57 protein-coding genes, 1 tRNA gene and 1 pseudogene (1 of these 59 running past the window's edge) are annotated in these 55205 nt (G+C 73.4%); 21 read left to right on the top strand and 38 right to left on the bottom strand.

Annotated elements, in window-relative coordinates; all coding sequences use genetic code 11:
* Positions 1–307 carry the 5' portion of a hypothetical protein gene (locus tag ACFQH9_RS18790; protein ID WP_379567452.1) on the bottom strand. The gene continues 518 nt to the left of window position 1, outside the view, so only the first 307 of its 825 coding nucleotides appear in the window; it begins with the start codon at positions 305–307; its stop codon lies beyond the left edge, outside the window.
* Positions 308–1051: 744 nt separating this feature from the next.
* On the opposite strand from ACFQH9_RS18790, the gene ACFQH9_RS18785 reads away from it, so the two are divergent.
* The gene (locus tag ACFQH9_RS18785; RefSeq protein WP_379567451.1) at positions 1052–1732 is read left to right on the top strand and encodes a trimeric intracellular cation channel family protein; all 681 of its coding nucleotides are present in this window, start codon (positions 1052–1054) and stop codon (positions 1730–1732) included.
* A 1-nt stretch (position 1733) separates the two neighbouring features.
* Here ACFQH9_RS18785 and ACFQH9_RS18780 read toward each other — a convergent pair whose 3' ends face one another.
* The gene (locus tag ACFQH9_RS18780) at positions 1734–2984 is read right to left on the bottom strand and encodes an amidohydrolase (protein ID WP_379567450.1); all 1251 of its coding nucleotides are present in this window, start codon (positions 2982–2984) and stop codon (positions 1734–1736) included.
* Between the two features lie 255 nt (positions 2985–3239).
* Between ACFQH9_RS18780 and ACFQH9_RS18775 the strand changes: the two genes are divergently transcribed.
* Positions 3240–3521, top strand: a complete 282-nt coding sequence (locus ACFQH9_RS18775; protein ID WP_379567449.1) for a hypothetical protein — start codon at positions 3240–3242, stop codon at positions 3519–3521.
* A gap of 101 nt (positions 3522–3622) precedes the next feature.
* On the opposite strand, the gene ACFQH9_RS18770 is transcribed toward ACFQH9_RS18775, so the two are convergent.
* The 9 genes from ACFQH9_RS18770 to ACFQH9_RS18730 all read right to left on the bottom strand — a co-directional run bounded on the left by ACFQH9_RS18770 (position 3623) and on the right by ACFQH9_RS18730 (position 9999).
* The gene (locus ACFQH9_RS18770) at positions 3623–3856 is read right to left on the bottom strand and encodes a GntR family transcriptional regulator (RefSeq protein ID WP_379567448.1); all 234 of its coding nucleotides are present in this window, start codon (positions 3854–3856) and stop codon (positions 3623–3625) included.
* A gap of 19 nt (positions 3857–3875) precedes the next feature.
* On the bottom strand, positions 3876–4310 hold the full coding sequence (locus ACFQH9_RS18765) for an alpha/beta fold hydrolase (RefSeq protein ID WP_379567447.1): 435 nt from the start codon (positions 4308–4310) through the stop codon (positions 3876–3878).
* Positions 4307–4798 (bottom strand): nuclear transport factor 2 family protein, encoded by a 492-nt coding sequence (locus ACFQH9_RS18760; RefSeq protein WP_379567446.1) that lies wholly within the window; start codon positions 4796–4798, stop codon positions 4307–4309. Before ACFQH9_RS18760 ends, ACFQH9_RS18765 begins: the two co-directional genes overlap by 4 nt.
* Positions 4795–5601, bottom strand: coding sequence for an adenylyltransferase/cytidyltransferase family protein (locus tag ACFQH9_RS18755; RefSeq protein ID WP_379567445.1), 807 nt, complete (start codon positions 5599–5601; stop codon positions 4795–4797). Before ACFQH9_RS18755 ends, ACFQH9_RS18760 begins: the two co-directional genes overlap by 4 nt.
* Positions 5598–5744 (bottom strand): muconolactone Delta-isomerase family protein, encoded by a 147-nt coding sequence (locus tag ACFQH9_RS18750; protein WP_379567444.1) that lies wholly within the window; start codon positions 5742–5744, stop codon positions 5598–5600. Before ACFQH9_RS18750 ends, ACFQH9_RS18755 begins: the two co-directional genes overlap by 4 nt.
* Before the next feature lie 3 nt (positions 5745–5747).
* Positions 5748–6869, bottom strand: coding sequence for a muconate/chloromuconate family cycloisomerase (locus tag ACFQH9_RS18745; protein WP_379567443.1), 1122 nt, complete (start codon positions 6867–6869; stop codon positions 5748–5750).
* 73 nt (positions 6870–6942) lie between these two features.
* Positions 6943–7794 carry a catechol 1,2-dioxygenase gene (catA, locus tag ACFQH9_RS18740; protein WP_379567442.1) on the bottom strand — a complete coding sequence of 284 codons (852 nt, stop codon included), beginning with the start codon at positions 7792–7794 and terminating at the stop codon, positions 6943–6945.
* A 24-nt stretch (positions 7795–7818) separates the two neighbouring features.
* Positions 7819–9393, bottom strand: a complete 1575-nt coding sequence (locus ACFQH9_RS18735) for a 4-hydroxyphenylacetate 3-hydroxylase N-terminal domain-containing protein (protein ID WP_379567441.1) — start codon at positions 9391–9393, stop codon at positions 7819–7821.
* A 48-nt stretch (positions 9394–9441) separates the two neighbouring features.
* On the bottom strand, positions 9442–9999 hold the full coding sequence (locus ACFQH9_RS18730) for a flavin reductase family protein (RefSeq protein ID WP_379567440.1): 558 nt from the start codon (positions 9997–9999) through the stop codon (positions 9442–9444).
* A 138-nt stretch (positions 10000–10137) separates the two neighbouring features.
* Between ACFQH9_RS18730 and ACFQH9_RS18725 the strand changes: the two genes are divergently transcribed.
* The 3 genes from ACFQH9_RS18725 to ACFQH9_RS18715 all read left to right on the top strand — a co-directional run bounded on the left by ACFQH9_RS18725 (position 10138) and on the right by ACFQH9_RS18715 (position 12833).
* The gene (locus ACFQH9_RS18725) at positions 10138–10917 is read left to right on the top strand and encodes an IclR family transcriptional regulator domain-containing protein (protein ID WP_379567439.1); all 780 of its coding nucleotides are present in this window, start codon (positions 10138–10140) and stop codon (positions 10915–10917) included.
* A 61-nt stretch (positions 10918–10978) separates the two neighbouring features.
* On the top strand, positions 10979–11698 hold the full coding sequence (locus ACFQH9_RS18720; protein ID WP_379567438.1) for an alpha/beta hydrolase: 720 nt from the start codon (positions 10979–10981) through the stop codon (positions 11696–11698).
* 271 nt (positions 11699–11969) lie between these two features.
* Positions 11970–12833 (top strand): DUF998 domain-containing protein, encoded by an 864-nt coding sequence (locus ACFQH9_RS18715; RefSeq protein WP_379567437.1) that lies wholly within the window; start codon positions 11970–11972, stop codon positions 12831–12833.
* 82 nt (positions 12834–12915) lie between these two features.
* On the opposite strand, the gene ACFQH9_RS18710 is transcribed toward ACFQH9_RS18715, so the two are convergent.
* The 7 genes from ACFQH9_RS18710 to ACFQH9_RS18680 all read right to left on the bottom strand — a co-directional run bounded on the left by ACFQH9_RS18710 (position 12916) and on the right by ACFQH9_RS18680 (position 20099).
* On the bottom strand, positions 12916–13278 hold the full coding sequence (locus ACFQH9_RS18710) for a hypothetical protein (RefSeq protein ID WP_379567436.1): 363 nt from the start codon (positions 13276–13278) through the stop codon (positions 12916–12918).
* 15 nt (positions 13279–13293) lie between these two features.
* Entirely contained in the window at positions 13294–14007 is a 714-nt protein-coding gene (gene scnC / locus ACFQH9_RS18705; protein ID WP_379567435.1) for a thiocyanate hydrolase subunit gamma, read from the bottom strand.
* A gap of 40 nt (positions 14008–14047) precedes the next feature.
* Entirely contained in the window at positions 14048–14869 is an 822-nt protein-coding gene (locus ACFQH9_RS18700; protein ID WP_379567434.1) for an SH3-like domain-containing protein, read from the bottom strand.
* Positions 14870–15053: 184 nt separating this feature from the next.
* Complete coding sequence (locus tag ACFQH9_RS18695) at positions 15054–16445, bottom strand: amidase (RefSeq protein ID WP_379567433.1); 1392 nt, start codon at positions 16443–16445, stop codon at positions 15054–15056.
* Positions 16442–17626 (bottom strand): amidohydrolase, encoded by a 1185-nt coding sequence (locus tag ACFQH9_RS18690; protein ID WP_379567432.1) that lies wholly within the window; start codon positions 17624–17626, stop codon positions 16442–16444. Before ACFQH9_RS18690 ends, ACFQH9_RS18695 begins: the two co-directional genes overlap by 4 nt.
* A complete protein-coding gene (locus ACFQH9_RS18685) occupies positions 17623–18906 on the bottom strand; it encodes an MFS transporter (protein ID WP_379567431.1) in 1284 nt (427 codons plus the stop codon). The genes ACFQH9_RS18690 and ACFQH9_RS18685 overlap by 4 nt, the downstream gene beginning before the upstream one ends.
* Entirely contained in the window at positions 18903–20099 is a 1197-nt protein-coding gene (locus ACFQH9_RS18680) for a dipeptidase (protein ID WP_379567430.1), read from the bottom strand. The genes ACFQH9_RS18685 and ACFQH9_RS18680 overlap by 4 nt, the downstream gene beginning before the upstream one ends.
* A 114-nt stretch (positions 20100–20213) precedes the next feature.
* Between ACFQH9_RS18680 and ACFQH9_RS18675 the strand changes: the two genes are divergently transcribed.
* From ACFQH9_RS18675 to ACFQH9_RS18665, 3 genes are read left to right on the top strand one after another with little or no spacing between them, the layout of a single operon-like run.
* Positions 20214–21335: a CapA family protein gene (locus tag ACFQH9_RS18675; protein WP_379567429.1), complete on the top strand. Its 1122-nt coding sequence runs from the start codon at positions 20214–20216 to the stop codon at positions 21333–21335.
* 54 nt (positions 21336–21389) lie between these two features.
* Complete coding sequence (locus tag ACFQH9_RS18670) at positions 21390–22187, top strand: alpha/beta fold hydrolase (RefSeq protein ID WP_379567428.1); 798 nt, start codon at positions 21390–21392, stop codon at positions 22185–22187.
* Complete coding sequence (locus ACFQH9_RS18665; RefSeq protein ID WP_379567427.1) at positions 22184–23233, top strand: oxidoreductase; 1050 nt, start codon at positions 22184–22186, stop codon at positions 23231–23233. The genes ACFQH9_RS18670 and ACFQH9_RS18665 overlap by 4 nt, the downstream gene beginning before the upstream one ends.
* Before the next feature lie 4 nt (positions 23234–23237).
* On the opposite strand, the gene ACFQH9_RS18660 is transcribed toward ACFQH9_RS18665, so the two are convergent.
* The gene (locus ACFQH9_RS18660) at positions 23238–23969 is read right to left on the bottom strand and encodes an IclR family transcriptional regulator (protein WP_379567426.1); all 732 of its coding nucleotides are present in this window, start codon (positions 23967–23969) and stop codon (positions 23238–23240) included.
* A 143-nt stretch (positions 23970–24112) separates the two neighbouring features.
* Between ACFQH9_RS18660 and ACFQH9_RS18655 the strand changes: the two genes are divergently transcribed.
* A complete protein-coding gene (locus ACFQH9_RS18655; RefSeq protein WP_379567425.1) occupies positions 24113–24601 on the top strand; it encodes an alcohol dehydrogenase catalytic domain-containing protein in 489 nt (162 codons plus the stop codon).
* Here ACFQH9_RS18655 and ACFQH9_RS18650 read toward each other — a convergent pair.
* From ACFQH9_RS18650 to ACFQH9_RS18595, 12 genes are all read right to left on the bottom strand, one after another.
* On the bottom strand, positions 24492–25166 hold the full coding sequence (locus ACFQH9_RS18650) for a TetR/AcrR family transcriptional regulator (RefSeq protein ID WP_379567424.1): 675 nt from the start codon (positions 25164–25166) through the stop codon (positions 24492–24494). The genes ACFQH9_RS18655 and ACFQH9_RS18650 overlap by 110 nt on opposite strands.
* A gap of 62 nt (positions 25167–25228) precedes the next feature.
* Positions 25229–25540 (bottom strand): Dabb family protein, encoded by a 312-nt coding sequence (locus ACFQH9_RS18645; RefSeq protein WP_379567423.1) that lies wholly within the window; start codon positions 25538–25540, stop codon positions 25229–25231.
* Positions 25537–25911, bottom strand: a complete 375-nt coding sequence (locus ACFQH9_RS18640; RefSeq protein ID WP_379567422.1) for a metal-sulfur cluster assembly factor — start codon at positions 25909–25911, stop codon at positions 25537–25539. The genes ACFQH9_RS18645 and ACFQH9_RS18640 overlap by 4 nt, the downstream gene beginning before the upstream one ends.
* On the bottom strand, positions 25908–26999 hold the full coding sequence (locus ACFQH9_RS18635) for an amidohydrolase family protein (protein ID WP_379567421.1): 1092 nt from the start codon (positions 26997–26999) through the stop codon (positions 25908–25910). The genes ACFQH9_RS18640 and ACFQH9_RS18635 overlap by 4 nt, the downstream gene beginning before the upstream one ends.
* A gap of 39 nt (positions 27000–27038) precedes the next feature.
* Entirely contained in the window at positions 27039–28574 is a 1536-nt protein-coding gene (locus ACFQH9_RS18630) for an AMP-binding protein (RefSeq protein ID WP_379567420.1), read from the bottom strand.
* 42 nt (positions 28575–28616) lie between these two features.
* Complete coding sequence (locus ACFQH9_RS18625) at positions 28617–29489, bottom strand: alpha/beta hydrolase (protein ID WP_379567419.1); 873 nt, start codon at positions 29487–29489, stop codon at positions 28617–28619.
* Between the two features lie 313 nt (positions 29490–29802).
* Positions 29803–29879, bottom strand: a tRNA-Thr gene (locus ACFQH9_RS18620).
* A gap of 602 nt (positions 29880–30481) precedes the next feature.
* On the bottom strand, positions 30482–30880 hold the full coding sequence (locus ACFQH9_RS18615; protein ID WP_379567418.1) for a nuclear transport factor 2 family protein: 399 nt from the start codon (positions 30878–30880) through the stop codon (positions 30482–30484).
* Positions 30881–30981: 101 nt separating this feature from the next.
* Positions 30982–32139 (bottom strand): DNA polymerase III subunit delta', encoded by a 1158-nt coding sequence (locus tag ACFQH9_RS18610; RefSeq protein WP_379567417.1) that lies wholly within the window; start codon positions 32137–32139, stop codon positions 30982–30984.
* The gene (locus tag ACFQH9_RS18605; RefSeq protein ID WP_379567416.1) at positions 32136–34106 is read right to left on the bottom strand and encodes an MFS transporter; all 1971 of its coding nucleotides are present in this window, start codon (positions 34104–34106) and stop codon (positions 32136–32138) included. Before ACFQH9_RS18605 ends, ACFQH9_RS18610 begins: the two co-directional genes overlap by 4 nt.
* 219 nt (positions 34107–34325) lie before the next feature.
* A complete protein-coding gene (locus ACFQH9_RS18600) occupies positions 34326–34853 on the bottom strand; it encodes a hypothetical protein (protein ID WP_379567415.1) in 528 nt (175 codons plus the stop codon).
* Positions 34854–35033: 180 nt separating this feature from the next.
* Complete coding sequence (locus ACFQH9_RS18595) at positions 35034–37445, bottom strand: transglycosylase domain-containing protein (protein WP_379567414.1); 2412 nt, start codon at positions 37443–37445, stop codon at positions 35034–35036.
* 146 nt (positions 37446–37591) lie between these two features.
* Here ACFQH9_RS18595 and ACFQH9_RS18590 point away from each other — a divergent pair, with 146 nt between their 5' ends.
* From ACFQH9_RS18590 to ACFQH9_RS18580, 3 genes are all read left to right on the top strand, one after another.
* Positions 37592–37984, top strand: a complete 393-nt coding sequence (locus tag ACFQH9_RS18590) for a WhiB family transcriptional regulator (protein ID WP_379567413.1) — start codon at positions 37592–37594, stop codon at positions 37982–37984.
* Positions 37985–38035: 51 nt separating this feature from the next.
* Positions 38036–38725 (top strand): class I SAM-dependent methyltransferase, encoded by a 690-nt coding sequence (locus ACFQH9_RS18585; protein WP_379567412.1) that lies wholly within the window; start codon positions 38036–38038, stop codon positions 38723–38725.
* Between the two features lie 81 nt (positions 38726–38806).
* Entirely contained in the window at positions 38807–39205 is a 399-nt protein-coding gene (locus ACFQH9_RS18580; RefSeq protein ID WP_379567411.1) for a hypothetical protein, read from the top strand.
* A 40-nt stretch (positions 39206–39245) separates the two neighbouring features.
* Here ACFQH9_RS18580 and bagB read toward each other — a convergent pair whose 3' ends face one another.
* Complete coding sequence (bagB, locus tag ACFQH9_RS18575) at positions 39246–40451, bottom strand: ATPase BagB (RefSeq protein WP_379567410.1); 1206 nt, start codon at positions 40449–40451, stop codon at positions 39246–39248.
* Positions 40448–41452, bottom strand: a complete 1005-nt coding sequence (bagA, locus tag ACFQH9_RS18570) for an ATPase BagA (RefSeq protein WP_379567409.1) — start codon at positions 41450–41452, stop codon at positions 40448–40450. Before bagA ends, bagB begins: the two co-directional genes overlap by 4 nt.
* 155 nt (positions 41453–41607) lie before the next feature.
* On the opposite strand from bagA, the gene ACFQH9_RS18565 reads away from it, so the two are divergent.
* From ACFQH9_RS18565 to ACFQH9_RS18550, 4 genes are read left to right on the top strand one after another with little or no spacing between them, the layout of a single operon-like run.
* Positions 41608–41784, top strand: a complete 177-nt coding sequence (locus tag ACFQH9_RS18565) for a DUF4177 domain-containing protein (protein WP_197040498.1) — start codon at positions 41608–41610, stop codon at positions 41782–41784.
* On the top strand, positions 41781–42239 hold the full coding sequence (locus ACFQH9_RS18560) for a RidA family protein (RefSeq protein ID WP_379567408.1): 459 nt from the start codon (positions 41781–41783) through the stop codon (positions 42237–42239). Before ACFQH9_RS18565 ends, ACFQH9_RS18560 begins: the two co-directional genes overlap by 4 nt.
* Complete coding sequence (locus ACFQH9_RS18555; RefSeq protein WP_379567407.1) at positions 42239–42835, top strand: hypothetical protein; 597 nt, start codon at positions 42239–42241, stop codon at positions 42833–42835. Before ACFQH9_RS18560 ends, ACFQH9_RS18555 begins: the two co-directional genes overlap by 1 nt.
* 19 nt (positions 42836–42854) lie before the next feature.
* Positions 42855–46904 carry a hypothetical protein gene (locus ACFQH9_RS18550; RefSeq protein WP_379567406.1) on the top strand — a complete coding sequence of 1350 codons (4050 nt, stop codon included), beginning with the start codon at positions 42855–42857 and terminating at the stop codon, positions 46902–46904.
* Between the two features lie 74 nt (positions 46905–46978).
* Here the strand turns inward: ACFQH9_RS18550 and ACFQH9_RS18545 are convergent, their stop codons facing one another.
* Positions 46979–47872, bottom strand: coding sequence for a Gfo/Idh/MocA family protein (locus tag ACFQH9_RS18545; protein WP_379567405.1), 894 nt, complete (start codon positions 47870–47872; stop codon positions 46979–46981).
* A gap of 234 nt (positions 47873–48106) precedes the next feature.
* On the opposite strand from ACFQH9_RS18545, the gene ACFQH9_RS18540 reads away from it, so the two are divergent.
* Together ACFQH9_RS18540 and ACFQH9_RS18535 are read left to right on the top strand one after the other, a co-directional pair.
* Positions 48107–48943, top strand: a complete 837-nt coding sequence (locus ACFQH9_RS18540; RefSeq protein WP_379567404.1) for an NUDIX hydrolase — start codon at positions 48107–48109, stop codon at positions 48941–48943.
* Positions 48940–49731, top strand: coding sequence for an MBL fold metallo-hydrolase (locus tag ACFQH9_RS18535; RefSeq protein WP_379567403.1), 792 nt, complete (start codon positions 48940–48942; stop codon positions 49729–49731). The genes ACFQH9_RS18540 and ACFQH9_RS18535 overlap by 4 nt, the downstream gene beginning before the upstream one ends.
* Here ACFQH9_RS18535 and ACFQH9_RS18530 read toward each other — a convergent pair.
* Entirely contained in the window at positions 49720–50934 is a 1215-nt protein-coding gene (locus ACFQH9_RS18530) for an MFS transporter (RefSeq protein ID WP_379567402.1), read from the bottom strand. The two genes, ACFQH9_RS18535 and ACFQH9_RS18530, sit on opposite strands and share 12 nt — an antisense overlap.
* A gap of 38 nt (positions 50935–50972) precedes the next feature.
* A complete protein-coding gene (locus tag ACFQH9_RS18525) occupies positions 50973–51533 on the bottom strand; it encodes a helix-turn-helix domain-containing protein (protein ID WP_379567401.1) in 561 nt (186 codons plus the stop codon).
* Positions 51534–51608: 75 nt separating this feature from the next.
* Between ACFQH9_RS18525 and ACFQH9_RS18520 the strand changes: the two genes are divergently transcribed.
* Positions 51609–52892 (top strand): alpha/beta hydrolase, encoded by a 1284-nt coding sequence (locus ACFQH9_RS18520; protein WP_379567400.1) that lies wholly within the window; start codon positions 51609–51611, stop codon positions 52890–52892.
* Positions 52893–52902: 10 nt separating this feature from the next.
* Here the strand turns inward: ACFQH9_RS18520 and ACFQH9_RS18515 are convergent, their stop codons facing one another.
* On the bottom strand, positions 52903–53577 hold the full coding sequence (locus tag ACFQH9_RS18515) for a Crp/Fnr family transcriptional regulator (RefSeq protein WP_379567399.1): 675 nt from the start codon (positions 53575–53577) through the stop codon (positions 52903–52905).
* Between the two features lie 183 nt (positions 53578–53760).
* Positions 53761–54009, bottom strand: coding sequence for a hypothetical protein (locus tag ACFQH9_RS18510; RefSeq protein WP_233307994.1), 249 nt, complete (start codon positions 54007–54009; stop codon positions 53761–53763).
* A 201-nt stretch (positions 54010–54210) separates the two neighbouring features.
* On the opposite strand from ACFQH9_RS18510, the gene nth reads away from it, so the two are divergent.
* Positions 54211–54960, top strand: coding sequence for an endonuclease III (gene nth / locus ACFQH9_RS18505; RefSeq protein ID WP_379567467.1), 750 nt, complete (start codon positions 54211–54213; stop codon positions 54958–54960).
* 7 nt (positions 54961–54967) lie between these two features.
* Positions 54968–55205 (top strand): annotated as a pseudogene (locus ACFQH9_RS18500) (hypothetical protein); the annotation flags it as partial.

Genomic DNA, 55205 nt, shown 5'->3' with positions numbered 1-55205 from the left:
GCCGCCGCAGGAGCTGCCGGGCGACGAGGTAGAAGACTCCGTTGCCGATCACCACGCCGGCCATCGCCGTCAGGGCGGCGGCGGTGGTGTGGCCTGCGGCCAGCGCTTTGTCGTAGTCGACGTCCTCATCGATATCGCCGAGCGTCACGATGTTGTGGATGCCGGTACCGCCCCACTCGATCCGGATCGGATCGTCCTTGATCCCGGTGATCCACGCCATGAACGAATGGGCGTACTCGTGCTGGATCACCACGACGTAATGCGTGAGCCAGGCGACCACCAGCGTGGCCGCGACCAGCCACCACACGCGAGTGGTCGAGGAGACAGCCCGAGTCATCCAGTACCCCCGCGAGCTCAGATGCCGACGCCCGGCGCGAGGGGAACTCTCGTGCGTCAAGTCGATGCGGGCCGGGCGTCAGCGTCGATGGTGTGACGCAGCAATGATCACGGTACTGTTCCGGTGCGGATCCGCCGTGTCGGTGTTCCGTTTGTCCCCTGATCGTGACGGTTCGGCGTGCACTTCGCCGCGCGACCGCCTCGACCTCGGCCTTCCCCGTCGACGCCTCGGCTCGGCCGAGAACGAGGAGGCCGTCGCCGCCTTTTACTCCTCGGCCACGAGGTCGACCAGCCGCGCGTCGGTGAGGCCGTGGCTCTCCAGACCTCGCTCCGCCCACCGCAGTGCGTCCGTGTGGCGGTCCTCGCGCAGGAGACGCTCCGAGATGGAGGAACTGGTAGGCCGACGACAGGTCGCGGGCCGTCGCCTCCACCTCGGCGTCGACGTCACTGGCGACCTCGGCAAGCGCCTCCAGCATGCTCCGGATGCGGAGACGCGCCGGGTCGAAGGGGCCGGCCTGCTCGGGGAGCGCCGCCCAGTCCCGAGCGTGCCTGGATCGGCCAGCCGCTCGACGTCGGTGATGGCGAGGCGCATCAGCGGCTCGCCACCCGGAACCCGAGATCGACGAGCCACGCCCGCGTCCGGCCGCGCTTGCGCTCGCCGCTCCACTCGCAGGTCGGAACGGCGTGGACGACGGGGCGCTGTGAAGATGGCGACGTGACGTCCGAGCCACCGTTGTTGGTCGCGCTGGATCTGGCCGGCACGTTCGTGTTCGGCCTCAACGGCGCGTTGACCGCGGTCCGCACGGCGCGGCTCGACATCGTCGGTGTCCTCGCCCTCGCGGTGATCACCGCACTGGGCGGCGGGATCACGCGTGACGTGCTGATCGGTGCGATACCTCCGGCCGCGTTCGGCGACTGGCGCTACCTTGCTCTCGCCCTGGGCGGTGGGGTGGTCGCGTTCGGGCTGAGCCGCTGGCTGGACCGGCTGGAGATCTCGATCGTCGTGCTCGACGCCGTCGGGTTGAGCGTGTTCGCGGTGATCGGGACGGTCAAGGCGCTGGAGTTCGGCCTCGGCGTCGGCCCGGCGATCCTGCTCGGCGCGATCAGCGCCGTGGGCGGCGGCACGATCCGCGACGTGCTGATCCGGCGGATCCCGTCGGTGCTGCACTCGGACCTGTACGCGATCCCGGCGCTGATCGCCGCCGCCCTCACCGCCGCCGCCGTCCGCACCGGGACCTATGGGCTACCGGCGGCCCTCGGCGCCGCGGCGGTCTGCTTCGCGGTCAGGATGGTCGGAGTCCGGTTCCACCTCAATGCGCCCGGCCCGCCCGGCGGCGGAGGTCCCCACCGTGATCGCGGCCACCACCAGGACGAGGGCCGCGACGACCACCGGTGAGCTACGGAGCCAGCCAGGCGAGGGCGGCGACGACGAGGGTTCGGGTACCGGTGTCGAGGGTGGGCTGGAGGACCGGGGCGAAGCCCGGGGAGTGGTTGACCGGGATGTCCTGTGCGACCCGGCCGGCCTCGTGCGCCTGCTGGTAGGTCTGCGGGTCGATGCCGCCGACACCCCAGTAGGTGTAGGGGACGCCGAGCGCGGTGGGGATGTCGCTGAAGTCCTCGCTCGCGGTCTGCTGCTCCAGTGGGCCGGCTCGCTCGCCGAAGGCCTCGCCGAACGCGCGGGCCACGCGGTCGGTCACCGCGGCGTCGTTGGTGGTGAGCGGGAACCGGTCGAACAGCACGAACTCCGGTTCCCGCGGGCAGCCCGAGGCCTGGCACTCCGCGGTCACGATCCGGCGTATCGCGTCCAGGATCGTGGTTCGCGTGCTCTCGCTGTAGGTGCGGACGTTGAGCTCGAGCACGGCGCGGTCCGGGATGACGTTGCTCTTGCTGCCGGCCCGAAGCGAGCCCACGGTCAACACCGCGGTCTCCCCGGGCGGGGTCTCCCGCGAGACGACCGTCTGCAACCGAATCACGATCATTGCTGCGAGCACGACGGGATCGACTGCGGCATGCGGCGTCGACCCGTGCGCCCCACGTCCGTGCACGGTGATCCGCATGCTGTCCGCCGCGGAGAGCACGGGCCCGGCGAGCGTGCCCACCTGCCCGGCCGGCGCCGGCAGCACGTGCTGAGCCAAGGCGACATCCGGAGCCGGGATCAGGTCGGCGAGCCCGTCGTCGACCATGCCGCGGGCGCCGTCGCCGGTCTCCTCGGCCGGCTGGAACAACGCCACCACAGTGCCCTGCCACATGTCCCTGCGGTCGCCGAGCACCTGGGCGGCGCCGAGCAGGCAGCTCACGTGCACGTCGTGCCCGCACGCGTGGGCCACCGGCTCCTCGTCGCCCGCGGCGTCGGTCGCACTGACAGTGCTGGCGTACGGCAGGCCGGTGTCCTCCCGCACCGGGAGCGCGTCCATGTCGGCGCGCAACAGCACCGTCGGGCCCGTGCCGTTGCCCAGCACACCCACCACGCCGGTGCCCCCGATGCCCTCGTGCACCTCGTAACCGGCGTGGCGCAGCCGCTCGCTCACCCGCTCCGCCGTGCGCCGTTCCTGGTGCGACAGCTCGGGATGGGCGTGCAGGTCCCGGTAGAACTCCTCCTGCCACGCCCGCGTCCCCTCGAGCGCGCTCAACACCTGCGATGTGTTCACAGCGCCTCCGAGCGCATGGCAGTGGACGGCACGTCCGTGACCCTCGTCAGAGGGTCTTGCCCGACCTGGTCGAGGCAAACCACCTCGGCCCGGGCGTCCTCCAGCGTCGACCGACCCAGGGAGGTCGCCGGGACGACGGCCCGTTCGATCCATGGCCCAGGTCGCCGGTGGTAGCAGGTCCTGCCGAGACGCGCAGCGTCGCTCCAGTGCCACTGCGAGCGACAGCCGATTCAGCTGCGTCCCGATACTGGACGCATGGATGACGAGCAGCGCTCGCGAGACAGCTCGTGGGACCTCGCCGGTGATCCCGCGGTGCTCGCCGACGCGGCGAGGACCCTGCGAGCCCGGTCGGCAGAGCTCGACCCGGACAGTCCCCTGTCCGCGCCATTCGTCTACAACTCGGTGGCGAAACTGCTCGAAGCACTCGAACACCACATGACTGCCCGGCCGCCGCGGTCTCCGCTACCCCACGACGTCGTCCAAGCGGCGATGGACATCGCGCGACACGTCCGGACCTACCGAGGAACCAGCCCTTAGGGAGCCCTCGGTGACTCGCGGGACCCGGCGCAGCCGAGGCCGGGATCTCGCCGATCTCGGGGCACTCCACGGTGTCGTCGGGACAGCCCGGACAAGGTCCGCTACGACGCGCTCCGAGAGCCAGGCGCTGTGACGAAGGAACCGACCTGTCGCCGTGTGGCGATCAGCTCCCGTTGGTCCAACTCGCGGAGCGCGCGACGGACGACCGCCCGGCCGACACCGAACAACTCTGCGAGATCACGTTCGGCCGGCAGCCGCTCACCGACCCTGCGTTGCCGCAGTAGACCGAGCAGACCTTCGAGGACGTCGTTCTCCCCGGCGAGGACGTCGGGCATCGGGAATCTCCCCAGCCTCTCACTCAACGGCTCCCGTCGCCGTCTTCTCGACGAGTGCGGCGAGGCCCTGCCCGCCGCCGATGCAGATCGTCTCCAGGCCGAAGCGGGCGTCGCGGACGAGGTCCATCGCCACGCCCCATCGTCCGGGGTGGTCGAGGGCGAGTTGTTGGCCGATCGCGCCGCCGATCGACACCCCCGCACAGTGGGCGCGTTCGATGCCGAGGCGGTCCAGCAGGGCGGCGACGGCGTCGGCCATTCCCGCCATCGAGTACGGGCCGTCCGGGGGTGGGGCCGGCGCCGTGGCCGGGCAGGTCGTAGCGCACGATGCGGTACCGGTCGGCCAGCGCGGCGACCTGGGCGTCGAACAGGTACAGGTCGGTGCCCAGCGACGGGCCGAGCACGAGCACAGGCGCGTCGTCCGGCCGTCGATGCGGTGGTGCAGTGCGGTGATCATGCGGACCGTCTCCCGGGGTAGGTGGCGGCGGCCGAGGCCACGGTGAACCGGCCGTGGTCCCAGCCGTCGCCGAGCGGGACGAAGTAGTCGAACGACACCTGTTTGCTGACGTAGCGCCACTCGCCGCCGATCCGGCGCAGTGTGTCGGTGTAGCGGCCGGCAGCGATGTGCGGGACGCCGTCCTGCACGCAGGGCTGCCACAGGAACGACCGCGCCCGGGCGCTGTCGGGGCCGTGGAGGGTGATCTCGAGGTTGGTCACGTGGTGCCAGAAGGCCGTCAGTCCGGCGTCGGCGAGCCCGGCGAAGAAGGCGCGCAGCTCGGTGTGGCCGCGGGCGCGGGACAGACCGACGAACTCGCCGTCGTCGGTGAACAGCGAGACCAGGGTGTCCCAGGCGCCGTCGTCGAGGGCCCGGCAGTAGCGAGCGTCCAGGTCGCGGATCGACTCCAGGGCCTCCAGCCGGGCGAGCCGCCGTTCCAGATCGCTCATCGGTGTCCTTCCTCCGTGCCGTGGAACGACACGGTGGTCGAGCCGTCTCCGGTCGCGGGGCCCGCAATGATCCGTAAGGTGTGCGCGCCGGTCACCTCGACGAGCACGGGCAGCCCGTCCACCGTGCCGCGGTACCGTCCGGGTGGGGGCAGGGCTGTGTCGTGAGCGAGTGTCACCTGGTCGCCGCTGCGGTTCCCGGCTACCCGGTGCGGCCGCCCCAGCGCCCGGGTCGCACCGTCCAGGTCCCCGGCGCACAGGCACCGCCGGATGTAGCTCGACGAGCAGGGGGTGTCGACTGCCTTCAGCAGGGGCACCGGGTGCGTGGTGAAGCCCAGGTCGATGCCGAGCTCCTGCAGCGTCGTCACATCGCCTGCGGCCTTCGCGCCGAAGGTGAAGTTCGCGCCGATCACCACCGCGTCCGCGCCGAGTGTGTCGGCCAGCACGCGTCGGGCGAAGGTCCGCGGGCTCAGGCGGGCCAGGTCGCGGGTGAAGCGCAGGGCGCAGACCGCATCCGCCCCGGCCGCGCCGGCGAGTTCGGTCCGGTGCTCGAGGGTGGTCAGGGTGGCTGTGTCGCGGGCGAGGCCGAGGACCCGGGCCGGGTGCGGGTCGAAGGTGACCAGGACCAGCGGCAGGCCACGCTCGTCGGCGATCCGGCGGGCGTGGTCGACCAGGCGACGGTGGCCGCGGTGCAGGCCGTCGAACACGCCGATCGTCACCACGGTCGGCCCGAGGTCGGCGGGCGCCTCACCGAGGCCTGACCACAGCGGGATCCGCACCGAGACCGGCTGCAGGGCCGCGGTCACGACTGCGCCTTCAAGTCCGACGGATGCGTGGCCGGTGGCGTGACCGTGATCGACGTGTGCGGGAACAGCGGTAGCGAGGACGGCAGCGCGTGCAGATCGTCGCCGGAGTCGACGTCGAAGACCGTCCGGACGTGGAACTGCATGGGTCATGTCCTCCGGAAGGCGCGGATCCGGGCGGGGTCGAGCTCGACGCCGAGGCCGGGTCCTTCGGGCAGGTGCAGTCCGTCGGTGTCGTAGACCAGCGGGTCGACCAACATCTCCTCGGCCAGCAGCAGCGGCCCGAACAGCTCGCTCCCCCACCCGGTCGCGGGGCTGGTGCAGGCGGCCTGCAGGGACGCCGCGGTCCCGACGGGGCTCTCGATCGAGGTCGCCGCATAGCAGGGGATGCCCGCGGCGGCGGCGATCTCGGCGATCGCCCGGCTGGCTCGGAGCCCACCGGACTTGGTCGTCTTGATCGCGAAGATGCTCGCGGCGTGGGTGCTCGCCAGTCGCAGCGCGTCGGCCGGAGTGCGCAGGCTCTCGTCGGCCATCACCGGGATCGGCAGGGCTGCGTTGATCGCGGCCAGCGCGTCCACGTCGTGGCCGGGTACCGGCTGCTCGATCATCTCCACGCCGGCCTCGACCAGCGCGGGCAGGTGGGTCAGCGAGGTGAGGCGGTCCCAGCGGGCGTTGAGATCCACCCGGACCCCGGCGGCACTGCCGAGCTTCGCGGTGACCTCGGTGATCCGGGCGACGTCGTCGACGGGGTCCTGGGCCCCCATCTTCAGCTTGAAGGAGGTGTGCAGGCCCGAGTCGAGCTTGGCCAAGGCCTCCTCGATGACCGTGTCGGCGGACTCGGTGCCCAGTGCCCAGGTGACCGGCAGGCTGGTGCGTGCCGCGCCACCGAGGAGGGTGTGGACGGGCACGTCGAGGTGGCGGGCCCAGGCGTCGTGCAGGGCCACCTCGACCGCGGTCCTGGCGAACAGGTTCGCCGCGACCGCGTCGGAGGCGTCGCGCAGGATGGCGGGGATGTCGTCGACCCGGCGTCCGAGCAGGATCGGGGTGAGGTACCGCTCGACGATCAGCTGCATGGTCTCGACGGACTCGCCGCCCCACCACGGGCCGCCGGGGACCACGCCCTCACCGACACCGGTGACCCCGCCGGCGGTGCGGATGAAGACGTAGAGCACGGGTTGGGCGTGCATGCCGGCCCGCGCGAAGCGGTGGGCGCGGCGCAGCGGGATGTCGACGATGACGGTCTCGACCCGGTCGATCCGCAGGTCGCTCATCGTGGTTCTCCGTTCTGGCGGCAGGGCGGAGCGGGACGCCGGGCCGGTCGGGTGGGCCCGGGCGTCCCGCCGGTCACGCGGGTTCGAGGGTGAAGTCGTACTCGACCGCGTGGGTCCCGTCGCCGACCTCGACCGGGTCGAGGATCAACTCGGGCTTGGTCGCCGAGGCGACGTCGGAGTCGAGCCACTCGCCGCCACGGAAGTAGAGCTGCGTGGTGACGGTTCGCTTGCCCGGCGCACGGACGAGCAGGTGCAGGTGCGCGGGCCGCCAGGGGTGCCAGCCCGCTGCTCCGAGCAGCTTCCCGGTCGGGCCGTCCGTGGGGATCTGGTAGGGGGCCGGTTCGATGGTGTGGATCTCGAAGCGGCCCTGGTCGTCGGCGACGACCACGGCGCGCAGGTTGCCCTCGGGGATGTGCGGGGCGAACCCGGAGTAGTAGCCCTGCTCGTCGGCCTGCCAGATGTCGATCTCGGCGCCGGGTAGCGGGTTGCCCTCGGTGTCGCGGACCTGACCGGAGAACACCAGCGCGGTGCCCTTCTCGTCGGGTCGCTGCGGCAGCGTCGCCGGCGAGTCGAGCCGGGGCTGACCCGGCAGGTAGTAGGGGCCCAGGATCGAGCCCTTGGTGCCCGTCCGGCTGCGGGAGGCGACGTCCTCGACGACGTGCTCGACGAGGACGTCGAGCAGCAGCGGCCACTCGCCACCCTCGCCGACCTCGATCAGGAAGCCTTTGGCGGCCTGGAACTCGTCGTAGGTCACCGCCTGGGTGCGGATCGTGTCGTGGATGCCGGCCAGCAACGAGGACACGACCGCGGCGATGCGCTCGGTGGAGACCTGCGGAGCGCCAGAGTCGGCACGGGTGGCGCGGAAGGCCTCGGTCGCGGAGCTTCCCGACCCGGCCGCCGTGGGAGATGGCTGCGTGGTGGTCATGATCTGCCCTTCTCGTCGGTCAGGTCAGCGGCGGCCGAAGACCGAGGTGTCCTCGTTGTTGATCAGATCCGGGACGGTCCAGCCGTTGAGGTCGTACTCCGAGAGGCACTGATCGGCGAGACCCTTCATCGCATCCGCGGCCCCGGACATCTGGGCGTCCATCAGCATCTCCAGGCGCACGCCCTCGTGGTTGCCGGCGTAGTTGCGCTCGTAGAGCTCGTGGCGCCCACCGAACTCCGAGCCGATCGAGTCCCAGATCAGTTTCATCAGCTTGACCCGGTCGACGGCGTCGTAGCCGTTCGAGCCGCGCACGTACTTGTCGAGGTAGGGCCGGACCTTGGCGGAGGCGAAGTCCGAGGAGTGGCTGGGCAGGTAGATCAGCGACGAGCCCAGGTCCTGCATGATGATCTCGCGGACCCGCGCGTAACCGACGGTCATGAACCAGCGGTAGGCCATGCCGTACTCGTGCTTGGGCAGCAGGGTGTCGCCGACCCACTCCTCGGGGTTGGCGCACATGGCGTCCGAGAGACCCCAGAACAGGTTGCGCCAGGCGATGACCTCGCCGACACGGGTCTGCACCCCACGGAAGTCCTTGGTCCCGGTGACCTCGAGACCCTTCATCAGCAGCCCGGCGATGAAGTCGAGCTCGACCGCCAGGCGGGTCACGCCCTGGAAGGTGAACCGGTGCAGGAACCCCGAGGCCGGGACGAAGCTCGAGGCCTTCTCCGCATCGCCGTAGACGAAGACGTTCTCCCAGGGGATGAGCACCTTGTCCAAGACGAAGATCGTGTCGTTCTCGTCCATCCGGCTCGAGAGCGGGTAGTCGAACGGGGTACCCGTGGTCGCGGCCTGGTGCGAGTAGGAGGGCCGGCAGATCAGCTTCATCCCCGGCGCACCCATCGGGACGGTGCACACCAGCGCGTACTCGCGCTTCTTGATCGGCAGGACGTAGTGGGCGAGGAAGTTGAAGTGGGTGATCGCCGAACCGGTGGCGACGACCTTGGCCCCGGACACGACGACGCCGTTGGCGTTCTCCTCCTCGACGTGCATGAACACGTCGGAGACCTCGTCCGGGGCGCGGTGGCGGTCGACCGCCGGGTTGACGATCGCGTGGTTCCAGTACAGGACCTTCTCCTGCGACTCGCGGTACCACCGCTCGGCGTTGTCCGAGTGCGGCGCCCAGAAGTCCGGGTTGGCGCCGAGGGTGCCGAGGAAGCCGGCCTTGTAGTCGGGGCTGCGGCCCATGAACCCGTAGGTCATCCGAGCCCACTCGGCGATCGCGTCGCGGTCCTTCCTCATGTCCTCGACCGACTTCGGGGCCCGGAAGAACGGGTGGGTGAAGCCGTCGCTGCCGGTGTCGGTGGGGACGGTGAGGAGGTCCTGCTTGTCCGGGTCGTGCAGGGAATCGTAGAGCCGAGCCGTCATGCGCACGGCGTTGCGGAAGGCCGGGTGGGTGGTGACATCGTCGACCTGGTCGCCGTAGAGGTAGATCTCCCGGCCGTCACGCAGGCTCTCGATGTACTCGGCGCCGGTCAGCGGCCGGGTGACCCGGCCCTCGGCATCGGTCGGCACGCTGGTGTGGTCCTGCTGCAGGGTCATCGTCGACTCCTTCGTATGGACGTCTGCGGGGTGCAGTAGGTGCGATGGTCAGACTCGGCGGGTGCCGGCCAGCGTGGAGATGAACGAGACCCCGGCGTCGGGGCCGTCGGCCGAGTCGTCCCAGAGCAGCGGGTTGTGATCGCCGCCGAGGTGGTGGAACTGGCCGGAGTGGAACAGCAGCGGTCGGCCCTCGTGAATGTGGAACTGCTGGACCTCACCCACGTAGAGGACGTGGTCGCCGCCGTCGTAGGCCTGCCAGGGCGTGCAGGAGATGTGGGCGAGGGTGCCGTCCAGCCGTGGCGCGCCGCAGGCGCTGTCCGCGGCCCAGCGCACCTCCTGGTTCGGCCGGCCGGCGAAGTGCAGGGCGAGATCCTTCTGCGCGGACTCGAGGACGTTGACCGTGAACGCTCGCGCCTCGAGCAGCCCGCACAGCCGGGATCGCCGGTCCAGCGACACCAGAACCAGCGGCGGCTCCAGGGACACCGCCGTGAAGGCGTTGACCGTGGCACCGTGCGGTGTCCCGTCCTCGCCCTGACAGGTGATCACGGTGACGCCGGTCGTGAAGTGCCCGAGGCACCGGCGCAATTCCTTCGGGTCGATCGCCATTGACTCCACCTCCGTGCACGCTCTCCGTGCATTTTGCACGCCTGGCGTGCATCCAGAGGATGCCGGACGCCGGATGATCCGTCAACCCGGGCTCGTGCCGATGGTCGTCCTCCCCCTGTCGTGCGAGACGATGGGGCCGTGGAGGAATCGGACGACCCCGGGAGCAAGGACCGGATCCAGAGCATCGAGCGTGGCTTTGCGGTGCTGCTGACCTTCGACGCCGAGCGCACCAACCCCAGCCTCATCGAGATCGCCAACGCGACCGGGCTCTCCCGGCCGGCCGTACGCCGGATCCTGCTCACCCTGCAGCACCTCGGCTACGTCGAGCCGACCACCGGCAGCCACTGGCGACTCACCCCACGCGTGCTGACCATCGGCCAGCACTACGCCACCTCGAGCACGATCGTCTCGGTGTCCGAACCGCACATGAGCCAGCTCGTCGAGGAGACCCAGGAATCCGCCTCCCTGTCGGCGTTGGACGGCAAAGAGGTCGTCTACCTGGCCCGCGTCCCCGCCAAGCGGGTCCTCAACGTCACCGCAGCAGCAGGAACCCGAGTTCCCGCGCACGCGACCTCCATGGGACGCGTCCTTCTCGCCGCGGCCTCACCCGAGTTCGTCGAGGACTACCTGCTCGACCCGGGACTGCAGCCACTGACCCCACACACGATCACCGACCCGGACCAGTTCCGGGACGCCCTCGACCGCGTCCGCGAGCAGGGCTGGTCGCTCGTGTCCGAAGAACGTGAGCGCGGCCTGATCGCGGTGTCGGCGCCGATCCGTGACCACACCGGTCAGGTGGTGGCCGCGCTCTCCTCCTCCAGCTCCACCGGGCGCACCAGCCCGGGGCACATCGAGCGCTACATCGTCCCGGTGCTCACCCGGATCGCGAAGAACATCAGCGCGGAGCTCGGCGGCTGAGGGCGCCGTTCGGGCACGCCCCCGGTGGCCACCGGGGCAGACTGGCCGGGTGCGGAGAGGCGTGCGCGTGCCGGAGCTCAGTCGTGGCCAGGGGGCGCGTTCGGTGCGAGCGGTCGTGCTGGTCCTGCCCGGCGGGGAGGCCGAGAGCCGGCGGCCTCACCTGTGGCTGGCCGAGGCGTTCCTGTGGCCCCTGGCGAGGCAGATCGCCCGGCGGGGACGGCGGAACGGCCTCGCCGTGCACGTGCTGCGCTACCGCTACCGGGGGTGGAACGGCGAGCGCGCCGACCCGGTGGTCGACGCGTGGTGGGCGCTGGGCGAGGTCCGGCGGCGGTATGGGCCCGTACCCGTCGGTCTGGTCGGCCATTCCCTCGGGGGCAGGGTGGCGGTCCACGTTGCCGGCGATGCGCGGGTGGCCGGTGTCGTTCTCCTCGGCCCCTGGTTGGAGGAAGCGGATCCCGTGGGACAGCTGACGGGCCGAGCGGTACTGATCCTCCATGGCGCTCGCGACCGGCACACCGATCCGGCAATGTCCTACCGGTTCGCGGTGGGCGCGCGCCGGGTCGGTGCCCGAGTCGCCCGCGTCGAGCTGCCCCGTGCCGGTCATGTGTTGCTGCGGCAGTGGCGGGCGTGGACGGCGCTGACGACGGACTTCGTCGACGTGGCCCTGACCGGTGGCCGGTGCGACTCGTTGCTGCTCGGCGCCCTCGAGGCCGTGGACAGCGGGGGCTTGCGCGTGCACCTGCCACGGCGCCGCGCGCGGGTTCTCCGGCGCCACTGCTGAGCAGTCGGCTGGGTTCGGGCTGGCGGCGTATCCCTCCCCGCCGGTCGGGTCGGTGCTGCTCCGGCTGGCGCTTCGTGCGCTCGGCCACGATTCTGGTCGCATGTCCGGCAGGTCGGCGGGCGGGCGCGCTGCCCAGGTTCCGGCTCCGTCGTCGCCGCGGCGGTGGTCGCCGGAGCGGCCCTGCGGTGCGACCGGCGCCCGGCGGCGGCCCGCGCTGCGAGCCGTCTTCGGGGTCCGCCGACGGCGGACCGCGTGCGCAGGGTGGGTAGGGGTGGCCGGGGTGTGCTGCTACTGCTGGTTCCTGTTCGCCCCGCTGGTGGGCGGACGCCTGGACCGCACCCGGGCGTTCGTCAGCGAGCTGGCGGTGCGTGGCTCACCGGGCAGCGGCTGGTTCCGCGCCGCCGACGTCGTCGCCGGCGTCCTGATCGTCGTCCTGGCCGTGGGTGTGTGGGAGTGGCTGCGCCGACCTGCCGGTCGGGGGATGGCGGGTCCCGTGCTCGTGGGCACGGTCGGGGCGGCGTCGATCGTGGACGGCGTCAGTCCGATGGCCTGTGCACCGTCCGTGGACCCGGTCTGTGCGCGGATCGAACAGTCGAGGTCGCTGCTGGGGCAGCTCACCGACCTGCACACCGTGTCCGGTGTCGTCGGGATGATCGCGGCGGCGGCTGCGATGGTCCTCGTCGGGCGGCGGGCCAGGCACGGGTTGTCCGGGCGAGGGTTGTGGTGGTTCGGCGTGGCCTGCGGCGCGGCGGTGCTGCTGCTCGGGAGCGCGCTCAGCGCGTCGGCCCTGTTCGACGGCCCCGGCGTCGGCACCCTGGAGCGGGCCCAGCTGCTGATCGTTGCCAGTTGGCTCGGGGCGGTGTCCGCGATGTTGATCCGAGGCTCAGGCGCGCTGAGGTCTTCCCCGCAGGTCACGGCCGGGCGCCGGGCCGGGGCGCGGCGGCCCTTCGTGGTCAGCCGTCGGCTCGAGCCCGGGAAGTCGGGCTCTGGTGTCGAGTGGCGGGGGTTCCGGGGGTCGAGGAACGGAGCGCTCCCGGGTTCGAGTCCTCGCAGTAGACCGACCGTGCATGGGCGGTCCTCGGAGGCGGCCAGGTCGCTCGGCCCGCGGAATGCTCCTCGAATCCGGCCGGACTGATGACTTCGAACAGGGGTCGCCGATCCGGGGGTGGTTCGCGAACAACGTGAGGGGTCGATCTCGTCGGCCGGCAGGCTCGGTGTCAGCCCTCGCTCGCCGCGAGTCGGGAACGGACCTCGTCGAGGCGCCGGGCCAGCGCGTCCTCGTCGATCAGCCCTCGTCCGACCATCGAGTGCGCCAGCGCGACCAGCTGGCTCTCCGGGTACGGGAGCATGCCGTACACCTCCTTGGAGAGCAGGTCCTCGTCGTCACGACGGGTGAGCGGCGGCAGCACCGACCCTTCGTCGTCGAGCGCGTCGCACATCCCGTCGAGGCTGGACTTCCACGGTGGCTGGGGGTTGGTGACGCCGTACTCCGCCGCCACCCGTGTCCACACCTGTCCCCGCGCGACGAGCCGCTGCAGCGTCGGCACGGTGACGCGTGCGATGTCCCGGTCGGTCGTCATGTCTCATTCCCCCTGCTAGTAACCCGGCGCCGGCCGGATCGCGGGATGCACCGGGCGGGCGGCGTTCGTCGTGACGCCGACCTTGGGCAGGGCGACGCCGATCAGGCAGTCCCGCGTCACGATCTCCGCGAGCTGGTCCTCGGTCCAGCCGTCGGTTCCGTCCGGCCGGACGGGGAGCACCATGAACCGGTGCTTCGAGTTGGAGTCCTCGACCCGGATCTCGACGTCCTCGGGCAGGTAGAGGCCGAACTCCGCAAGGACCTGGCGCGGCCAGCGCACGATGCGGCGGCGGTAGTTCGGCGTCCGGTACCACTCCGGTGACATCCCGAGCAGCGGTCGGGGGTAGCAGGAACACAGGGTGCACACGATCACGTGGTGCAGGGTCGGGGTGTCCTCGAGTACCTCGAGTGCGGTGAAGTCGCTGGGGGTCCCGAACCCGGTCGGCTCCAGCCAGTCGACGCCCACCTCGCGGCACGCCGCGATGGGGTCGTCGAGGGCCAGCTGCCGGAACGCGGGATCGAGCCAGGCCTTGGCGACGAACCGGGACCCGGCCGCCGGTTGCAGCTGCTCGACGTGCTCGGTGTAGCGCCGATGGTCCTCGGCAGTGAACAACCCCTTCTCGATCGCGAGCTCGCGCAACGCGATCTCCAGCACCTCGAAGTCGGTGATCTTCTCGACCATCGGTGCCCCGTGGCCGTGACCCTCGGCCACCTCGTCCGCCTCTGTCATGTCCGCACCCCCTCGTCGCGCCGCGGCCGACCGTTCCGGTCTAGCCGACCGGCTCCAGCCACCGTTCGGAGATCTCCGCCTGCAGGGTGTCGTGCGCCGGGCCGGTGTAGCCCTCCCAGAGGTCGGCCATCGTGAACCGCACGATGTAGAACCACTCGGGCGGCTGGTCGTCGCGGTCGAACGCCTCGTCCTCCGGCGCCGGGCTCTCGTAGGACGCCTTGACCACCGTCCCGGTCGCGCCCCGCAGGTACTCCTGGGTGCGCGTGTAGAAGATCGTGGGCAGGTCACGGACCAGGACCCGGTCGCCCGCCTCGAAACCCGCGGGCCCGGCCATGCCCGCGAAGCACTGCGGATCCCCCTTGCCGAGCGCCGCGGTGTGGTGGCGGTTGCGAGGGACAGCCTCGGCGTCGCCGACCGAGCGCGGGGAGGCCGTGATCGCACCGCCGCCGTCGGCGTAGCGCCTACCGACCTCGTCGACCCGCTCGATCAGCTCGCCCAGGGTGATGTGGCGCTTGTCGACCAGGCAACGGGCGACCGCCCACAGCCACCGGGCGTAGTACGGAAGCCCGAGGTAGCTCGTCCTCCCGATGTCGACGTTGCCGAGCCTGCGGCGTTCCTCGGAGGTCCAGACGCCCCTCCAGCCGAGGACCTCACACGTCACGAACGTGTTGAGCTCCCACTCCTCCTCCTGCTTGTCCTCGAAGAGGGCGGGTGCGTCCGGTTCGCCTCCGACGTCGTGCGGCGTCTTCATGTAGGCCCGGAACTGCTCGTGGTCCACCTCGTCGGGATAGGCCCAGTCCTGGAGCCGGTGGAACGCCACACGCAGCTGGCTGGAACGATCACCCATGGCAGAGTTGGCCACGGCTCCCCCTGGCGAGACGGCCCGCGTTCCCGACGTCCGGACCGTATACCGCTCTCTGCGCCATGCAGCCCAGCGAGCTGCGCTGTTCACCTGATCGTGTCGGCGTGTTCCGGTAGCACGTGACCGAGCTGTCCCGGGAGCGAGGTGAGTACCGTCCTGCCGGTCTGCTCACACCGGGTTCGCCTCAGAGGCTGACCGGCGTGAGGTCCTCCCCCACCCATCGCGCGATCCCGACGGTGCGCGCGTCCGTCCCCGGCTGCCCCATGACCTGCAGTCCGAACGGCATACCGCCGACGGCCATGAGCGGGACGTTGACCGCCGGTGCGCCCAGCAGCGAGCTGGGGAAGTTGAAACCCGGGTCACCGGTCGGCCACCGGACCGGGGGCTCCCCCGGCACGTCACCGGTCCAGATCGGGGCCGGGCCGCTGGAGGTGGGGAGCACGACGGCGTCCACCCGGGTCGCCAGTGCGGCGTAGGCGGCCGTGAGCACGGCGCGGCCGCGGAGAGCCTCCTCGTAACCTTCGGGACCGAGGCGCGCGGCGGTGTCGAAGAAGAACCGCTTGACCCGGTCGCCGAAGTCGTCCGGCCGGGCCTCGGCGAGGTCCCGGAAGGCCCACGCGTGCTCCCAGGCGAGGATCCCGCTGCCGATCTCGGTCGCTCCGACGAGGGCGCGCTCGACGCGCTCGACGACGGCGTCCTCGGTCCGCCGCAGCACCCGCACCCCCGCGGCCTCGACCTGGGCGACGACCTGCTCGAACGCGCCCCGGCTCATCGGGTCCAGGCGCTCCCAGGCGTCGGTCTCGATCACCGCGATCGTGCTCGGCACGCGCGCGGCGGGGAGAGTGGCCGGGCCGTGGAGAGCGGGACGGCCGGGATCGCCCCCCGCGCGGGAGGCGACGGCCATGGCGACCGACCACATGTCCTCGGCGGAGCCGGCGTGCACGCCGTGCGTGGTGGTGCTTGCGGTCTGCCGCTCACCGCGGTTGATCGCACCCTGCGAGGGCTTGAGACCCCACACCCCGTTGAAGCTCGCAGGCCGCATCAGCGAGCCGCCCGTCTGGGTCGCGATCGTCGCCGGGACCATCCGTGCGCCGACGGCGGCCCCGGACCCGGACGACGACCCGCCGGGGGTGCGCCGGGGGTCGAAGGGGTTGGTCGTGGGGCTCGGCTCGGGACCACCGAGCTCCGTGGTCACGGTCTTGCCCAGGACGACGGCCCCCGCCTGACGCAACGCCCACACCGCGGCGTTGTCCCGCTTCGGGAAGTTTCCCGCGAAGGCAGCGCAGCCCATCTGCGTGGGCATGTCCTTCGTCTCCAGGAGGTCCTTGATGCCGATCGGCATTCCGTCGACCGGCGAGAGCGGCTCGCCGCGACGCCAGCGTGCGGTGCTGGCGTCGGCCTGCGTCCGGGCCCCCTCCTCGTTGAGCACCACCCAGGCCCGGACGACCGGGTCGCGGTCCTCGATCGTCGCCAGGCAGCGCTCGAGGTAGTCGCGCGGTGAGTCGGTGCCGTCGCGGAAGGCCGCGGTCGCGGTGTGAAAACGCAGGGGCTCGAAGGTGTTCGGGTCGTAGGTCACGTGTCCTCTCCTCGCTCTGCCCACGTGAACGGGCCCGGGGCAGTCAGCCGGCGCCGGAGCGCGGGATCCTCCGCGGCGTCCGCGACGGTCCACGCGAGAGCGAGCCCGCCGTCGTGGATCGCCCGCGCGCCCTCGGGCCCCGAGGCGGCCCGGGCGAACGCGGCGGTGTGGTTGCCGTCCTCGGGTGGCGAGTCGAAGGACAGGACGGGATGGATGCTGGGCATGCGGACGGACACCTCGGCCATGTCCGTGGACCCGATCGCCTTGTCGGCGTAGTCCGGGAAGGTCCGGCCGAGCGCCTCGGCGTTCGCCTGGAACAGCCCGGCCAGCTCGCGGTCGTGCCGGAACCCGTGCGCGGACGCCAGCTCGACGATCTCCACCTCGACGCCCGCGGCGAGCGCTCCCGCCTCGAAGCAGGCCCGCACCCGCGGCCAGAGCAGGTCGACCTCGTCCAGGGTGTCCGCCCGGACCATGCACTCGACGACCGCCGCGCCCGCAATGACGTTGACGGCGCTGCCCGCCTCCTTGACCCAGGTGTGGACGCGGTCCGCGTCACGCTTCTGCTGGCGCAGCAGGCCGATCCCGACCTGGGCGACGGTCACGGCGTCGGCCGCGTTGAGCGCCTCGAACGGGCGGGACGCGTGTGCGGTGCGTCCGCGGTAGGAGATCGACCAGTGCCGGACCGCGCGGATGGTCGGGGTGGCCATGTCCTTCAGCGTCGGGTGGGTCATCAGGGCGGCGTGCAGGCCGTCGAAGGCGCCCTCCCGCAGCATGATCGCCTTGCCCGCCAGCACCTCCTCGGCCGGTGTCCCCAGGAGGCGGATCGTCAGGTCCAGTTCCTCGGCGAGCGGGGACAGCGCGAGCGCGGCTCCGACCGAGCTCGCCGTGATGACGTTGTGCGCACATCCGTGGCCGATGCCGGGCAGCGCGTCGAGTTCGGCGCAGAGCCCGATCGCCAGCGAGCCGGTGCCTGCCGTCGCGGTGAACGCCGTATCGAGCCCCGCCACCTTCTCCTCGACGGTGAACCCGCCGTGCTCACGCAGCAGACCGACGACCGCGGCCGCCGTCCGGTGCTCCTCGAACGCCACCTCCGGCTCCGCCCCCATCCGCTGCGCGAGCGCCACGACCGCGGGCTCGTGCCGGGCGAACTCGGCCGCGATGCGGTCCTTCACCGCCGTCATCGCAGCACCTTCTCCGGCACCCGGTCCGGGGAGCGGGTCTCCGGAAGCGCCACCACCACGACGATCAGCGCGACGATCGCGAGTGCGGTGATGTACCCACCCGGGGCGAGCCTGCCGAACCACCCGGTGAGCAGTGCGCCGAGGATCGGGGCGGTCCCGCCGAAGATCGCGTAGGCCACGTTGTAGGCCAGCGCCGTGCTGGTCGCCCGGATCCGGGCGGTGACGAGCTCCACCGCGACCACGGTCGAGCCCACCGTGACCAGCGCCGCCGGGATCACCAGGAGCACTTGGGTGGCGAGCGTGGTCGCCAGGGTGCCCCCGCTCGCCAACAGATAGGCGGGCAGCGAGCCGATGACGGCGACCGCGACGCCTGCGACCAGTACCGGCTTGCGCCCGACCCGGTCGGCGATGATCCCGGCCGGGAGACAGAGCGCCGCGCACACGAGCAGCGCGACCCCGCCGGAGACGAGCACCGTGTCGGCGGGGACGCCTCCGGTCGTCGTCAGGTAGGTGGGGAGGTAGCCGAGCAGGTTGTGCACCACGACCGCGAGCAGGGCGAACATCGTGAACGACAGCAGGAACACCCGCCAGTTGCGGAAGGTGTCGCGGATCGGGCGGGCCGCGGTCCCCCCTGCCGACTCCAGCTCCCGGAAGGTCCGGGTCTCGTCCAGCTTCAGCCGCATGTACAGCCCGACCAGCGCCATCAGCCCTCCCGCGAGGAACGCGAGCCGCCAGCTCCAGTCCTCGTAGGCCGACTCGGAGATCAGTCGCAGCGCCAACAGCGCGAAGGAGGCCAGCGCGGAGCCGACGTAGGTTGCGCTGCCGACGGCACTGAGCCCCGTTCCGCGCTTGCCCGGCGTTGCCTGCTCCATCACGTAGGAGGCGGCGCTCGTGTACTCGGCCCCCATCGAGATCCCCTGGGCCAGCCGACAGACCAGCAGCATGATCGGCGCGAGGACGCCGACCGACTCGTAGGTGGGCAACACCGCGATCGCCGCGGTGGAGACGGCCATGATCAGCACTACGGTGGACAGCGCCGTGCGTCGACCCAGGCGGTCGCCGATGCTGCCGAAGATCGCGGCGCCGAGCGGGCGCACCACGAACGCGAGGCCGTAGACCGCGAGCGAGGACAGGATCGCGAGCGCGGGGTCGCCCGCCGGGAAGAAGTGCTTCGCGATGATCGTCGCCGAGGCGCCGTAGATGACGAAGTCGTAGGACTCGACGCCGTGGCCGACCATCGCGGCGGGCAGGACCCGGCTCCGCTTCACGGGCGCGGTCACCAGATCTTCTCCAGCACCCGCAGGACGTTCCCGCCGATCACTGCGGCGATCTCGTCGTCCGGGTAGCCCTCTCGGACCAGCCACCCGGTGATGTTGCGGAAGCACTCCCCGGGGTTCTCCAGCCCGGCGACCGACTCGACCGGCTCGAACTCCGGACCGGAGCGGATGGTGTCCTCGACGCCCCACTTCGCGCTCATCACGTGGTGCATGTCGAGGTGGTCGCCGAAGAAGGTGTCCGGCCCGAAGGCGACGTGCTCGATCCCGACCAGATCCACGCAGTACCGGAAGTGGTCCATGACGGACTCGATGCTGTGCGCACGGTGCTCGGTGCTCACGGTCGTGTACGGGGCGGCCTCGATCCCGATGACGCCGCCGGACTCCGCGCAGGCTCGGATCACCTCGTCCGGCTTCATCCGCGGGGTGTCCCACACCGCCCGCGCGCCGGCGTGGGTGATGAGGACCGGTCTCTCGCTCGCCTCGATCACGTCGAGGGCGGTCCGGTCCCCGGAGTGGGAGACGTCGATCGCCATGCCGAGCTGGTTCATCCGGCGGACGGCCCTGCGGCCGAGCCCGGTGAGCCCGCCATCGCCCTTCTCCCGCAGGCCGCTGCCGAGGGCGTTGGCGTCGCTGTAGGCGATGCCCATCTGGCGCACCCCCAGGCCGTAGAGCACGTCCAGGCGGTCGATCTCGTTCTCGATCAGTGCTCCGCCCTCGAGGCCCGCCACCACGGCGAGCCTGCCCTCCGCGTGCGCCCGCCGCAGATCGTCGACCGAATCGGCACGGAAGGCGTAGTCCTGATGGGCGAAGTCGCAGAACCGCATCCCGAGGTCGGTGATGACGTCGTCCCACTTCCAGCCGCTGCGGGACTCGCACGCCCCCCAACCCAGGTTGTCGAACACGGCGTCGAGCCCGGAGCGGGCGAGCCCCCCGTAGCCGTAGGCCAGGCGCGCCCCGCGGTTCCAGTCCAGCAGCTCGGTCCGGGCGTGGCGCGGCAACTTCACCGGGTGGTCGTGCAGGGACACCACCACGTTGCCGGCGAGCAGCCGCTCGGTGCGCGCCGACTCCTCGTCGGTCAGGCCGAGGTCGTACGCCGGGAGCCGGTCGACGTCCGGGGAGGGTTCGAACTCGTCGTAGTCCGTTCCGGCCTGCAGGTAGGAGAAGGACTGGTATCCGCTGTAGCGGGTGGTGGGCATCGCTGGTCTCGCCTCCGGAACTCCGGCAACTGTTCATCATTGCGGCACAGCGGTGCTACCTTGCGGCACAATTGCGCATCCCGTCAACCGCCCGGCCGTTACGGAGGCATCCTCATGAAGATCGTTCTGGTCGGCGACACCGTCCTCGCCCGACCACCGGCGGCCCGCCCGGACAGGCCCGCCCTGACCGGCGACGTCGTGATCGCGAACCTCGAGGCACCGCTCGTGGACCGCGACCACCCGACCGAGAAGGAGATGACGATCAGACTGCCCACCTCGGCCGCTCACCCGTTGCGCGCCATGGGCATCGACGTCGTCTCGCTCGCCACCAACCACGCTCTCGACCACGGCGTCGAGGGGCTGCTCAGCACCCTGGGCGCCCTCGATCGTGCCGGGATCCGGCACGCCGGGGGTGGCCGGACGCTGACCGATGCGGACGCCGGGGTGGTCGTCGAGGCAGCGGGCGGGCGGCTCGCCGTGCTCAGCTTCTGCGCGACGCTCCCACCGGGCGCCAACGCGACCGCGACCCGGCCGGGCATCGCCCCGCTGCGGGTCGACCAGAGCTTCGCCCTCGACGGCACCCTGCTCCACGAGCAGCCCGGGACCCCGCCGTTCGTCCGCAGCATCGCGCAGGAGCCGGACGTCCGGCGCGTCGAGCAGCGGGTGCGGGAGGCGCGAGCGGAGGCCGACCGGGTCGTGGTCTGCCTGCACTGGGGGGTGCCGTTCGCCTACCTCCCACCGAACCAGGGGCCGCTCGCGCAGTACCAGCAGGCACTCGGCCGGCGCCTGATCGACGCAGGCGCGGACGTCGTCGCGGGCACCCACCCGCACTGCCTGCACCCCGTGGAGCGATGGAACGACGGACTGATCCTCTACTCGCTCGGCAACTTCCTGTTCCACACGGGCGAGGTGCAGCAGCCGGACACCTTCTTCGGGCTGCCCTATCGGGCGTCGCGGCTGTTCGAGGGGAGGCCGTGGTTCGACAGCGCCGTGTTCGAGGTCAACCTGCCGGCGGGAGGGCAGCCCCGCCTACGGCTCGTACCGATCGTGCTCGACGCCCTGGGCGAGCCCCAGGTCGCCGGCACCGCGGACGCCCGCCGGATCCGCACCCTCGTCGAGGAGTGCTCGCGCGAGATCGACCCGGGTGTACGGGTCAACGACGCGGGGCTCGTCGACTTCGGAGCGGCCACCCGGATGTCACCTGCGGCGGTTGACGCCCCGGACCCCGCACCCTAACGTGCCGTCATCCGGTACGTCGTGCACTTCTGCGACACAGATGATGGGGTGGCCATGACCAGCATCGACGAGTCCGTCCGCACGGTGTCCCGCGCCGAGGACACGACCATCAGCTACACCGTCGACGGCCCGGTGGGCGGGTCCACCTGGGTGTACATCCACGGCTGGGGCTGCCGGCGGACGGACTTCGCGCCCGCCGCCGCGTACCTGCCCGCCACCGACCGGGTCATCTCCGTGGACCTCGCCGGGCACGGCGACTCCACGAGCGCACGCACCGACTGGACGATGGCGGAGTTCGCCCGAGACGTCGCGGCAGTGCTCGACGCCGAGTCGGTCGCCCGGTGCGTCGTCGTCGGACACTCGATGGGCGGCGCCGTGGCGCTCGAGCTGGCACGGCTGCGCCCCGACACGGTCACCCAGGTCGTCGGCCTGGACTCGTTCCACTACCTGGGCCTCTATCCCGCGATCGAGGACACTGCGGCGCGGGGGTTGCTGCAGGCCTTCGAGGACGACTTCTCGGCAGGAGTGCGCAGCCTGGTCGTCATGGGCTCGGTGCCCGACACCGATCCGGCGTTCGGTGAGACGGTCTTCGCGAAGATGTCGAGCGTCGCACCCGCCGTCGGTGTCGGCGCTCTCGCGGAGATGCTGCGGTGGGACATGGACGAGGCGCTGGCCGCCGTCCCCCATCCCGTCTCGACCCTCGCGGTTCGCGGGCTGCTCGACCCCGCCGCGCCCGAGCGGTACGGCGACCGGATCGACTTCGTCGTCCACGAGCTGGGCAGCCACCACTTCCTCCTCGAGCAGCCCGCCGAGACCGCGAAGCTCCTCCTGGCCGCGAGGACGACTGCATGACGGTGTGGACGCGGCTGCGGCTGAGGGACGTGACGCTGCCCAACAGGGTGTGGCTCTCCCCGATGTGTCAGTACTCCGCGGACGCAGGCGGCACCCCGACCGATTGGCACCTCGCGCACTACGGCGCACGGGCCGCGGGCGGTCTCGGCCTGGTGATGGTCGAGTGCACGGCCGTCGCGCCGGACATGCGCACCACCGCCCGTGACCTCGGCCTGTGGAGCGAGCGGCAACTCGCCGGGCACCGCAGGCTCGTCGAGGTGATCGAGACGGGCGGATCGGTGCCCGCGGTCCAGCTCGGCGCCGCCGGTCGGAAGAGCTCGCACGGCGTGCCGTGGGACAACGCCGGCACGCGCAGCGCGATCGCACCGGAGGACGGCGGGTGGCAGCCCCTGGCCCCCTCCGCGGCACCCTTCGCCGGGCTCGCCGTCCCCCGCGAGATGACGTCCGCGGACGGGACGAGAGTGCTCGAGGACCTGGAGCGAGCGGCGCGGAACGCCCATCACGCCGGGTACCGACTGCTGGAACTGCACGGCGCCAACGGCTACCTGTTCCACGAGTTCCTGTCGCCGCTGGCCAACCGCCGCACCGACGACTGGGGCGGAGACCTGCAGGCCCGCATGCGGTTCCCGCTCGAGATGGTGCGCGCCCTGCGTTCCGGGTGGCCGGAGGGCAAGCCACTCGTCGTCCGGCTACCCGCCGAGGACCTGCTCGCGGGCGGGCTCACCACCGCGGACATGACCGTCGTCGCCGCCGCACTGGGGTCGAACGGCGTCGACATGATCGACCTGTCCTCCGGGGCTCTGGTCCCCGAGGCCGGGCGCCTCACCGAGCCGTTGCACAACGCCCGGTACGGCCCGCTGTTCCGCACGGCCGGAGTGTCCGTCGCCGCGTCCGGGGCGGTCTGCGAGACCCGCCACCTCGACGAGGCGGTCCCCGAGCTCGTGGACGCCGTGCTGGTCGGGCGCGCACTGCTGCGCGACCCCTACTGGGCACTGCGGACCCGAGGCACCGAGTCCTGGCCCCGGCAGTACCACCGGGCCTTCTGACGCGTCAGGCCGAGGAGATCAGCTCGCTGATCTCCTCGGCCGCCGCCACGGTCAGCCGGGCCAGGCGTTCCTCGTCCGAGGGCGCGAACCGCATCTCCGGGATCGCCAGCGTCAGACCGGCGAAGGGGCGCCCCGCCGCGTTGCGCACCGCCGCGCCGAGGGAGGTCACGTGCGGCCGGAACCACGAGGACCCGTTGAGCGCGTAACCCCGCTCGGCCGTCCGGGCGATCTCCGCGCGCAGTTCTCGGGCGGTCGGGACCGGCTCGGGGAAGTTGTCGACCGGATGCCGCAGCACCTCCTCGACCTCCTCCGGGGCCAGTCCCGCGAGGATCGCCAGGCCCGTCGACGAGGCCCGCAGCGGCACCCGGCTGCCGACCTCGATGAACACCCGGACCGCGTGGGTGCTGTCCTCCCGCGCGATGACCACGATGTCGTCACCGTCCCGCAGCGAGAAGTGCACGGTCTCGTCCGTCTCCGCCGCCAGCCGCTTGACGACCGGTCGGGCGAGGTCGCGCAGATCCTGCTCACCGGTCCCGCGCAGGCCGATGGTGAGTGCCTTCATCGTCACGCCCCACCGCGTGCGCTCGGGGTCGACGATCCGCAGCCAGCCAGCCTGCTGGAGGGTCACCAGACAGCGCTGGACCGAGCTCTTCGGCATGGCCGTGACCCGGGCGAGCTCGGACACACCGATGGGCTGACGTGCGGCGACCTCCTCCAGGACCCGAAGAGTGCTCAATGCACTGCTCAACGGCCGCACACTGCCGGCCGGCTTCTCCGTCGCCGTCACATCCGCGCCTTCGTCGTGCCTGGTCGGGGCTGGAGCGTAACACTCCGGCACAGCCGTCTCGCATCTAGGAACGACAGAAGTGTTCCGCTATCGTGCACAGCGTACCGCTGGAAGGAACAGTGGAGGAGTCCTGCAGGCTGCCGGATCTCGGGTTCGGCGGGCCGGGCGAGGTCGCCGCGCTCGACGCGGGAGCCAGCGGGATCGCCGTCGGGGACCGGGTCGTCGTCGATCCGATGCGGACCTGCGAAGAGTGCGAGGACTGCCGGCTCGGCCGGGACAGCGCCTGCGCGCGCCTGCGGTTCGTCGGCGAGCACTTCGACGGGACCTTCGCCGAGTACATCGCCGTCCCGGTCCACGGCCTCGTCCCGGCCCCGGCCGAGCTGGACGACCGACAGCTGGCTGCGGCGCTTGCTGTTGGGCACGACAGGCATCGTCGGAGTCAGTTGGAGGCCATGAGGGAGGCCACGACGGTCAGCTCAGTGGGGGGTCGTCCGCCAGGTAGATGGCGCGCATCCACACCGTCGTCGCCGACTCGACGAGGTCGTCGACGGCCAACGCGTCGGGCGCGTCGATCAGGGTGAGGAAGAGCATGCGCTCGCCGTGCCAGATCAAGTTGCGGGCGAGCTGGTCGGCGGCGGGCCCGTCGGGAGCGATACCGCGTCGCCGCTCGCGCTCGATCGCCCGGGTCATCCGTTCGACGGGCTCGTGGATGAGGTCGTGCCACAGGCTGCGGGCCTCGTCGACGGAGTTCCAGAGGTCCGCGCCCTCGCGCATGACCGCGCCGTGCTCGAGCCAGAAGTCGACGACGGCCCGGATCGTGGCCGTCATCGACTCGCGCGGGCGGGCGGACTCCGGTCGCTGGAACCAGGAGTCCTCGGTGTCGTAGAAGACCAAGAGCCGGTCCCGCACCCGCGCGAGCAGCGCGGAATACGCCTCGTGCTTGGACTTGAAGTAGAAGTAGAAGCGCGTGCGGGTGATCCCGGCTTCCTCGGCGATCTGCTCCACACCGAGGTCCCGCAGGGGCGTCTCCACCAGAAGCCGCTCGAGCGCGTCCAGGATCAGGGCGTCCCGACGCCGAGTAGCGCGGGTCGTGGGCTTCCGCTCGCGCTGCTCACTGCTCCTCGGCGCGGCCGTCGGACCTGTCATCGCGGTGGACTTTACCGCCGCCCGATGTGCCGGACCCGCGGTGCGCGCGGGTCCGGCACCGGTCACAGCGTCGTGGCTCCGTCCGGCAGCGCGAACTGGACCCGCTCCAGCGACGAGCAGAGGTGGGCGAAGACCTCCCGCCGGATCCGGTTGTGCTCGGGGTCCTCGTCGTACCGGCGGTAGGCCGCCTCGTCGGCGAGGTCGACGGTGATCACGAAGTCCGCGTTGCCCTCGCGCAGCCCGAGATCGCGGCCGGCCCGGAGCTCGAACTCGACGCCCGGCACCCGCAGGTCACGCAGCTCCTGCAGGCCCGCCTCGAGCTCGACCGCTTCCACTCCCTCCCGGACCCGGCCGAGGACCACGTTGCGGATCACCGGCGTTCCCACTCCCGCGGGCGCACCGGCACCTCGAGCAGGGAGGCCGCCCGCCGGTCCTCCAGCGTGCGCCTGCCGGCGTCGGTCATCAGCTCCGGCGTCCACATCGTGACGGTGTCGACCTCGACCCGGACGTTCTCGACGCCGTCGACCTCGGCCACGCGCGCCTCGATCCCGTCCGCGATGGAGCTCATGAGGATGCACGACGGTGCCGTGGGGCTGACCGTGACGACGACGGTTCCGTCGTCCTCGACATGCCAGTCCCGGACCAGTCCCATGTCCCGCACGCTCATCGGCGCGCGCGCCGCGATGCTGCAGGGATCGTCGACCTTGCCGAGCGCGGCCTCGATCGCCGCCGGTGTCGCGCTCATCGCCGGTACCCCGCCGGGTCCGACGCGAACTCCTTCTTCCAGGCGGCGTAGGGCTCCGGGCGGGGCTCGGTGCGCCGTGCGAGGGAGAACTGGTCGTCGGCGATCTTCGCCTTCATCGCCTCGACGTCCAGGTCGAGGATGCGCGCGTAGTTCAGGCCGAGGATCTTCGCCTTGTCCTCGCGGGACAGCGGTTCGATCCCGACGCCGTTGAGTGTCTGCTCGGAGAACTGGAAGTCGACGAAGGCATCCAGGAACGGCTGGGTGTGGGCGAACATCGCCCCGTCAGAGAAGATGATCTTGTCTGGCCCGCCCCACAGGAGGAAGTCCGCCATGATCTCCTCGAACATCTTCGGCGCCTTGAGCAGCAGCAGGCTGGTGACCTCGAGGTTGGCGTAGACGTTGGGGTAGCGGCCCAGCGCGAGGGAGGTCTCGCGGGTGAAGGCCAGCCCGGCGTGGATGATCTCGAAGCTCACCTCCGGGAAGCGCCCGGCGGCCCCGTCGACGTCGTCGATCCTGTAGGGGTTCATCGGCACCGGCCCGAGCGGGGCGGCCTTGTGGATGGCGACGGTCCTCAGGCCGTGCTCGATGGCCCGTTCGATGATCGGGAAGGCGAGGTCCGGGTCGTCGAGCCGCCACGAGCGGTCCGGCTCGACCTGGGCCGGGTACATCTTCAGCCCGACGGCCTGTGGCAGCTCGGCCATCTGCTCGTCGAGCTCTCGCAGGCAGGTCTCGAGCCCTGCCGTCGGGTCCACACCGACGTAGGCGAGGAAACGGTCCCCGTACTTGGTGGCGGCCTCGACGGTCTTCTCCCGTGCCGCCAGGCCGTCGCCGAAGTAGGAGTCGAGGCGGAGGGTGTGGGTGGCGGCGACGTCGACGTCCGCCTCCACGAAGAGCGCCTGGGCGAGCGCGTCGACGGTCCAGTCCGAGGTGAACTCCTCGAGCGTCATCCGGGCGTGGGGCGGCGACCAGGCGTTGTGGAGCCCCCAGAGCATGTCGCACAACAGCTGACCGGGTTTGTTGCGGATGTTCGCCGGTTCGAGGTTGTAGGCATGCGACACGGCATTGATCACGAAGTAGTCGTCGATCATCGTTGACCTCCTGTGGTGGGTGGTGCGAATCAGAGCTGCTCAGATCCGTCGGTCGGAAGTGGTCCAGTACTCGTCACGCAGGGCCCGCTTGAGGACCTTGCCGACTCCCGAGCGCGGGAGTGCGCGGACGATGACGCGCTTCGGCGCCTTGACCGAGCCGAGGTGCGCCTTGCAGGCGGCGATCAGTTCGTGCGCGTCGATCTCCTGGTCGACCCGGGGCTCGATGACCGCTGTCACGGCTTCACCCCATTTCGGGTCGGGGAGTCCGATGACCGCGCAGTCGGCGACGCCCGGGAAGGTGTGCAGGAATGCCTCGACCTCGGACGGGAAGACGTTGAAACCGCCCGTGATGATCATGTCTTTCTTGCGGTCGACGATGTAGACGAAGCCGTCCTCGTCGCGCAGCCCTACGTCGCCCGTCCCGTACCAACCGCCGGGCCTGCGTGTCTGGGCGGTCGCGTCCGGGTCCCGCCAGTAGCCGTCGAAGACCAGGTCGGACCGCATGACGATCTCGCCGCTCTCGCCCGGACCGAGCAGGTTCCCGTCGTCGTCCATGATCTCGACCCGGGCGAGCGCCGAGGGTCGGCCGCAGGACGCCAGCCGGCGACGGAGGGCCGGGTCCGCCGCCGCGCGCGCGATCTCCATGGTCTCGTGGACGGTGCAGATCAGCGGCGCCTCGGCCTGGCCGAAGGTCTGGGCCATCACCGGGCCGAACACCTCGACCGCCTCGGCGAGCCGATCCGCGGCCAGCGGGGCGCCCGCGACGAGGAACTGGCGGAGCGAGGAGTAGTCGTATCCGCGGACCTCCGGGTCGGCCAGCAGCTTGTAGAGGGCGGTCGGGGGGAGGAAGATCGCGGAGATCCGGTTGCGCTCGATCGACTCGAGCACCTGGTCGGGCACCACCCCGTCGTGCACGACCACCCGTCCGCCCTGCGCGAGGGTCGGAAAGCAGACCAGGCCGGCGGCGTGGGTCATCGGGGTGGCGCAGAGGTAGCGGGGCGGTTCCGGCTCGCACAGGTGGATCTGGAACCCCAGGCACATCAGGTGGATCTGGCGGTGGGTGATCGGGACCGCCTTCGACCGCCCCGTGGTCCCACCGGTCGGGAGGAGCATCGCGACACCGCCGGCCTCGAACGGCCGGTCCGGCACGCGGGTACCTACCGGTGCCAGCCACTCCTCGGCGTCGAAGGACAGGCAGGGTTCGAGGGCGTCGACCAGTTTCTCCAGCTCGGCGCCCCGGTCGGCCAGTTCGGGATGATGGAGGATTCGTCGGCACCCGACCGTCGTCAGGAAGTCGGCCTGGTCCGCCGAACCGGAGGCGACGTTGATGGCGGTCCAGATCGCCCCGGCACGGAGGATCCCGACGATGCTCGCCAGGGCGAGGGGATGATTACGGCTCAGGACGCCGATCCGGTCCCCCGGCCGGACCCCGTCCCGGAGCAGCGCGCCCGCGATCCGGTGGGTCAGAGCGCGGAACTCCTCGTGAGTGAGGACCGTGGTGCCGTCGGGCGCGACGAGGCACGGAGCGGTGGGCGCCGCACGGGCGCCGCGGTCGATGTAGTCGACGAGCAGCATGGGACGACCTCGGTGTCATCGTGGAGGGGTGATGCGCAGGGGTCAGGAGAGGAGGGTGCGGAGCAGGTCGCAGGCGTCGTCGATCACGCGGGCACCCGCCGGGATCTTCTTGGGCACCAGGGGTGCGTGGTGGATGATTCCGGGGATGCACACGTCCTCGGCCGTGCCACCGGCAGCGCGGATCCGCTCGGCGAAGGCGTGGCCCTCATCGCGCAGCGGGTCGAACTCGGCGGTGACGACGACCGTGGGCGGGAACCCGCTCAGGTCGGTGGTGCGGAAGGGGAAGACGAGCGGGTCGTCGTCCTTCGCGTCGGGGGCGTACTGGGCGAACATCCAGTCCATCTGCTCGCCGGTGAGCATGTAGTCCTTGTCCAGGCTGTGCCGGGATTCGGTACCCGAGTCCCGATCCAGGACGGGGAGCATCAGGACGACGGCGCTCAGGCCGCGCCGGTGCAGTGCGGTCGCGGCCGCGAGACACCCCCCGCTGGACTCTCCCGCGAGGACCACCTTCCCGGAACCGGACAGCTCCTCGAGAACGGCGGCGATCTCATCGAGCTGGCGCGGGTAGGTAGCCTCGGGCGCCAGGGAGAAGTCGACGGCCACGACCGTGCAGCCGGAGCGGTTGGCGAAACGCCGACACAGAGTTTCGTGGGTGTGCAGCCCACATCGGGTGAACGAGCCGCCGTGCACGTAGACCACGGTGGCCAGGGGCTCGACGGACGGCGCGTAGGTCCGCACCGGGACGCCGGCGACGACCCCGTCCTCGACGGCACGGACCTCCTCCCGCTCGAACCCGAGCGGGATCAGGGCCTCGACGCCCTCCCGCATCTCGGCGACCGACGTCTCCGAGAGGGGCTTGGCGGGCTTGCTCGTGGCGTTCTCGATGAAGGCTGCTGCGGCTTGATCGAGCGGCATGCGCAGAACAATACACGACGTCGTGTCTTGTTCAAGCCGGTCGGCGAGCCGAGACCCGAAGGCCGGTGCAGAAGGAGCTGCGGGAGCCATGGCGAGATCAAGGCCTGACTACGGCGTACAGGCCACAGAGGAGCCCGACCCAACGACCGACAGAACGGCAACCACGGCGGACTACTTCCACCGCTTCAGCGTCGAGCACCCCGACCCAACCTCGGAGCGGAGCACCTCATGCCGAACATGCCCTACCCGAGCTACGCACGACGGAAGGCCACGATCCACGTCAGCAGGACCACGAAAGGTCTCTGTGCGAAAATGGAGCCGCCTTGGGGAGTCGAACCCCAGACCTACGCATTACGAGTGCGTCGCTCTAACCGACTGAGCTAAGGCGGCGTGGTGCGACGTCAGTCTACCTACCGCCCCCAGACCGGCGACCGGACCCCCACCTGGTCGCCCGGTCGGGTCGTCTTCGCAGCTCAGGTGTGTGGGCCGGCCCCACCTCGCCAGGCTCCGATCACGACGCGGCCGGCACGGACGTGCGGATCCGGGACGTGCTGGTCGCGAGGGGCTGATCACCGCTGGGCAGCGGGACTGGACGGTCGAGGGTGGCCGCCCGCAACGGGGCGCGGATCGGGGTGGTGCTGGCCGCCGCGGGGGTGCCGAAGCGGATCGAGCTGTACCGGCCGGGCCGGGGATGGTTCCCGTCCGGCGGGATCCGGAGGCACGGCACGGCGCCGACACCGTCCTGGTGGCCACGGGTGAGCGGCGCCCGAGAACCGGCGCCGGCGGATCGAGGAGAAGCGCGGAGCGCCGGTGATCCTCGCCGTCACCACGGACGGGGACATCGTCCAGGCGCTGCATCCCGGCTGCGCACGCCGCGTTCCTGACGCAGGCCGGTCAGGTTCCGGGCGAGGCGCCGACCTCGACGGGCTGAAGTTCGCCTACCCACCAGCCCGGTGCGCCGCCGGATCGCACCGTGATCCGGGCGCCTGCCCTCAGCGGGTCCCGGCGGGGAGGTCGACGAACGCGGCCGTGTCGTAGTAGGTCCGCAGGCTGGTGATCTTCCCGTCGCCGAAGGTGACGAAGGTCGAGCCCTCGTAGCGGAAGTCGTGGCCGTTCGGGCGGGTGCCGGTGCTCTGCCACTCCAGCGCGGCCTCGTCGTCGCTCTCGACGACGTTGGTGAACTGGGTCCGGACCTCGTCGAACTGGGCGCGGTACTGCTCCCAGAACTCGCGGGCCCCACCGCGACGCGTGCCCTCGCCGTCGAGCCGGAAGAGCTCGGCGTCGTCCGTGAAGAGAGCGGCCAGGTCGCCGACGTCGTTCTCCTGCTCGGACTTGCGCAGGGCCGCGACGAACTGCCGGGTCAGGTCGTGGCGGATGTGGTTGTCCTCCATGTCCCCCGGCTACCCGCGGCAACGGGCGGCAATCGGGCTCGGGCCGTCCGCGTCGGGTCCGGCCCGACGGCGACCGTCACCGGCGGCCGGCGCACCTCGGGTCAGCCCTGCTGGAGCGCGGTCATCATCGCCTCGACGGCGATCCGCGGCTTGACGTTCAGCTCGAGGGCCTCCCGGCAGGCGAGCACGGCCTCCAGCCGGCGCAGCGTGGACTCCGGGCTCCACTCGCGTGCGGCCTGGCGGATGTCCGACTCCCGGTCCGGGTTGCCGAGCGCCACGGTCGCCGCGGCGCCGGCGACCAGCACGTCCCGGTAGAAGCCGGCCAGGTCGATGAGCGCGCGGTCCAGCGCGTCGCGCTGGGTGCGGGTGTTGCGGGACTTCTGCCGGCGCTCCAGCTCGCGCTCCGCGGCCTTGGCCCCGCGCGCGGCCGCCGCGACGCCCTTGCCGGTGCCGCCGGCGCCCATCGCGACCGCGAGCTCCTCGCGCTCGGCCGCGTCCCGGGCCCCGCTGACGTCGGCCGCCTCGGCCTCGGCGAACCGGACGAGGTCGTCCGCGAAGGCGAACGCGTCCCCCAGGTGCCGCAGCCGCAGCGGGACGCCGAGCACCCGCTCCCGCCGCTCCCGCGCCTCCGCGTCCCGCGCGAGCCGCCGCGCCCGGCCGACGTGCCCGCCGGAGACCGACGCCGCCCACCGCGCCTGCTCGGGCTCGATGCCGTCCCGTTCCACGAGCACCTCGGCGATCGCCTCCGGCGCCGGGGTCCGCAGCGCGACGACGCGGCACCGGGAACGGATGGTGACCGGCACGTCGTCGGGATGGTCCGACGGCGCGCACAGCAGGAACACGGTCTGGTCCGCGGGCTCCTCCACCGCCTTGAGCAGCGCGTTCGCCGCGCCCTCGGTGAGCCGGTCCGCATCCGTGATGATCAGGATCTGCCAGGCGCCGGTGGACGGGCGGCGGGCGGCGAGCTGGACGAGGTTGCGCATCTCCGCGACCGAGATGGACAGCCCCTCCGGGACGACCTCGCGGACATCGGCATGGGTCCTGGCGAGCACGGTGTGGCAGGCCTGGCACTCGCCGCACCCTCCCCCGGGGCACTGCAGGGCGGCGGCGAAGGCGCGCGCCGCGTTGGAGCGGCCGGACCCGGGCGGGCCGGTGAACAGCCAGGCGTGGGTCATCGCCGAGGGCGTGGACGCGGCGGTGCTCAGCTCCGCGACGGCGGCGGGCTGTCCGACGACCTCCCGCCAGACACCCGCGCTCACGGCTCGACCGCGGGCCGGGGGACGTCGGCGGGCTGCTCGGGGGCCTCCGGCAGCGAGGGCACGACGCCGGCCAGGATGCGCGCGGCGACCTCCTCCGGCTCGCCCTCGGCGTCGACCACCACGTACCGGTGCGGCTCGGCCGCGACCAGCCCGGCCAGCAGCCGTTGCACGCGGACGTGCTCCTCGCCGGCGACCCCGCCGGACTCGCTGGTGCCCTCGCGGTCGAGCAGGACGGTGACGTCCGGCCGCAGTCGGCCGGTGGCCCAGGCGGCGAGGCGCTCCAGCTCGCCGCGCTCGAGCTCGGCGTCCATCCGGTCCGCGGCGACGCCGAACTGGGCGATCGGGCTGGCCATGAACCGGTCCATGACGACGACGGCGCCCTCGTCCAGCGCCGGCCGGATCACCCGTTCGACCAGGTCGGCGCGGATCGCGGCCGCGGCGAGGGCCTTCGCCCGGGCCCCGGACAGGTGGGCCTCGCGGGTGGCCGCGGCCCAACGCAGCGCGTCGCGCTCCCCGTCGTCCGGCTCCACGACGACGTGCCCGCGCTCGCGCAGGGCCCGGGCCAGGCGTTCGGCCTGGTCGGCGGCTTCCTCGGGGGTGGCGCCCTCGACCGCGACGAGGGTGCCGGAACCGCGGCGGACCTCGCCCTGGCGCAGCGCCGAGACGAGATCGCCCAGCAGCGGCTCGAGGCGGCGCTCGTCCATCTGCCGGTAGGCCAGGGTGCCGACGACGGCGGCGACGAGACCGCCGCCGGCCAGCACGAACCGCGTGCCGTCGACCGTGAAGTGCCAGCCGAACAGATCGACCGCCCGGGTGCTGACCAGCCCCACCAGGACCGGGACGAGCGACATCGAGCCGAGCAGCACCAGCCGGACCAGGGACTGGACGAACGCGACGATCCGGCCGCGGATGTCGTCCGCCACCTGGGAGCCGATGATCGTGAGCCCGGTGAGGAAGGCGATGCCGGCGAACCCGCCGACCAGGGCCACGGCGAGGAGCGCCATGAACAGGTGCCCGGACACGGCGACGACGATCAGCGCGACGCCCGCGCCGACGATCGCCGTGCCGAACAGCCGGTTGTGCGGGAGCCGGTGCGCGAGCCGGGGAGCCACCGCCATGCCGAGCGCGAGGCCGACGAACACCGCGGTGAACAGCACCGAGTACGCGGCGTCGCCGCCGCCGAGGCTGGCCGCGTAGAGCTTGGCCGAGGCGATGACCGCCCCACCGGCGGCGAAGGCGCCGATGATGCCGAGCACCAGGCCGCGGATCAGGGGCGTGGTCGCGACGTAGGCGAACCCCTCGCGGAGCAGCGTCAGCAGGCCCGGCTGCTCCTCGGGGTCCCGCGGCCCGGACCGGCCGGAGATCTCCTTGATCCCGAACCAGACGACCGTGGCGGAGAGGAGGAACGCGCACCCGTCGAGCACCAGGGCGATGTAGACCGTGGTCAACGCGTCCTGCTCCGGCAGCAGGTGCTGGATGCTGGAGATGACCGCGAACAGCCCGGACGCGACCAGCACGGAGATGCCGTAGGTGAGGACCAGGCCGAGCTGGTTCGCCGTCTCCACCTGGTCCTTGCGGCGGAGCAGGTTCGGGACCGACGCGTCCTTGGCCGGGATCCAGAACATCGCGCACAGCTCGATGAGGAAGGTGGCCGCGAACAGCCACCACAGCGAGCCGACGATCGGGATGGAGACGAACAGGCAGAAGCGCAGGACGTCGCACGTCACCATCACGCGGCGCCGGTCGAACCGGTCCGCGAGGGCGCCGGCGATCGGGCCGAGCAGCAGGGCGGGCAGCAGCTTGGTGGCGACGACCCCGCCGAGGGCGAAGCTCTGCGCCGCGTACCCGCTGGTCAGCTGGGTGGCGAGCGAGGTCAGCGCGAGCAGGCTCAGCCATTCTCCGGTGGCGGTGAAGGCGGTGACGGTCCAGAGCCTGCGGAAGGCGGGGATGGCCAGGACGCTGCGCACGCGGTGCGCGGTCGGGGCCGGGTTGCTCGTGGCCGCCAGGCCACCGGGGACGCTGTCCGAGACGATCGCGGGTCACCTCCCTCGCGCGCGACGCCCGCCGATCCTCACTCGACCGGGCTGGTCGACGGCGGGCCGCGCGGGAGCGGGAACCGGCCCCGTCGTCGCCCTCAGGGTAGACGGGTGGACCGACAGGACGGCGCGGGCTCCGCGCGGCCGGTCTCAGCGGGTCATCAGCGACACGATCAACTGCACCAGGATGAGCAGGTAGATGCCCACGAAGACCAGGGTGAACGCGCGGGACCCGAGGCGCCCGCGCAGCCGGCGCGAGAGGCCGACGATGTGCGGGTCCGGCCGGACGGGCGGGCGGTGCTCGATCCCGTCGACCACGGCCCCGCGGCGCCGCCGGCGCGGGGCCGACGGGGCGCCGGACGGGCGGACGAGCCCGCGGAACAGGAGCGGGTCGACGAGCGGGGCGGGCTCCGGCTCCAGTGCCGCCCGGCCCAGGTCGAGCGGCGGGGGGTCGAGGGGGACCGGGGGCGGGCCGGGGACCGGGAGGGGTCGCGGGGCCGGTTCGGCGCCGGGCGGTGCGGCGCCCTGCGGGCTCGGCTGACGGCGGGAGGGCCGGCGCCGGCCCGTCTCCCAGGGGCCTCCCGGTGGGGCGGGCTGCTCGGGGGCGGCCGCGCCGCGGGCGAACGGGAGCAGGCCGACCCACCGGACGAGCACGTCGGCGCGGTGGACGTCGGCCATGGCCGTCGATCGTAAGGGCGATCGGCCGATCCCACGCGATCTCCCGACCGGCGCGTCCCGCATCGCACCATGGAGCCATACCGCGCGATTTCGTGCCCTGAACGAGCATTATGGTTCCATACTGCAGATATCCGCAGGTCAGAGGCGCGTCATGGGTCCATGGTGCGGGCGGCGGGACCGCTACTCGCCGGGGCCGCGCTCGCCCCCGCCGTCGTCGGGACGGTCACCCTCCTGCGGCGGCCGGCCCTCCTGGCTCGGCGGCCCGGCCTGGCCCGGGGCCTGGCTCTCGGGCGCGGGCGGCGGGGCCGGCACGGTCCCGCTGCTGACCTGCAGGGTGATCTGCTCGCCCGGCAGCGCCGTGCCGCGCGGGCTCTGCCCGACGACCGTCCCCCGGGTGGCGAGGTTGTCGACGGTCCGCGTGGTGACCGTCCAGCCCGCCCGCTCGAGGATCGCGCGCGCGTCGTTCTGGCCGCGGCCCACGACGTCGGGCACCCGGCTCTCCGCGCCGCCGGTCAGGTACCGGTCGTCCGTGGGCGGCAGCGGCAGCACCGGCGTGCCGTCGACCATCGGCTTGACCGCGCCGAACCAGGTCTCCGCCGGTGTCTTGCCGCCGAAGATGTTGCCGCTGCGGCAGGCGAAGGGGGAGCCGGCGCCGTCGCACAGCGGCCGGGGCGCGTTGGAGTTGTCGAAGGTGATCACCGCACCGGACAGGTTCGGCAGCAACCCGACGAACGCCGCGGACTTGTGCTGCTGCGTGGTGCCGGTCTTGCCGCCCATCGGCCGGTTCCAGCCGACCTGGCGGGCGGCGGCGGCCGAGGTGCCGTTCAGGTCGTCCTTGCTCAGCCCGGTGAACAGGGTGTTGGCCAGCCCCGGCTCGATCACCTGCTCGCACGGCGCCTCGGTGAGGGCCACCGGGTTGCCCGCGGCGTCCGTGATCGACTCGATCGGCGTGGGTGGGCACCACCTGCCGGCGCTGGCGATGGTGGCGCCGACGTTGGCGAGCTCGAGCACGCTCGTCGGCGTGACACCCAGGGTGAACGAGGCCAGCCGCTGCGCCTTGGTCACCTCGGCGATCGAACGGTCCGTCCGGCGGCCGGTGCCCGGGTCGACGAACGGCGTGGTGGCCAGGGACTTCATCCCCATCCGGACCGCCATGTCGACGACGTCCGGCACGCCGGTGAACTCCTCGAGCTTGATGAACGCGGTGTTCGGCGAGGTGGCCAGCGCGTCCTGCAGCGACATCCGTTCGGGGTAGTTGCCCGCGTTGGCGACCGGGATCGGGCGGCCGCCCCCGTCGAGGTAGATCGGCGAGGCGTAGCCGCTCGGGGGCACCGACATCTGGTAGTTGATGCCGAGGCCCTTCTCCAGCGCCGTGGCCGCGGTGAAGATCTTGTAGACCGATCCGGCGCCCAGGTTGACCGGCTCGTAGGGCAGGCCGTAGCTCGTCTCCATCGCGTCGGCGTCCAGGCCGAAGGTCCGGCTGGAGCCCATCGCGAGGACCTTGTGCCTGTCCTGCCCCGGCTCGACCAGCGACATCACGTTGGCCACGTTGGGCTGGGTCGGGGGGACCTCGGCGTCGAGCGAGGCCTTGACCTTGGCGAGCTTGTCCCGGTCCAGCGTGGTCCTGATCGTGTAGCCGCCGCGGGCGATCTGCTCGGAGGAGAAGCCGGCCTCGGCGAGGTACTGGGTCACGTACTTGCAGAAGAAGCCCGCGTCGCCGGCGCCGATGCAGCCGTTGGGCCGCGTGTTCAGCGGGCTGACGATGCCGAGCGGCTCGGCCGCCGCGGCGCGCGCCTGCGACTCGTCGATCATCCCCTGCTCGCGCATCTGCGCGATCACGACGTTGCGGCGGTCGAGCGCGGCCTGCGGGTTCTGCACCGGGTCGGTCGCCGCGGTGCTGCGCACCATGCCCGCGAGCAGCGCGGACTGGGCCACCGTGAGGTTCTTGGCGCTGGTGTCGAAGTACGTGCGGGCGGCACTCTCGATGCCGTAGGCGCCGTTGCCCCAGAACACGATGTTCAGGTAGCGGGTGAGGATCTCCTCCTTGCTCAGCTGGCGCTCCAGCTGCAGGGCGATCCGCGCCTCCTTGAGCTTGCGCGCCGGCGTCTGCTCGGTGGCCTTGAGCCGCTCCGCCTCGGTCTGCGCCTCGACGTAGAGCGTGTAGTTCTTCACGTACTGCTGGGTCAGCGTGGAGGCGCCCTGCACGACGTCGCCCGACGCCGAGTTCGCCACCACCGCGCGGATGGTGCCCTGCCAGTCCACGCCCTGGTGCTCGTAGAAGCGTCGGTCCTCGATCGCGACCATCGCGGCCTTCATCGCGGGCGAGATCTCGTCCGCGGTGACCTGCGTGCGGTTCTGGTCGAAGAGGTAGGCGATCGGCTGGCCGGCGTTGTCCGTGAGCGTGGTGGCCAGCGGCAGGCCGCCCTCGACCAGGCTGCTCGACGTCGAGTTGACGCTGTCCCCCGCGTCGTTGCTGACCAGCCCGACGCCCGCGACGAACGGGAACGCCATCCCCGCCGTGACGACGCCGGCGAGCAGGCAGAGGCCCAGCAGCAGGCCGATCGGCCGGGTCAGGTGACGGGGAGGAGCCACGGTCGGGAAGGGTAACCGGCGCGCTGTCACCGTTCTGTCAGGTTGAGTAGTTCTGCGTGGTGTCGGGCGGAACCGACCGCTCGCAGAATCCGTCCCAGTTGCCGAACGCGGGCCGAGCCGGCCCGCCCGGGGCGGAGGAGACGAAGGTGGACGCACGCGCCGCGAGCAGGTGGAACTGGCGGATCGCCGCACGCTGCCGCACCGCCGACGCCGAGGAGCTGTTCGTGCGGGGCGCCGAGCAGCGGCGGGCGCGGCAGTTCTGCGCGACGTGCCCGGTGCGCACGGAGTGCCTCGCCCACGCGCTCGACGAGCGGGTGGAGTTCGGGGTGTGGGGCGGGACGACCGAGCGGGAGCGCCGGGCCCTGCTGCGGTCGCGCCCGGGGGTGCGGTCGTGGGCGGAGCTGCTGCGGGCGGCGCGGGCGGCGCACTACGCCGCGGGTCCTGCGCCGGGCGCGGCCGGTCCGGCCTCCGCGGCCGAGGAGTCGGCGGAGGCGATGGCGGCCCTCCTGCCGTCACCCGACCGGAGGGCGGCCTGCTGACCGGGAGAAGTACCGTGTTCGGGCCCGCACCACCCAGCCCGGAGGACGACCGTGATCTCGACCGGTGGGGTGGACTTCGTGGCGGGCCTGTACCGCCGCTACGCCGCCGATCTGGTCCGGGTCGTGGACCGGCAGCGGGCACTGGCCGCGGACGGCCCGGTCCGCACCGGGCTCGACGACCTCGAGGCCGAGATCACCTACCTGCTCCTGCGGCAGCTGCGCCCGGAGCACGTGGTGGAGATCGGCACCGCACGCGGCTGGTCCACGTCGTGGCTGCTCAGCGCCCTGCGGGACAACGACCGCGGGCGGCTGGTCTCCTTCCGCCGCTCCCGCCACGCGGCGGCCGTCCCGGCGGAGCTGGCCGAGGACCGGTGGACCGTCCACACCGGCGACGTCCGGGCCCGGCTCGACTCGCTGCCGGGGACGACCGACTACCTGCTGCTGAACGCCACGCACACCCGGCGGTTCGGTCGCTGGTACGTGCGCAGCGTGTTCCCGCGGCTGCCGTCCGGCACGCCGGTCGGGGTGCACGAGGTGTACCGGGGGCGGCTGCCGTGGGTGCGGCGCGAGGGCCGGGTCGTGCTCGACTGGCTGGCCGAGCGGGAGGTCCCGCACTTCACCGTGGCCCCGCGCCGGGCGCCGGAGATCTTCGCCGCCCTCACCGACCTGCGGCGGGAGCTGGGTGTCGAGGGCGCGTGCGGGAGGACCACCAACCCGATGATCTGGTTCGAGACGCCGTAGGCCGATCGGTGCACGTCCGGGCGCGGCAGGTGTGGCCGCGCCGCGACCGGTCATTACTCCCGGCGACGGAAGGGGTGTGCCATGACCGAATCGCAGGGGGACGACCGCCCGGTCGTCGACGGCACCCGCGCGACGCCGGAGGAGCTGCGCGCGGAGGTCGAGCGCCTGTCCGACGAGCGTCGGCAGGAGGTCGAGGAGCTGCGCGAGGAGGTCGGCGCCTCCGTGCACGAGCTGGCCGAGCGTCTGGACGTGCCCTCCCGGGCCAAGGAGCGCATCCGCACGGTGCCGCCCGCGGTGTGGGCCGGTGCGGTCGCCGTGGTCGCCGCGCTGGTGGCGCTCGGGTTCCGGCGCAGGAGGCCCGCACCCCCGGCCCCGGGCACCGCCGCGGCCCGGCGGGCGGAGGCAGCGGCCCGACGGACCGAGGCCGCGGCCCGGCGCGCGAAGGCGACGGCCCGGCGCACGAAGAAGGCGCGGCGGTAGTGCTGAGCCGGGGCGGACACGCCCCGGCCCGGCGGGCGGGTCAGCGGAGCTGGTGGACCGTGCCCGCGGCGGGGGGCGGGAGCTCGTCCTCGGCGGCCAGCCGCTCGCCGACCTCGCGGAGGCCGTCGAGGTCGCTGATGTCGCCGGCGACCGCGGGCACCCGCACCACCGGGACGCCGGGGTGGGCGCCGGAGAAGCGGGCGAGCAGGCGCTCCTCGCGCTCGGCGAGGTCCACCCGGTCCGCGTGCAGCCGCAGGACCGCGCCGGCCAGCCGGGAGGACCCGGCGTTCTCCGCCGCCGTCCGGGCGCGGGCCGCGGACAGCGGCGCCAGCACCGGGTGGGTCCGGTTGAGGACGAGCCCGGCCAGCGGCATCTCCTCGCCCGCCAGCCGGTCGACGAAGTACGCGGCCTCGCGCAGGGCGTCGGGCTCCGGGGCGGCGACGACCACGAACGAGGTGCCCGGCGAGCGCAGCAGCTCGTAGGTCTTGGTCGCGCGCTCGCGGAACCCGCCGAACATGGTGTCGAAGGCCTGGACGAAGGCCGAGGCGTCGGCCAGCAGCTGCCCGCCGAGGATCGTCGAGACCGCCTTCGCGAACAGCCCGAACCCGGCGCCGACGATCTTCCGCAGACCCCGGCCGCCGGCCCGCGCGGGCGAGCTGAGCAGCCGGATCATGCGCCCGTCGAGGAAGGTCGACATGCGCTGCGGGGCGTCGAGGAAGTCCAGCGCGGACCGCGAGGGCGGGGTGTCGACCACGATCAGGTCCCACTCGCCGCGCGCGCACAGCTGCCCGAGCTTCTCCATCGCCATGTACTCCTGCGTGCCGGAGAACGACGTGGAGATCGTCTGGTAGAAGGGGTTGGCGATGATCTTCTCCGCCCGGTCCGGGGCGGCGTGCGCGTACACCATCTCGTCGAAGGTGCGGCGCATGTCCAGCATCATCGCCTGCAGCGAGCCGTCCTCCGCCTCCCCGTCCTGCACCCGGCCGTCCTCGGCCGGGCCGTTCAGGCCCGGGACGGTGCCCGGCTCGTTGCTCAGCTCGTCCAGCCCGAGGGCCTGGGCCAGGCGCTTCGCCGGGTCGATCGTGAGCACCACGACCGTGCGCCCGCGCTCGGCCGCGCGCAGGGCCAGGGCGGCCGCCGTCGTCGTCTTGCCGACGCCGCCGGAGCCGCAGCAGACGAGGATCCGGGTCTCCGGGTCGTCGATCAGGGTGTCGACGTCGAGGACGGGCGGGGTGGCCGGGCTCATCGGCGCACCCCCTGCTCGCACAGGTGCTCGGCCAGCTCGTACAGCCCGCCGAGGTCGACCCCGCCGAGCAGCTGCGGCAGCTCCAGCCGGGTGACGCCCACACTCTCCCGGGCCAGCCGGTCCCCGGCGGCCGCCTCCGCGGCGACCCGGACCGCGTGCTCGACGGTCTCGGCCACCAGCCCGTCGATCACCTCGGGCGGCAGGTCGAGGCCGGCGGAGGCGAGCCCGCTGCGGATCCGCCCGGCGTCGACCCGGCCGTGCGCGGCCGAGGCCACCGAGCGGTCCGGCAGCCACTGCTCCCGCGCCCGGTTGACGACGATCGAGCCGACCCGCAGGTCCGCGGCCCGCAGCTCGCGCACGGCGTCGAGGGTCTCGGTCACCGGCAGGTCCTCCAGCAACGTGACCAGGTGGACCATCGTGCGGTCCGAGTGCAGCAGCTCGACCACGCCCTCGGCCTGGCTGTGGATGGGTCCGGTACGGGCGAGCTCGGCCATCGCCCGGGTGACGTCGAGGAAGGTCACCAGGCGGCCGGTGGGCGGGGCGTCGAGCACGACGGCGTCGTAGGCCGGCCGGCCGTCCTCCCGCCGCGCGACGGTCTCCTTGACCTTGCCGGTGAGCAGCACGTCCCGCAGGCCGGGCGCGAGCGTGGTGGCGAACTCGATCGCGCCCATCTTCCGCAGGGTCCGGCCGGCCACGCCGAGCTTGTAGAACATCTCGAAGTACTCGAGCAGCGCGGCCTCGGCGTCCACGGCGAGCGCGCGGACCTCGCCGCCGCCCGGGGCGACGGCGATACGGCGCTCCTCGTAGGGCAGCGGGGCGGTGTCGAAGACCTGGGCGATGCCCTGCCGGCCCTCGACCTCCACGAGCAGGGTCCGCCGGCCGCGCGAGGCGAGCGCCAGGGCGAGCGCCGCCGCGACCGTCGTCTTCCCCGTCCCGCCCTTGCCCGAGACCACGTGCAGTCGGGCCGCCCACGGATCGGCGGCCCCGGCGGATGACGTCACGCCACCAGCGTACGGAGCGGTGCGGCGAGCGGCCCGTTCGACCGACGACCGTCACGTGCCGCCGTCCCGCCGGTCCGTCCGCGGACGCCCGCTCGTCGCAGGAGGGGCCGTCCGACCCGCTACCGGGTGACGGCGCCGGGCTACAGTCCCGGCCCATGACCTCCCCGGCCGTCACCAGGTGGGAATACCTGAACGCCCCGCTGCTGATCCACAACACCAAGGCGATCCTCGACAACTTCGGCCGGGACGGCTGGGAGCTGGTCTCGGTCGTCCCCGGTGCCACGCCGGAGAACCTGATCGCGTTCTTCAAGCGCCCGGTGCAGCAGTCGTGACGTCGCCCACGCAGCGGCTGGCCGAGCTGGGGCTCGAGCTGCCCGCCGTCGCGGCGCCCGCCGGCTCGTACATCCCGGCCAAGGCCTCCGGCTCGCTCGTCTTCACCGCGGGCCAGGTGCCCTTCGTCGACGGGAAGCTGCCCCGGACCGGCAAGGTCGGCGCGGAGGTCACGCCCGAGGAGGCGAAGGACCTCGCGCGGACCTGCGCGCTGAACGCGCTCGCCGCCGTCGACGCGCTCGTCGGGCTGGACAACGTCAAGGGCGTGGTCAAGGTCGTCGGGTTCGTGGCCTCCGCCCCGGGCTTCGGCGGGCAGCCCGGCGTGATCAACGGCGCGTCGGACCTGCTCGCCGAGGTGTTCGGCGACGCGGGCACGCACGCCCGCTCCGCCGTCGGCGTCGCCGAGCTGCCGATCGACGCGCCGGTGGAGGTCGAGCTGATCGTCGAGGTCGCGTAGTGGAGGCAGCGGCGGCCCACGAGCTGCTCGTCCGGCTGGCCGGGCGGCTGCCGGACGACGTCCTCTGGCGGCTGCGGGACTGGCTCGCCGCCGGTGCCGCGGCACCGGTCGGCGCGCTGCTGCCGCGTGCCCTGCTGCGCAACCGCGTCGGCATCACCGAGGCCGAACGCACCCTGCTCGCCGCCGCGGCGGGCGGGAACCGCCTGGTCGACGCCGTCCTCCCGCTGCACACGCCGGACGCTCCCCATCCGGCGTTCGCGGCGGGCCCGGAGCTGCCCGATCTCGCCGTGCTGGGCGCGCTGGCCGTGGTGGCCGGGCACCCCGGCACGCAGGAGCTGCGGCAGGCGCGGCGCGGCCGGCGCGGCGAGCAGCGGGTGCTGCTCGTGCTGGGCGCCGAGCGCGCCTGGGAGCTGACCGGCACGCTGCAACGGCTGCTGCGGGTGCACGGGGACCGGACGCCGTGCGTCGAGGTGCTCCCCGCCGGGCTGGAGCCGCCCGCCTACCACCAGGCCGCCATCGTCGGGTCCCGCTCCGTGTGGACGCGGCCCGGCACCGAGATCGAGTTCGCGACGCCGGCGACCTCCGGCGCGAGCTGACCGAAAGAAGGAGGGCCCGATGACGGCCCCACCTGTCCCGAGCACGCACCACCTGCTGCTGGCCCTGGCCGGCCGCGTCGACGACGACCTGCTGGCCACCGCCCGCGAGCTCGTCGCGATCGGCGAGGAGCCGCAGGCGCTGGAGATCCTCGTCGCGACCCTGGTCGCCGACCGCACCGCGCTGCCCGCCCCGCTGCGGGCCGAGGTCGTGGAGCTGGCCCGGTGGCGCGGCCTCGAGCTCGACGCCGAGGCCCTCCTCGGGCCCGCCGCCGGCTCGCTCGACGGCACCCGGCACGTCTTCGGCGCGGGGCCGGCCGGGGGCGACGAGCGGCTCGCCGAGCTGCTCACCTCCCCGCCGCCCGGGTCGACGGTGCGCGTGACCTGGCGGTTGACGCCGGCCGGTGCCGCACCCGGGCCGGTGCCGCACCCGGTCGTGCTGGTGGAGCTGACCGGGCCTGGGATCGCACCCGAGGTGGTGTCGTACCGGCTCGGGGCGCAGCTGACGCGCTCGGGCCTGCCCGCGTCGGTGGAGACGTACACCCCCGCCGACCCGCTCCCGGCCTACCAGCGCGCGGCGCTGGAGCGGGCGCGGGAGGTCGGTGGGGGGCGGGTCGGGGCTCCGTCCGCTGCTCCCGCGGGTCCTGCGGGACCTGGTTCCGCTGGTCCTGGTGGAGCTGGTTCCGGTGCTGTCGGTGCGGGAGTCGGGGCGGGACTCGGTGCGGTTCCGGGTTCGGGCGGTGCTGGTGCTGCGGGTGTCGCGCCGGGTCTCGTCTCGCGTGTCGAGCCCGGTCCTGCGCCGGCAGGGGAGACCGCCGGTGCAGGGGCGGGGCCTGCCGGTGCGGGAGCGGGGTCCGCGGCCGCCGCATCCGACGGGTCCGGCGCAGCGGTCGCGCCGCGCGGCGACTCGCCGGTGACTCGACCCGGCGGCCCGACGACCGAGGGCGACCTGCCGGGGGAGGCGCCGGGCCGGCCCGGCGAGCCCCGGCCCGCCTACGGCCCGGCCGAGGTGGCGCCGCGGCCCTCGCCGTCCCCCCGGCCCGCGTCCGCGAACCCGGGCACCCGGCCGCCGATGCCGCACCCGGCTCTCGGCCGTCCCCTGGAGACCGCGCAGCCACCGGCGGCGTTCCGGCCGCTGCATCCGCGTCCGGACGAGGGCGCACCGGTCGTCGGCGGCTCGGAGCCGGCCGCGCTCCCCGCCGAAGCCGTCGGCGAGCAGGCGGCCCGGCCCGGCCCGCGGCCGGTGCCCGGTCCCGGCCCCCGTCCGGTGCCCGAGGGCCCGCGGCTCCCGCTCGGCCCGGTGGAGACCGTCGGCCCGATGGAGACCGCCGGTGCGCAGGACGAGCCGCGGACCACGCCGTTCGAGCGCACCCGCACACCCGGCTCCCGCCGCTCCGGACCCACGCTCAGCGTGGTGCCGGCGGCGCCGGGGCACGAGCCGCCGAGCGGACCGCGCCAGGCGCCCGTCACCCGTCCGACGCCGGTCGTGCGCGCCGACGAGTCCTTCCCGACCCCGGCGGCGCCCTGGCCGGTGCCCGAGGACGGCGTCCACGAGGTGGATCCGCCCGTCCTCGCCTCGATGCGGGACCCGCTGAGCGGGCCCCTGCGCGAGCCGCTGCTCGATGCCCAGCTCGACCGCGCCCGGACCGGTCCGATGCCGATCGTCGGCCTCACCCCGCCGCAGGACGCGCCCGCCGACGACCCGGACCGCGCTTCGGAGGACGGCCCGGGGGCGGCGGAGCCCGAGCCGCTCGACGCCGTCGCCCCCACCGGCGAGGAGCAGGCCGACCACCAGGTCGAGGCGCGGGCCGACGACCGGGCCGAGGCACTTGCCGACGGGCCGGGCGACGTGCTGGGCGACGTGCTGGGCGACGTGCTGGGCGAGGCTCCGACCACGGGCCGTCGCCGCCGCGCCGAGGAGCCGCCGCGGGAGCCCGCGCCGGAGTGGACGCGGGACTGGACGTCCGGCGCCTGGGCGATGCCCGAGCGGCGACGGGGCCCGGACCTCCCCGCAGCGGGCCGCGTCACGGCCGACGGTGACGGCCGGACCGCGTCGGTCGCCGACCCCGCAGGTCCGCGATCGCACGCGGGCACCACCGATCCGGCGGGCCCTCGTCAGGACGGCGCAGAGGGGGCCGAACGGCCCGCCTTGTCCGGCGACGGCGACCGCCTCGCCCCCGGCCCAGCCGACTCATCGGATGGCGATGCGGGCTTCGGGCCGAGGTCCACGGGCGCGCCTGCGGGCGAGCCGTCGGAGCCGCGTGAGGGCGGTCGGCGTCGCCGCGCCGAGGGAACACCGGATTCGGCCCACCCGCTGAGGGGCGGAGGCGACGGCCAGGACTTCAGGGGCGGCTCCCCGGATTCCGCGCCGGGCAGTCGAACCGGGTCGACCTCCGACGCACCGGCGGAGTCCGGCGGCGGGCGCCGACGTCGTGCGGACGACCCTCTGGGCGGTGCCGCGGACGGTCCCCTCGACCGGACGGCAAGCGGCTCGCCGGGATCGCCCGGCGGGCCGGGCTCGGCCTTCGACCCGACGGGATCGCTCGGTGCCGGCCGTCGACGGGCCGTCGACCCGCTGCTCGACGACCAGGAGAGCTCTGCCCCCGGCACCCCGCCGGCTCCCTCCGACGGGACGGGCCGGACCAGCGCGTTTCCCGGCACGCCGACGGAGCCGGGCAGTCGAGCGGACGCGGTCGACCGCGCCAGCGGCACGACCGACGTCCCCACCGGCTCGGACCTGCTCGGACACCTCCGTGCGCCAGGTTCGCGGGGTGAGGGCTCGACGGGCCCGCGCGACCACGCAGACCGCGGCGGCGAGCAGAACGGGACGGCGAACCGTCCCGACCTGCTCCGGCACCTCGGCGCGCCGGGTTCGCGGGGCGAGGCCGCGGCGGACCCGTACGACCGCGCGGACCGCGGCGAGCCGTTCGGGCCGACGAACGGGACGGCTCGCCCGGTGATCGGCCGTCGCCGAGCCGGCGGCCCGACGGACGGCACGACCGACATCGCGGGCTCGGCCGACGGCGCCGACCTCCGAGGCTCCGCACCCGCGGACCGGTCGCGCAGCCCGGAACCCGGCGCGGCCGGGCCGACCGGCTCCCCCTCACCGCACTCGGAGGACCGGCAGGGCGACGCGGTCGACCCGACCGACGGCCCGCTGCGGATCGATCCGCTCGACCCGCTGGGCTCGGGCAACGTTCCGCCGAGCGGGGGCGAGGACGGCACCGGCCTCGCAGGCGGAGGCACCGAGGCCGACAGCTCCGCGGCCGGGCCGAGGACGGCTGCACCCGGCCCGGAGCGGCCCGAGGCGCCCGCGGGCGGCCGGTTGCAGGGCTCCGCGCAGCCCGCCGTTCCCGGCTCCTCGCCGGGCGCCGGCGCCACGGACGACCGCACCCCGGGCTCCCGCCGCGCCGCGGACCCGTCGGCCCCGGAAGAGGGCACGACGGACGGGGCGGTGGACGGCCCGGCCGTGCCGGACGACGACGCGCCCACCGGCCGTCGGGCGGCGAAGGACGGGGTGCCCACCATCCGTCCGGTCCCGGGTGGCCGCCGCCGGGCACGGCACCGTCCGGACGACGCGGAGCCCGACGCGTGGAACTTCGCGGCCGACGCCGGCCCCGCCCCACGGCCTGCACCGGATCCCGTACCGGATGCCCGACCGGATCCCGCACCCCGGCCCGGGGACGGCTCCGCGGACCGCGCGGACGGCCTGCCGCCGCCCCGGCCGGTCCCGCGCACCATCCCGCGCATCCGCCGGACCTCCGACCAGCCCGTCAGCGGCCTGTTCGGTCCCGGGGAGGTGCCGCCGAGCCGCCCGGACGATCCCTTCGGCGTCGGCCCGGACCCGGCCCGCGCGGCCGACGACGAACCGTCGGGCGGCGCCGAAGGCGCCCCGCCGGACGCGCAGCCGGAGGCCCGGGAGGAGGAATCCGCACCGCAGGCCTACTCCTCGCTCTCGAGCCGTGAACAGGACCTGCTGCGCCTGTTGCAGCAGGAGCTGGCGGTGCGGGAGTCCGCGCCCGAGCGGCGCAACGGCTCGGGCCCCTACGGCCCGCCGGACCTCGCAGGCTGAGCACCGGGCTCCGAGTGGGACGTCAGGGCTGTTCCCGGCCGACGACAGCCCTGATGTCCCATGGGGACGGCGAGCTACGCCCGCGCCAGCTCCTCCGCCCGCGCGAGCACCCGCTGCACGTGCAGGCTGCGGGCGGCGGAGAACGGCCCGTCCGCGCGGCCGCCCGCGATCGCGTCGAGCAGCTCGTCGAGGAGCGCGGCGTAGGAGAGCGTGGCGTCGGCGGGCCGGTCGGTGAGCACGTGCCGCCCGACCGAGCCGAAGGCCGTCACCTCCATCTCGGTGGGGTCGACGGGCAGCGCGAGCGAGAGCATCAGCGTGCTGCGGGCGCCGCCGACGTGCCGCAGCCCGACCCGCCACAGGTCCGGCTCGCCCGCGTGCGCGAACTCGACCGCGACGACCTCGCCGAGCGCGGCGTCGAGCAGGTCGACGAGGTGCGGGCCGATGTCCAGCAGTGCGCCCCGCTCGGCCCGCCACGCCGACGCCGAGTACGGACCGCCGAGCAGGGCGCCGGAGAGCCAGCGGGCGGTGGCGGTGGTGTCGGCGTCGGCCGGACCCGCCGGTAGGCCGGCGAGCCACGCGCGGACCGGCGGGTGGAAGCGGAGGGTGAACACGGTCGTCGAGCAGACGCCGGCCTCCGCGATCGCCGCCGCGACCTGCTCGGCGACCGGCAGGCTGTCCGCGAGCGGCTTGTCCAGGATCAGGTGCTTCCCGGCGGCGGCCGCGGGCACCGCCAGCGCGCCCTGCACCGCGGGCGGGACCGCGAAGGCGACGGCGTCGACGGCCTCGAGCAGTTCGTCGAGCTCCGGGTACGCGGTGCCGCCGTGCAGTGCGGTGATCTCCCGGGCCGGTTCCGCCCTCCGGGTCCAGACGCCCGCGAGCTCCACCCCGGGATGGGCGGCGAGGGCGGGGGCGTGCACGGAGCGGGCCCACGGCCCACCCCCGACGAGTCCGACGCGCAGCTGGTCCACGCCCCCATCCTGCCGGGCCGCCCCGTCGGGGCCGCGGTACGGATCCACAACGCGCCCAGAACCCCGCCTCGCGCGCAGTACGGATCCACGACGCGATCAAGACGCACCACCCGGCGCGTCGTGGATCCACGACGCGACGACAAGCCCCGGCGCGTCGCAGGATCTCCCGCGATCGGGTGCGGGGTGGCCTTCTTCACGCCCGGGTTCCCGCACCGCTCGGGTTAAGGTCCGATCGTGAGCGTCGCCGGGGACAACACGACCGACGGAGTCGCGCAGCCGAAGCCGGCCGCGACCGTGCTGCTGCTGCGTGACGACCCGGCGCCCCCGCCCGGTCGTGCCCCGCTGCAGGTCTTCCTGCAGCGCCGGGTGAAGCAGATGGCCTTCGCGGGCGGGATGACCGTGTTCCCGGGCGGCAGCGTCGACCCCTCCGACGTGCCCGACGCCGAGCGTTGGGCCGGTCCCGACCCCGCCGAGTGGGCCGAGCTGATCGGCGTGTCGCCGGAGGTCGCCGGGCAGGCCGTGTCCGCGGCCGTGCGCGAGGTGTTCGAGGAGACGGGCGTGCTGCTCGCCGGCCCGCCCGGCGGCGAGCCCGGCTCCCTCACCGCGCAGGCGCCGCTGTGGCGCAAGCAGCTCGTCGAGCACACGATCTCGCTGGCCCAGGTCCTGGTCGACTCGGGCTACGTGCTGCGCTCGGACCTGCTGCGGACCTGGGGGCACTGGGTGACCCCGCCCCAGGAGGGGCGCCGCTACGACACGATCTTCTTCGTGGCGGGGATGCCGGCCGGCCAGGAGGCGGACGCGCACACCACCGAGGCCGTGGAGGCCACCTGGTGGTACCCGTCCGCGGCGCTGGAGGCGTTCGAGGCCGGCGAGATGACCCTGATGCCGCCGACCCTGCTCTCGCTCCGCGACCTCGCCGCCTTCGACACCACGGCCGAGGCGCTGGCCGGGTGCGCCGGCCGCGACCTGACGCCGGTGCACCCGCGGTTCCGCAAGGACGAGGAGGGCGTCCGGTACATCATCCTCCCGGACGGCTCCGAGCACCGCTTCGCTCCCGCGCGGTCCGCGTGACCGCTCCCGCGTACGGCGTGCTCCGCGAGGTCACGCCGCTCGTCTCGGTGCTGCTGCAGAACAACCCCGGCCCGATGACGCTCGAGGGCACCAACACCTGGGTGCTGCGGGCGCCCGGGGTGGAGGAGTGCATCGTCGTCGACCCCGGCGAGGCGGACGACGAGGAGCATCTCGAGCGGGTCGCCGCGCAGGGCCCGGTGGCCCGGATCCTGCTGACCCACCGGCACCACGACCACAGCGGCGCCGCCCGCCGGCTCGCGGAGCTCACCGGGGCGCCGGTGCAGGCCCTGGACCCGAGCCTGGTGCTGGGTTCGGAGGCGCTGGCCGACGGCGACGTGGTGGCCGCCGCCGGCCTGGAGCTGCGCGTGGTGGCGACGCCGGGGCACACGTCGGACTCGACGTCGTTCCTGGTGGAGGGCCCGGGGGAGGGCCCGCCGCCGCTGCTGGCCGGGGACATGATCCTCGGCCACGGCACCACCGTGATCGCACACCCGGACGGCGCGCTCGCCCCGTACCTCTCCTCGCTGGACTGGTACGCGGACCTGCCGCCCGGCACCACCGTGCTGACCGGCCACGGCCCCGAGCTGCCCGACGCCGCGGCCGTCGCCACGCACTACCGCGAGCACCGCCACCAGCGGCTCGACCAGGTCCGCGAGGCCCTGCGCACGCTGCCGGCGGACGCGACGCCCCGGCAGGTGGTCGAGGTCGTGTACGCCGACGTCGACGAGCGGCTCTGGGACGCCGCGGAGCTCTCGGTGAAGGCCCAGCTGGACTACCTACGCGGCTGAGGGCGTGCCCTCGATCGTCCGCCGCCGGACCCACAGCACGACGCCCACGAGCACTCCCGCAGCGCCGCCGGCGACGAAGGCCGCGGGGGCGCCGGCCGCCTCGACGACGAGCCCGGCCAGGGACTGCCCGACGGCCGCGCCGACGGTGATCGCCGTGACCACCCAGCCGAAGGCCTCGGTGGCCGCGCCGCGCGGCGCCACCACCTCGATGACGAGCGAGTGCCCGGTCGTCTGCGGCGTGATCAGGCCGCCCGCGGCCAGCATGGCGATCACCAGCAGCAGGAGCGAGCCCGCCGCACCGGCGAGCCACATGGTCAGGACCAGGACCCCGAACCCGGCGACCAGCACCGGCATCCGCAGGTGCAGGGCGCGCGGCCAGGGCCGCATGCCGTAGAGCACGCCGACCAGCACGGACGTGACCGACCAGGCCGAGAGCAGCGCGCCGCCCAGCCACGGCTCGCCGAGACCCGCGGCGACCGCCGGCACCCCGACCTCGACGGCCCCGACGACGAGCCCGAAGCCCAGCCCGGCCAGCGCGATCGTCCGCATGCCGGGGCCGGCGATCGCGCCCCACAGCGTGGCGCCGGTCGACGGCAGCGGGCGGCTGCCGCGGACGGGTGCGCTCAGCGCGAACCCCACCGTCCCGACGACCGTCGCGACCACGGCCACCGCGGTGCCGGTGCCCGGCCACGGCGTGGAGGCCAGCAGCGCCGCCACCCCGGGCCCGAGGACGAAGAAGACCTCGAGGCTGATCGCCTCGTAGCTGTACGCGGCCTCGCGGCGCGGCCCGGCCGGCACCAGCCGCTCCCACAGCGCCCGGGAGGCCCCGGGCATGGCCGGCATGGCCAGCCCGGTGAGCAGGGACACCGCGACGACGACGGGCAGCGCGGCCCGGGTCTCGACCGCCGCGACGAGCCCGCCGGCGCCGAGCAGGAACAGGGTGGCCACCGTGAGCAGCACGCCCGAGGGTCCGCGCCGGTCCATCAGCCGGCCCTGCAGCACCGACCCCAGCGCGACGCCGACCAGTGAGCCAGCCGAGACCGCGCCCGCGACCGCGAACGACCCCGACGCACGCTGCACGTAGAGCAGCGTGGCGAAGCTGAACATGGCGACCGGGAACCGCCCCACCGCCGAGGTGACGACCGGCACGGCCGCACCGGGGGTGCTGACGGCCGCGCGGTAGTCGGCGAGCGAGACGGACACGCCGACGAGGATCGCACAGTGTGGTACGGCCGTACCACTCAATTCCCCGGCGGCTCCGCGTCCTGCGGGTCGGGGAACAGGACCGTGGCCAGGTGCACCCGCCGTCGCCCCGGGCCCTCGCGGTGCTCCCGGTACGGGGTCAGGGCCTCCCGCAGGTCCGCGACGAGGCCGGCGAGCTCGGCCTCCGTGAGCCAGAACGCCGCGGAGCGGAAGCCGTGCACCTCGCCGGCGAGGGTCTCCGGGGCCTCCGCGAACCCGTCGAGGAACCGCTCGTACCCCGCCCCCAACGCGACGAGGAACGCGGTGAGCGCCTCCTTGGCCCGCTCCGGCGTCAGCTGCGCGGCCTCCTCCGGGCCGACGTCCACCACGCCCTCGCGCAGGGCGTAGGTGCGTTCGACGGCACCGCGGACGCGGTGCTCGTCGACCACCTCCAACGCGCCGCCCTTCATCAACCGCGCGATCTGCCGGTAGAGGGTCGCGACCGGGACGTCCGGCAGCTCGTCGCGCAGCTGCCCGGTGGTCCGCGTGCGGCCGCCGAGCAGCGCGCGCACGACCCGGATGCGCACCGGGTGCATCAGCAGGTCCGGTCGGGCCGGCATCGCGTCACCACCGTTCTCAACCGTGATACCGTTATCGTCAACGATAACATCCGACCTGCCGAGGAGGCCCCCGCCGTGGCCCGTAGCGTCCCGGTCCATCTGGAGGGCGACCGAGTGGTCGTCGCCCCGACCCGCGCCCAACGACTCGCCGGCCTGATCCGCGAGGTCTCGGTCCCCCTCGAAGCGATCACCGACGTGCAGGTCGTGCCGGATGCCCGGCGCGCACTGCGGGGTTTCCGCGCCCCGGGCCTCGCCGTCCCCCGCCGCACCTACCTCGGCACGTGGCGCCGGCCGGGCCACCGCGAGCTCGTGATCGCCCACGCGGGCACCCCCGCCCTGCGGATCGAGCTGAGCGGCACCCGGTACACCGCGATGGTCCTGGCCACCGGGGACCCCGCGCACCTCGCGGCCCGCCTGCGCGACCACCGGGCGCGTGCGCAGGAGGTGGTGGTCGAGTCCGACGGCGAGCGCCTGGTCGGGACGCTGCGCCTGCCCGCCCGCCGCACCGCGCCCGTGCCGGCGGTGCTGCTCCTGCCCGGCTCCGGGCCGCTGGACCGCGACTCCGACCACCACCGGGCGCGCCTCGGGGTGACCCGCCTGCTGGCCGGCGAACTGGCGGAGGCCGGGATCGCCTCGCTGCGCCTCGACAAGCGCGGGACGGGCGCGAGCACCGGGGACTTCTTCCGCACCGGCTTCCTCGACACGACCCGGGACGCGGGCGCCGCGCTCGCCGCGCTGGCGGCGCGGCCGGAGGTCGACGCGCGCCGGATCGTGGTGGCCGGGCACAGCGAGGGCGCGTTCCACGCCGTCGCCCTCGCGGCCGAGCACCCCGAGCTCGCCGGGCTCGTCCTGCTCGCGGGGGCGGCCGGCCCGGCCGAGGAGGTGCTGCGCTACCAGGGCCGCGCGGTCGTCGGGACCCTGCCGGCCCCGGTGCGGGCCCTGCTGCGGCTCCTGCGGATCGACGTGCCCGCCCTGCAGCGCAGGCGGATCGCCACGCTGCGCGCCACGACGGCCGACGTGACCGGGCACGGTCCCTTCCGCACCAACGCGCGATGGTTCCGGGAGTTCCTCGACGCCGATCCGGGGCCGCAGCTCGGTCGGCTCGCCCTCCCGGTGCTCGCGGTGACCGGCGAGCGGGACGTGCAGGTCGATCCCGCCGACGCCGAGCGCATCGCCGAGCTCACCGGCGGCGAGTCCTACCGTGCGCCCGGCGTGACGCACCTGCTGCGCCGCACCGCGGACGCGGGCGGACCGTCCACCTACCGCCGGCAGGCCGCCGAGCCCTTGGCCGACGACGTGGTCGAGCGGGTGGTGGACTTCGTCCGCCGCGTGACCGGCCGCTCCGCCGCCGCGGGGTGAGGTGCCGGCGTCAGCGGGCCCGGCGCGCGAGCCGCTCGGGCTCGAGGATCAGGACGCTCTTGCCCTCCAGCCGCAGCCAGCCGCGGTGGGCGAAGTCCGCCAGCGCCTTGTTGACCGTCTCGCGGGAGGCGCCGACGAGCTGGGCGATCTCCTCCTGGGTCAGGTCGTGCGTGACACGGAGCAGGCCGGACTCCTGCGACCCGAACTGGCGGGCCAGCTGCAGCAGCGACTTGGCGACGCGGCCGGGCACGTCCGTGAAGATCAGGTCCGCCAGCATGTTGTTGGTGCGGCGCAGCCGGCGGGCCAGCACGCGCAGCAGCTGCTCGGCGATCTCCGGGCGCTTGCCGATCCACTCGCGCAGCGCGGCGCGGTCCATGCTGTACGCCCGCACCTCGGTGACGGTGGTGGCGGACGAGGTGCGCGGACCCGGGTCGAAGATCGACAGCTCGCCGAACATGTCCGACGGGCCGGCGACCATCAGCAGGTTCTCGCGGCCGTCGGGGGACTTCCGGCCGATCTTCACCTTGCCGCTGCCGATGATGTAGAGCCGGTCGCCCGGCTCGCCCTCGCTGAAGATGACGTGCCCACGCGGGAACTCGACGGGCTCCAGGGCCTGTGCCAGCACCTCGGCGGCGTGCGGCTCCACGCCCTGGAAGATCCCCGCCCGGATCAGAACATCGTCCACAACACCTGCTCCTGTCCACACCCGCCGCAGCCACGCGGCGGATCATCGGCGCGCCAGTCTAGGGGGTCGCTCCGCACTGTGTGACGAGACGACGTGTGAACACCATGCCCGGATGGGGCATCCGGCACGGCGGACCGACCCGTTCGGCCCCCCTTCCCGGCCGGCCCTTCCGGGCCGATCGGGCTACGGAGACACTTTACTCCGGCGTGTCCCGCGCCTCCCGCCCCGGTTGCGCAGCCGGAAGAGCTCCAGCGCACGGACGGTGCCCTGGCGGAACAGCGCCCGCACCTCGTCGGGGCGGGGACGCTCGAGCAGCTCGTCGAGCTCGTCCTGCCGCACGGTGGACTCCCGCATCCGGGACTCCACGCGCTCCATGCCGAGCGCGAAGAACATCACCAGGAGCGGCACGAGGACGGCTAACCAGGCAGTCATGTCGCCATCGATGATGGCGCACTCGGGGTGGGCCGGCCGCACCGGGCCCCCCGCGCCGCGGGATCGATGCGCGATCGAGACCGCTACCTGCAGCAACGGTCGGTCACGCTGCGTGCCGCGCCCGGGTGTGTCGGTGGGCCGCCGTAGTCTCGCCGTGTGACCACCACTCTCCGGCGCCCCACCAGCCGTGAGGTCGCGAAGCTGTCCGCGCGGATCGCCGCCGGCGAGAGCCCGATCGGCCGCGCGCGCCGCGTCGGGCGCATCCTGCGCGCCCTCGCCGTCGCGTACCCCGACGCGCACTGCGAGCTGGACTTCACGAACCCGCTCGAGCTCGCCGTCGCCACCATCCTGTCCGCGCAGTCCACCGACAAGAAGGTCAACGAGATCAGCCCGGCGCTGTTCGCGCGCTACCGCACCGCGGCCGACTACGCGGGCGCCGACCGGGCCGAGCTGGAGGAGTACGTCCGCCAGACCGGCTTCTACCGGAACAAGGCGAACGCGCTGATGGGCCTGGGTGCCGCCCTGGTCGAGCGGTTCGACGGCGAGGTGCCGGGGAACCTGGACGATCTCGTCACCCTGCCGGGGATCGGCCGGAAGACCGCGAACGTCATCCTCGGCAACGCGTTCGGCGTCCCCGGTATCACCGTGGACACGCATTTCGGCCGGCTCGTCCGCCGCTGGGGCTGGACCGCCGAGGAGGACCCGGTCAAGGTCGAGCACGAGGTCGGCGCCCTGATCCCGAAGAAGGACTGGACCATGGCGTCGCACCACGTGATCTTCCACGGGCGCCGGGTCTGCCACGCGAAGAAGCCGGCCTGCGGCGCGTGCACGCTGGCGATGGACTGCCCGTCGTTCGGTCTCGGGCCGACCGACCCGGTCGCGGCCGGGAAGCTGGTCAAGGGCCCGGAGGCGCCCCACCTGCTGCAGCTGGCGGGGCTGGGCGGGGAATGAGCCGGGGATGAACGAGGGGCCCCTGGCCACCCTGCGCCGGCACCGCTCGGAGCTCGTCAGCACGGTGCTGGTGCTGGTGCTGGTGGTGATCGGCGTGGTGGCCCTCTGGCCGCGCGACCCGGCCCCGTCGGAGCCCTCCTCCGGCGCCGCGACCGCGACCGCCGCCCCCGATCCCGCCCGGCTGGCCGGGCTGCGCGCGGCGGCGGCGCTGCCGCCCTGCCCGTCGGGCACCGGCGGGGCCGGCC

This window comes from Pseudonocardia lutea (genome assembly GCF_042658055.1).
Lineage (GTDB): Bacteria > Actinomycetota > Actinomycetes > Mycobacteriales > Pseudonocardiaceae > Pseudonocardia > Pseudonocardia lutea.
This window is presented reverse-complemented; position numbering and strand designations above follow the sequence as displayed.

What these genes read in the sequence shown, in the direction of transcription:
- ACFQH9_RS18775 (WP_379567449.1), top strand. Translation starts at nt 3,240, where the DNA reads ATGGATGACGAGCAGCGCTCGCGAGACAGCTCGTGGGACCTCGCCGGT.
- ACFQH9_RS18770 (WP_379567448.1), bottom strand. Translation starts at nt 3,856, where the DNA reads ATGCCCGACGTCCTCGCCGGGGAGAACGACGTCCTCGAAGGTCTGCTC.
- ACFQH9_RS18765 (WP_379567447.1), bottom strand. Translation starts at nt 4,310, where the DNA reads ATGATCACCGCACTGCACCACCGCATCGACGGCCGGACGACGCGCCTG.
- ACFQH9_RS18760 (WP_379567446.1), bottom strand. Translation starts at nt 4,798, where the DNA reads ATGAGCGATCTGGAACGGCGGCTCGCCCGGCTGGAGGCCCTGGAGTCG.
- ACFQH9_RS18750 (WP_379567444.1), bottom strand. Translation starts at nt 5,744, where the DNA reads ATGCAGTTCCACGTCCGGACGGTCTTCGACGTCGACTCCGGCGACGAT.
- ACFQH9_RS18745 (WP_379567443.1), bottom strand. Translation starts at nt 6,869, where the DNA reads ATGAGCGACCTGCGGATCGACCGGGTCGAGACCGTCATCGTCGACATC.
- catA (WP_379567442.1), bottom strand. Translation starts at nt 7,794, where the DNA reads ATGACCACCACGCAGCCATCTCCCACGGCGGCCGGGTCGGGAAGCTCC.
- ACFQH9_RS18735 (WP_379567441.1), bottom strand. Translation starts at nt 9,393, where the DNA reads ATGACCCTGCAGCAGGACCACACCAGCGTGCCGACCGATGCCGAGGGC.
- ACFQH9_RS18730 (WP_379567440.1), bottom strand. Translation starts at nt 9,999, where the DNA reads ATGGCGATCGACCCGAAGGAATTGCGCCGGTGCCTCGGGCACTTCACG.
- ACFQH9_RS18710 (WP_379567436.1), bottom strand. Translation starts at nt 13,278, where the DNA reads ATGACGACCGACCGGGACATCGCACGCGTCACCGTGCCGACGCTGCAG.
- scnC (WP_379567435.1), bottom strand. Translation starts at nt 14,007, where the DNA reads ATGACAGAGGCGGACGAGGTGGCCGAGGGTCACGGCCACGGGGCACCG.
- ACFQH9_RS18690 (WP_379567432.1), bottom strand. Translation starts at nt 17,626, where the DNA reads ATGACGGCGGTGAAGGACCGCATCGCGGCCGAGTTCGCCCGGCACGAG.
- ACFQH9_RS18680 (WP_379567430.1), bottom strand. Translation starts at nt 20,099, where the DNA reads ATGCCCACCACCCGCTACAGCGGATACCAGTCCTTCTCCTACCTGCAG.
- ACFQH9_RS18675 (WP_379567429.1), top strand. Translation starts at nt 20,214, where the DNA reads ATGAAGATCGTTCTGGTCGGCGACACCGTCCTCGCCCGACCACCGGCG.
- ACFQH9_RS18670 (WP_379567428.1), top strand. Translation starts at nt 21,390, where the DNA reads ATGACCAGCATCGACGAGTCCGTCCGCACGGTGTCCCGCGCCGAGGAC.
- ACFQH9_RS18665 (WP_379567427.1), top strand. Translation starts at nt 22,184, where the DNA reads ATGACGGTGTGGACGCGGCTGCGGCTGAGGGACGTGACGCTGCCCAAC.
- ACFQH9_RS18650 (WP_379567424.1), bottom strand. Translation starts at nt 25,166, where the DNA reads ATGACAGGTCCGACGGCCGCGCCGAGGAGCAGTGAGCAGCGCGAGCGG.
- ACFQH9_RS18640 (WP_379567422.1), bottom strand. Translation starts at nt 25,911, where the DNA reads ATGAGCGCGACACCGGCGGCGATCGAGGCCGCGCTCGGCAAGGTCGAC.
- ACFQH9_RS18635 (WP_379567421.1), bottom strand. Translation starts at nt 26,999, where the DNA reads ATGATCGACGACTACTTCGTGATCAATGCCGTGTCGCATGCCTACAAC.
- ACFQH9_RS18630 (WP_379567420.1), bottom strand. Translation starts at nt 28,574, where the DNA reads ATGCTGCTCGTCGACTACATCGACCGCGGCGCCCGTGCGGCGCCCACC.
- ACFQH9_RS18625 (WP_379567419.1), bottom strand. Translation starts at nt 29,489, where the DNA reads ATGCCGCTCGATCAAGCCGCAGCAGCCTTCATCGAGAACGCCACGAGC.
- ACFQH9_RS18615 (WP_379567418.1), bottom strand. Translation starts at nt 30,880, where the DNA reads ATGGAGGACAACCACATCCGCCACGACCTGACCCGGCAGTTCGTCGCG.
- ACFQH9_RS18600 (WP_379567415.1), bottom strand. Translation starts at nt 34,853, where the DNA reads ATGGCCGACGTCCACCGCGCCGACGTGCTCGTCCGGTGGGTCGGCCTG.
- ACFQH9_RS18580 (WP_379567411.1), top strand. Translation starts at nt 38,807, where the DNA reads ATGACCGAATCGCAGGGGGACGACCGCCCGGTCGTCGACGGCACCCGC.
- bagB (WP_379567410.1), bottom strand. Translation starts at nt 40,451, where the DNA reads ATGAGCCCGGCCACCCCGCCCGTCCTCGACGTCGACACCCTGATCGAC.
- ACFQH9_RS18565 (WP_197040498.1), top strand. Translation starts at nt 41,608, where the DNA reads ATGACCTCCCCGGCCGTCACCAGGTGGGAATACCTGAACGCCCCGCTG.
- ACFQH9_RS18550 (WP_379567406.1), top strand. Translation starts at nt 42,855, where the DNA reads ATGACGGCCCCACCTGTCCCGAGCACGCACCACCTGCTGCTGGCCCTG.
- ACFQH9_RS18525 (WP_379567401.1), bottom strand. Translation starts at nt 51,533, where the DNA reads ATGCCGGCCCGACCGGACCTGCTGATGCACCCGGTGCGCATCCGGGTC.
- ACFQH9_RS18510 (WP_233307994.1), bottom strand. Translation starts at nt 54,009, where the DNA reads ATGACTGCCTGGTTAGCCGTCCTCGTGCCGCTCCTGGTGATGTTCTTC.